General features: G+C 73.6%; 56 protein-coding genes and 2 pseudogenes (1 of these 58 cut by a window edge). 22 read left to right on the plus strand and 36 right to left on the minus strand.

Annotated features, from left to right (window positions below; translation table 11 throughout):
- From P2424_RS04640 to P2424_RS04670, 7 genes are all read right to left on the minus strand, one after another.
- A protein-coding gene (locus tag P2424_RS04640; RefSeq protein ID WP_276474520.1) for a CehA/McbA family metallohydrolase crosses the window boundary here: on the minus strand, positions 1-105 show its 5' end (the start). The gene continues 1,113 nt to the left of window position 1, outside the view; only the first 105 of its 1,218 coding nucleotides appear in the window; it begins with the start codon at positions 103-105; its stop codon lies off the left edge, out of view.
- Positions 102-1,214: an ABC transporter ATP-binding protein gene (locus tag P2424_RS04645; RefSeq protein WP_276474521.1), complete on the minus strand. Its 1,113-nt coding sequence runs from the start codon at positions 1,212-1,214 to the stop codon at positions 102-104. The genes P2424_RS04640 and P2424_RS04645 overlap by 4 nt, the downstream gene beginning before the upstream one ends.
- Positions 1,214-2,050, minus strand: coding sequence for a carbohydrate ABC transporter permease (locus P2424_RS04650; protein WP_276474522.1), 837 nt, complete (start codon positions 2,048-2,050; stop codon positions 1,214-1,216). Before P2424_RS04650 ends, P2424_RS04645 begins: the two co-directional genes overlap by 1 nt.
- Entirely contained in the window at positions 2,047-3,072 is a 1,026-nt protein-coding gene (locus P2424_RS04655) for a sugar ABC transporter permease (protein ID WP_276474523.1), read from the minus strand. Before P2424_RS04655 ends, P2424_RS04650 begins: the two co-directional genes overlap by 4 nt.
- Positions 3,047-4,450, minus strand: coding sequence for an extracellular solute-binding protein (locus tag P2424_RS04660; RefSeq protein WP_276474524.1), 1,404 nt, complete (start codon positions 4,448-4,450; stop codon positions 3,047-3,049). Before P2424_RS04660 ends, P2424_RS04655 begins: the two co-directional genes overlap by 26 nt.
- Before the next feature lie 138 nt (positions 4,451-4,588).
- On the minus strand, positions 4,589-4,759 hold the full coding sequence (locus P2424_RS04665; RefSeq protein ID WP_019355387.1) for a hypothetical protein: 171 nt from the start codon (positions 4,757-4,759) through the stop codon (positions 4,589-4,591).
- 15 nt (positions 4,760-4,774) lie between these two features.
- Positions 4,775-5,131 carry a PRC-barrel domain-containing protein gene (locus P2424_RS04670; RefSeq protein WP_276474525.1) on the minus strand — a complete coding sequence of 119 codons (357 nt, stop codon included), beginning with the start codon at positions 5,129-5,131 and terminating at the stop codon, positions 4,775-4,777.
- A 573-nt stretch (positions 5,132-5,704) separates the two neighbouring features.
- Between P2424_RS04670 and P2424_RS04675 the strand changes: the two genes are divergently transcribed.
- From P2424_RS04675 to P2424_RS04690, 4 genes are all read left to right on the plus strand, one after another.
- Positions 5,705-6,157, plus strand: coding sequence for a hypothetical protein (locus P2424_RS04675; protein WP_276474526.1), 453 nt, complete (start codon positions 5,705-5,707; stop codon positions 6,155-6,157).
- A 240-nt stretch (positions 6,158-6,397) separates the two neighbouring features.
- Positions 6,398-7,018, plus strand: coding sequence for a carbonic anhydrase (locus P2424_RS04680; protein WP_276474527.1), 621 nt, complete (start codon positions 6,398-6,400; stop codon positions 7,016-7,018).
- Between the two features lie 11 nt (positions 7,019-7,029).
- Complete coding sequence (locus tag P2424_RS04685) at positions 7,030-8,667, plus strand: SulP family inorganic anion transporter (RefSeq protein WP_276474528.1); 1,638 nt, start codon at positions 7,030-7,032, stop codon at positions 8,665-8,667.
- The gene (locus tag P2424_RS04690; protein ID WP_276474529.1) at positions 8,664-9,446 is read left to right on the plus strand and encodes an SDR family NAD(P)-dependent oxidoreductase; all 783 of its coding nucleotides are present in this window, start codon (positions 8,664-8,666) and stop codon (positions 9,444-9,446) included. The genes P2424_RS04685 and P2424_RS04690 overlap by 4 nt, the downstream gene beginning before the upstream one ends.
- A gap of 70 nt (positions 9,447-9,516) precedes the next feature.
- On the opposite strand, the pseudogene P2424_RS04695 reads toward P2424_RS04690, so the two are convergent.
- The 11 genes and pseudogenes from P2424_RS04695 to P2424_RS04745 form a co-directional block, all read right to left on the minus strand.
- A pseudogene (locus P2424_RS04695) lies at positions 9,517-10,008 on the minus strand (tetratricopeptide repeat protein); the annotation flags it as partial.
- A 212-nt stretch (positions 10,009-10,220) separates the two neighbouring features.
- Positions 10,221-11,273: a M23 family metallopeptidase gene (locus tag P2424_RS04700; RefSeq protein ID WP_276474530.1), complete on the minus strand. Its 1,053-nt coding sequence runs from the start codon at positions 11,271-11,273 to the stop codon at positions 10,221-10,223.
- Positions 11,274-11,458: 185 nt separating this feature from the next.
- Positions 11,459-11,833 carry a DUF6479 family protein gene (locus tag P2424_RS04705; protein WP_276474531.1) on the minus strand — a complete coding sequence of 125 codons (375 nt, stop codon included), beginning with the start codon at positions 11,831-11,833 and terminating at the stop codon, positions 11,459-11,461.
- A 132-nt stretch (positions 11,834-11,965) separates the two neighbouring features.
- Positions 11,966-12,685, minus strand: a complete 720-nt coding sequence (locus P2424_RS04710; protein WP_276474532.1) for an MgtC/SapB family protein — start codon at positions 12,683-12,685, stop codon at positions 11,966-11,968.
- A gap of 70 nt (positions 12,686-12,755) precedes the next feature.
- A complete protein-coding gene (locus tag P2424_RS04715) occupies positions 12,756-13,061 on the minus strand; it encodes a gas vesicle protein K (RefSeq protein WP_276474533.1) in 306 nt (101 codons plus the stop codon).
- Complete coding sequence (locus P2424_RS04720) at positions 13,058-13,249, minus strand: gas vesicle protein (protein WP_276478822.1); 192 nt, start codon at positions 13,247-13,249, stop codon at positions 13,058-13,060. The genes P2424_RS04715 and P2424_RS04720 overlap by 4 nt, the downstream gene beginning before the upstream one ends.
- Positions 13,250-13,326: 77 nt before the next feature.
- Positions 13,327-14,095 (minus strand): annotated as a pseudogene (locus tag P2424_RS04725) (GvpL/GvpF family gas vesicle protein).
- Complete coding sequence (locus tag P2424_RS04730; protein ID WP_276478823.1) at positions 14,085-14,426, minus strand: gas vesicle protein; 342 nt, start codon at positions 14,424-14,426, stop codon at positions 14,085-14,087. Before P2424_RS04730 ends, P2424_RS04725 begins: the two are co-directional and overlap by 11 nt.
- Before the next feature lie 8 nt (positions 14,427-14,434).
- Positions 14,435-15,496 carry an SRPBCC family protein gene (locus P2424_RS04735; protein WP_276478824.1) on the minus strand — a complete coding sequence of 354 codons (1,062 nt, stop codon included), beginning with the start codon at positions 15,494-15,496 and terminating at the stop codon, positions 14,435-14,437.
- 91 nt (positions 15,497-15,587) lie between these two features.
- Positions 15,588-16,319 (minus strand): hypothetical protein, encoded by a 732-nt coding sequence (locus P2424_RS04740; protein ID WP_276474534.1) that lies wholly within the window; start codon positions 16,317-16,319, stop codon positions 15,588-15,590.
- A 64-nt stretch (positions 16,320-16,383) separates the two neighbouring features.
- A complete protein-coding gene (locus P2424_RS04745; RefSeq protein WP_276474535.1) occupies positions 16,384-16,839 on the minus strand; it encodes a hemerythrin domain-containing protein in 456 nt (151 codons plus the stop codon).
- A gap of 148 nt (positions 16,840-16,987) precedes the next feature.
- Here P2424_RS04745 and P2424_RS04750 point away from each other — a divergent pair, with 148 nt between their 5' ends.
- Both P2424_RS04750 and P2424_RS04755 read left to right on the plus strand, forming a co-directional pair.
- Positions 16,988-17,158, plus strand: coding sequence for a hypothetical protein (locus P2424_RS04750; RefSeq protein WP_276474536.1), 171 nt, complete (start codon positions 16,988-16,990; stop codon positions 17,156-17,158).
- A gap of 119 nt (positions 17,159-17,277) precedes the next feature.
- Complete coding sequence (locus tag P2424_RS04755; RefSeq protein ID WP_276474537.1) at positions 17,278-17,571, plus strand: gas vesicle protein; 294 nt, start codon at positions 17,278-17,280, stop codon at positions 17,569-17,571.
- Positions 17,572-17,692: 121 nt separating this feature from the next.
- Here the strand turns inward: P2424_RS04755 and P2424_RS04760 are convergent, their stop codons facing one another.
- Positions 17,693-19,519, minus strand: coding sequence for a PP2C family protein-serine/threonine phosphatase (locus tag P2424_RS04760; protein WP_276474538.1), 1,827 nt, complete (start codon positions 19,517-19,519; stop codon positions 17,693-17,695).
- A gap of 104 nt (positions 19,520-19,623) precedes the next feature.
- Between P2424_RS04760 and P2424_RS04765 the strand changes: the two genes are divergently transcribed.
- The 4 genes from P2424_RS04765 to P2424_RS04780 all read left to right on the plus strand — a co-directional run bounded on the left by P2424_RS04765 (position 19,624) and on the right by P2424_RS04780 (position 24,917).
- The gene (locus P2424_RS04765) at positions 19,624-20,001 is read left to right on the plus strand and encodes an RNA-binding S4 domain-containing protein (protein ID WP_276474539.1); all 378 of its coding nucleotides are present in this window, start codon (positions 19,624-19,626) and stop codon (positions 19,999-20,001) included.
- 118 nt (positions 20,002-20,119) lie between these two features.
- Entirely contained in the window at positions 20,120-21,526 is a 1,407-nt protein-coding gene (locus tag P2424_RS04770) for an MFS transporter (protein WP_276474540.1), read from the plus strand.
- A 224-nt stretch (positions 21,527-21,750) separates the two neighbouring features.
- Complete coding sequence (locus tag P2424_RS04775) at positions 21,751-22,542, plus strand: beta-phosphoglucomutase family hydrolase (protein WP_276474541.1); 792 nt, start codon at positions 21,751-21,753, stop codon at positions 22,540-22,542.
- Entirely contained in the window at positions 22,539-24,917 is a 2,379-nt protein-coding gene (locus P2424_RS04780) for a glycosyl hydrolase family 65 protein (RefSeq protein WP_276474542.1), read from the plus strand. Before P2424_RS04775 ends, P2424_RS04780 begins: the two co-directional genes overlap by 4 nt.
- A 145-nt stretch (positions 24,918-25,062) precedes the next feature.
- Here the strand turns inward: P2424_RS04780 and P2424_RS04785 are convergent, their stop codons facing one another.
- Positions 25,063-26,277 carry an acyl-CoA dehydrogenase family protein gene (locus tag P2424_RS04785; protein ID WP_276474543.1) on the minus strand — a complete coding sequence of 405 codons (1,215 nt, stop codon included), beginning with the start codon at positions 26,275-26,277 and terminating at the stop codon, positions 25,063-25,065.
- 8 nt (positions 26,278-26,285) lie between these two features.
- Positions 26,286-27,308 (minus strand): phosphotransferase family protein, encoded by a 1,023-nt coding sequence (locus P2424_RS04790; protein WP_276474544.1) that lies wholly within the window; start codon positions 27,306-27,308, stop codon positions 26,286-26,288.
- 214 nt (positions 27,309-27,522) lie between these two features.
- Here P2424_RS04790 and P2424_RS04795 point away from each other — a divergent pair, with 214 nt between their 5' ends.
- Complete coding sequence (locus P2424_RS04795; protein WP_276474545.1) at positions 27,523-27,672, plus strand: hypothetical protein; 150 nt, start codon at positions 27,523-27,525, stop codon at positions 27,670-27,672.
- A gap of 31 nt (positions 27,673-27,703) precedes the next feature.
- Here the strand turns inward: P2424_RS04795 and P2424_RS04800 are convergent, their stop codons facing one another.
- The 4 genes from P2424_RS04800 to P2424_RS04815 all read right to left on the minus strand — a co-directional run bounded on the left by P2424_RS04800 (position 27,704) and on the right by P2424_RS04815 (position 29,561).
- Positions 27,704-28,204: a gluconokinase gene (locus P2424_RS04800; RefSeq protein ID WP_276478825.1), complete on the minus strand. Its 501-nt coding sequence runs from the start codon at positions 28,202-28,204 to the stop codon at positions 27,704-27,706.
- Between the two features lie 38 nt (positions 28,205-28,242).
- Positions 28,243-28,554: a DUF202 domain-containing protein gene (locus P2424_RS04805; RefSeq protein ID WP_276474546.1), complete on the minus strand. Its 312-nt coding sequence runs from the start codon at positions 28,552-28,554 to the stop codon at positions 28,243-28,245.
- Positions 28,551-28,949 (minus strand): DUF202 domain-containing protein, encoded by a 399-nt coding sequence (locus P2424_RS04810; RefSeq protein ID WP_276474547.1) that lies wholly within the window; start codon positions 28,947-28,949, stop codon positions 28,551-28,553. The genes P2424_RS04805 and P2424_RS04810 overlap by 4 nt, the downstream gene beginning before the upstream one ends.
- A gap of 87 nt (positions 28,950-29,036) precedes the next feature.
- Positions 29,037-29,561 (minus strand): NUDIX domain-containing protein, encoded by a 525-nt coding sequence (locus P2424_RS04815; protein WP_276474548.1) that lies wholly within the window; start codon positions 29,559-29,561, stop codon positions 29,037-29,039.
- A 133-nt stretch (positions 29,562-29,694) separates the two neighbouring features.
- On the opposite strand from P2424_RS04815, the gene P2424_RS04820 reads away from it, so the two are divergent.
- Complete coding sequence (locus P2424_RS04820) at positions 29,695-31,386, plus strand: FAD-binding dehydrogenase (RefSeq protein WP_276474549.1); 1,692 nt, start codon at positions 29,695-29,697, stop codon at positions 31,384-31,386.
- Positions 31,387-31,553: 167 nt separating this feature from the next.
- Here the strand turns inward: P2424_RS04820 and P2424_RS04825 are convergent, their stop codons facing one another.
- Genes P2424_RS04825 through P2424_RS04840 form a run of 4 tightly spaced genes read right to left on the minus strand, consistent with a single transcriptional unit; the run spans position 31,554 to position 35,771 of the window.
- Positions 31,554-32,522: an NADPH:quinone oxidoreductase family protein gene (locus tag P2424_RS04825; RefSeq protein WP_276474550.1), complete on the minus strand. Its 969-nt coding sequence runs from the start codon at positions 32,520-32,522 to the stop codon at positions 31,554-31,556.
- Between the two features lie 50 nt (positions 32,523-32,572).
- Positions 32,573-33,247, minus strand: coding sequence for a TetR/AcrR family transcriptional regulator (locus tag P2424_RS04830; RefSeq protein WP_276474551.1), 675 nt, complete (start codon positions 33,245-33,247; stop codon positions 32,573-32,575).
- A gap of 41 nt (positions 33,248-33,288) precedes the next feature.
- Positions 33,289-34,965, minus strand: coding sequence for an AMP-binding protein (locus P2424_RS04835; protein WP_276474552.1), 1,677 nt, complete (start codon positions 34,963-34,965; stop codon positions 33,289-33,291).
- On the minus strand, positions 34,962-35,771 hold the full coding sequence (locus P2424_RS04840) for an SDR family NAD(P)-dependent oxidoreductase (RefSeq protein WP_276474553.1): 810 nt from the start codon (positions 35,769-35,771) through the stop codon (positions 34,962-34,964). Before P2424_RS04840 ends, P2424_RS04835 begins: the two co-directional genes overlap by 4 nt.
- A 426-nt stretch (positions 35,772-36,197) precedes the next feature.
- Between P2424_RS04840 and P2424_RS04845 the strand changes: the two genes are divergently transcribed.
- Both P2424_RS04845 and P2424_RS04850 read left to right on the plus strand, forming a co-directional pair.
- Positions 36,198-36,779 (plus strand): hypothetical protein, encoded by a 582-nt coding sequence (locus P2424_RS04845; RefSeq protein ID WP_276474554.1) that lies wholly within the window; start codon positions 36,198-36,200, stop codon positions 36,777-36,779.
- 256 nt (positions 36,780-37,035) lie between these two features.
- Positions 37,036-37,500, plus strand: a complete 465-nt coding sequence (locus P2424_RS04850; protein ID WP_019355358.1) for a MaoC family dehydratase — start codon at positions 37,036-37,038, stop codon at positions 37,498-37,500.
- Here P2424_RS04850 and P2424_RS04855 read toward each other — a convergent pair.
- From P2424_RS04855 to P2424_RS04865, 3 genes are all read right to left on the minus strand, one after another.
- Entirely contained in the window at positions 37,481-38,116 is a 636-nt protein-coding gene (locus P2424_RS04855) for a TetR/AcrR family transcriptional regulator (RefSeq protein ID WP_276474555.1), read from the minus strand. The two genes, P2424_RS04850 and P2424_RS04855, sit on opposite strands and share 20 nt — an antisense overlap.
- Before the next feature lie 94 nt (positions 38,117-38,210).
- Positions 38,211-39,296: a zinc-binding dehydrogenase gene (locus tag P2424_RS04860; protein ID WP_276474556.1), complete on the minus strand. Its 1,086-nt coding sequence runs from the start codon at positions 39,294-39,296 to the stop codon at positions 38,211-38,213.
- Between the two features lie 76 nt (positions 39,297-39,372).
- Positions 39,373-40,791 (minus strand): aldehyde dehydrogenase family protein, encoded by a 1,419-nt coding sequence (locus tag P2424_RS04865; protein ID WP_276474557.1) that lies wholly within the window; start codon positions 40,789-40,791, stop codon positions 39,373-39,375.
- Between the two features lie 183 nt (positions 40,792-40,974).
- Between P2424_RS04865 and hmgA the strand changes: the two genes are divergently transcribed.
- Both hmgA and P2424_RS04875 read left to right on the plus strand, forming a co-directional pair.
- Positions 40,975-42,381: a homogentisate 1,2-dioxygenase gene (gene hmgA / locus P2424_RS04870; RefSeq protein ID WP_276474558.1), complete on the plus strand. Its 1,407-nt coding sequence runs from the start codon at positions 40,975-40,977 to the stop codon at positions 42,379-42,381.
- Between the two features lie 28 nt (positions 42,382-42,409).
- Positions 42,410-43,186: a GntR family transcriptional regulator gene (locus P2424_RS04875; RefSeq protein ID WP_276474559.1), complete on the plus strand. Its 777-nt coding sequence runs from the start codon at positions 42,410-42,412 to the stop codon at positions 43,184-43,186.
- A gap of 123 nt (positions 43,187-43,309) precedes the next feature.
- Here the strand turns inward: P2424_RS04875 and P2424_RS04880 are convergent, their stop codons facing one another.
- Positions 43,310-43,576 (minus strand): hypothetical protein, encoded by a 267-nt coding sequence (locus P2424_RS04880; protein WP_037705985.1) that lies wholly within the window; start codon positions 43,574-43,576, stop codon positions 43,310-43,312.
- Positions 43,577-43,872: 296 nt separating this feature from the next.
- Here P2424_RS04880 and P2424_RS04885 point away from each other — a divergent pair, with 296 nt between their 5' ends.
- Both P2424_RS04885 and P2424_RS04890 read left to right on the plus strand, forming a co-directional pair.
- Positions 43,873-45,090, plus strand: coding sequence for a DUF5925 domain-containing protein (locus P2424_RS04885; RefSeq protein WP_276474560.1), 1,218 nt, complete (start codon positions 43,873-43,875; stop codon positions 45,088-45,090).
- A gap of 146 nt (positions 45,091-45,236) precedes the next feature.
- A complete protein-coding gene (locus P2424_RS04890; RefSeq protein WP_276474561.1) occupies positions 45,237-45,848 on the plus strand; it encodes a hypothetical protein in 612 nt (203 codons plus the stop codon).
- Positions 45,849-45,908: 60 nt separating this feature from the next.
- Here the strand turns inward: P2424_RS04890 and P2424_RS04895 are convergent, their stop codons facing one another.
- Complete coding sequence (locus P2424_RS04895; RefSeq protein WP_276474562.1) at positions 45,909-46,301, minus strand: GntR family transcriptional regulator; 393 nt, start codon at positions 46,299-46,301, stop codon at positions 45,909-45,911.
- A 95-nt stretch (positions 46,302-46,396) separates the two neighbouring features.
- Between P2424_RS04895 and P2424_RS04900 the strand changes: the two genes are divergently transcribed.
- Complete coding sequence (locus tag P2424_RS04900) at positions 46,397-47,329, plus strand: GNAT family N-acetyltransferase (RefSeq protein WP_276474563.1); 933 nt, start codon at positions 46,397-46,399, stop codon at positions 47,327-47,329.
- Positions 47,330-47,365: 36 nt separating this feature from the next.
- On the opposite strand, the gene P2424_RS04905 is transcribed toward P2424_RS04900, so the two are convergent.
- Entirely contained in the window at positions 47,366-48,562 is a 1,197-nt protein-coding gene (locus P2424_RS04905) for a MarP family serine protease (RefSeq protein ID WP_276474564.1), read from the minus strand.
- 367 nt (positions 48,563-48,929) lie between these two features.
- Here P2424_RS04905 and P2424_RS04910 point away from each other — a divergent pair, with 367 nt between their 5' ends.
- Positions 48,930-49,940 (plus strand): lytic polysaccharide monooxygenase, encoded by a 1,011-nt coding sequence (locus tag P2424_RS04910; protein ID WP_276474565.1) that lies wholly within the window; start codon positions 48,930-48,932, stop codon positions 49,938-49,940.
- 101 nt (positions 49,941-50,041) lie between these two features.
- On the plus strand, positions 50,042-50,704 hold the full coding sequence (locus P2424_RS04915) for a pyridoxamine 5'-phosphate oxidase family protein (RefSeq protein ID WP_276474566.1): 663 nt from the start codon (positions 50,042-50,044) through the stop codon (positions 50,702-50,704).
- 40 nt (positions 50,705-50,744) lie between these two features.
- Here P2424_RS04915 and P2424_RS04920 read toward each other — a convergent pair whose 3' ends face one another.
- Entirely contained in the window at positions 50,745-51,671 is a 927-nt protein-coding gene (locus P2424_RS04920; RefSeq protein ID WP_276474567.1) for an alpha/beta fold hydrolase, read from the minus strand.
- Between the two features lie 318 nt (positions 51,672-51,989).
- On the opposite strand from P2424_RS04920, the gene P2424_RS04925 reads away from it, so the two are divergent.
- Positions 51,990-54,305, plus strand: coding sequence for a heavy metal translocating P-type ATPase (locus P2424_RS04925; RefSeq protein WP_276474568.1), 2,316 nt, complete (start codon positions 51,990-51,992; stop codon positions 54,303-54,305).
- The last annotated feature ends 17 nt before the right edge of the window (positions 54,306-54,322 follow it).

The following is a 54,322-nucleotide window of genomic DNA, read 5'->3' on the forward strand; positions in this document are numbered from 1 at the left end:
GGCGCCGGTACCGCCGGGCACCTCGACCGGGACGGTGCGGAGGACCTGCTGGGCGCGCTGCTCCATCGTCCAGGCGCCGTGCCGGATCTGTTCGCGTACGGTCATGACAGCGGGGCCGCCGCGGTTCCGGCCTCCGCGCGGGCGGTGAGCAGATCTCCGTCCCGGTACAGCAGCGCCCGGTCCGCGCGCGGCAGGGCCCAGCCCCGGGCGCCGAGGGCCGGCTCGCGCTCCTCGGGGACGACGACCTGGGCACTGGTGCCGTCCTCGAACTCCAGGGTGACCAGCTGGGCGCTGCCGAGGTTCTCCACGACCGAGACGGTGCCGCCCATCGCACCGTCCACCGCGCTGTCGGACCAGCTCAGGTACTCGGGGCGGATACCGTAGACGACCTCCTCGCCCGCCGCTGCCCGCGGGGCGGCCTCGTCGGGCACCGGCAGTTCGCCGCCCGCCACCCGGACCGTCCCCTCCGCGGTGACCCGGCCCGCCAGCAGGTTCATGGGGGTCGATCCGATGAACGAGGCCACGAAGGTGCTGGCGGGGCGGCGGAAGACCTCGGTCGGGGTGCCCACCTGGCGGAGTTGGCCGCCCTCCATCACCGCGAGGCGGTCGGCCATGGCCAGCGCCTCGGCCTGGTCGTGGGTGACGAAGACGGTGGTCACGCCCAGTTCCCGCTGGAGTTTCTTGAGGAACGTGCGGGCCTCCAGGCGCATCCGCGCGTCCAGGTTGGACAGCGGCTCGTCGAAGAGGAAGACCTGCGGATGACAGGCCATGGCGCGGGCGAGCGCGGCCCGCTGCTGCTGGCCGCCGGAGAGCTGGCCCGGCCGGCGCTCCGAGAGATGGCCGAGGCCGAGTTCCTCGGCGGTCCGTCGGGCCTTGGCGGCGCGTTCCGCCCTGCCCACCTTCTTGATCTTCAGCGGGTAGCCGATGTTCTCCTCGACGGTCATGTGCGGGAAGAGGGCGTAGTCCTGGAAGACCATGGCGATGTCCCGGTCGCCCGGCTGCAGCTTTGTGACGTCACGCGCGCCGATCCGGACAGTGCCGCCGCTGGCGGCCTCCAGTCCGGCGATGGTGCGCAGCAGCGTGGACTTGCCGCAGCCGGAGGGGCCCAGGAGGGCGAAGAACTCGCCGTCCCGGACGGTGAGGTCCAGGTCGTGCAGGGCCCGCACGCCACCGGGGTAGACCTTGGCGAGCCGGTCGAGGGTGATGTCTGCCATCAGGCCTTGATCCCTCCGTGGAAGCGGAAGCCGTAGCGGCGGCTGACGAAGAGGAACATCAGCACCACCGGCAGCGAGTAGAGCAGCGAGAAGGTGGAGATCAGCGCGAGGTCGGGCTGGCCGCCCTCGGTGTAGAAGGTGTACATGACCACCGCGGCGGGCGACTTGTCGGGCGAGCGCAGCAGCAGGAACGGGATGAGGAAGTTGCCCCACACCTGGGCGACCGTCCACACCCCGACCGTGGCGAGTCCGGGCCGGACCACGGGCACGACGATGTCCTTCATGACGCGCAGCGAAGAGGCGCCGAAGACCCGCGCGGACTCCTCGTAGGAGCGCGGCGTGGTGTCCATGAAGTCCTTGAGGATGAAGATCGCCGCGGGCAGGAGGCCGCCGGTGAGGACGAGGACGACCCCGAGGTAGGAGTCGACCAGGTCGAGTTCGGCTGCGAGCAGGAAGATCGGCACCATCGCCGCGGTGCCGGTGACGATGGAGGACAGCAGCAGCAGCGCGTACAGCAGCCCGTCCCGGCCGCGGATGTGCACCCGGCTGAGCGCGTAGGCGGCCAGCGCGGAGAGCCCGACGACGAGTACGGCGCTGCCGGCGGCCAGGATCAGCGAACTGGCCAGTGAGTTCACGGCATTGGGGTTGTTCCAGAGCCGCTCGAAGTTGGCGAGGGTGAAGTCGGGCAGCGAGACGGTGATGCCCGGGTGCTTGTCGAAGGGGGCGCTGGCCAGCCACAGCATGGGCAGCGCGAAGAACGCGAGGGTGAGGGCGACCAGGAGGTAGACGCCGACGCCGCGCAGCAGGGCGGCGGCGGGGTTCGCCGGGGTTCTCACGCTGACTCCTCCAGTTCGCTGCCGGGGGCGCCCTCGGCGGGTCGTCCGCGTGCGGTCCGGGTCTTCTTCTTCCGGTTCTTCTGGCCGAGCAGCCGCAGGTAGATCACCGCCACCACCAGGTTGATCAGCAGCATCAGGAAGGAGAGCGCGGCGCCGTAGCCCAGCTCTCCGCTGCCGAGCGCCGTCTTGTAGATGTGCACGGGCAGCGTCTCGGTCTGCCCGTCGGGGCCGCCGGCCGTGATGAGGAACGGGGTGAAGTCGTTGAACGTCCACAGGCTGATCAGCAGCAGGTTCGTCAGGATGTGGCCGCGGATGCGCGGGAAGACGACGTCGCGCAGCTGCTGGAGTCCGCTCGCCCCGGCCAGCCGCGCGGTCTCCAGGTGGGAGGCGGGCACGTTCCCGAGGGCCGCGCTGTAGAGCATCATCGAGAAGGCGCTGCCGCGCCAGATGTTGTAGACGATGATCGACAGCATCGGGTGGTCGAGCAGCCAGGCGGCGCCGGGCGTGCGGAGCAGTTCGTTGAGAGTGCCGCCGTCCCGGTCGAGGAAGGCGATCCACAGGAAGGCGACGACCGAGCTGGGCAGGATCCAGGCGAGCATCACCAGCGCTTCGAGCGTCGTCCTGAGCCAGCCGCTGCGCTCGCGCATCCACCAGGCGAGCGCGAAGCCGAGTCCGGCCTGGCCGATGACGGCGGAGCCGAGGACGAAGAGCAGGGTGAGGCGGAGCGAGTGCAGGAAGCTCTCGTCGCCCAGCGCCTTGGTGATGTTGTCGAATCCCACGAAGCCGGGGTCGATGGCGGGGATTCCGGTCAGCCGGTAGTCGGTGGCGCCCAGGTAGAGCGTCCAGACGGCGGGCAGCACCAGGAACAGGGCGATCAGCACCAGCGCCGGCGCGACGAAGGCGGCGGCCCGGCGGCGGCCGAGTCCGGCCGCGTCCCGCTCCGGCTCCCGTCTCCCCGCTCCCTGCGGGCGGCGGTCGGCCGCCGGAGCGGCCTGTTCAGCCGATGATGTGGTCGCTGCCACCGAGCACCTCCTCCAGATCCTTGCGGTAGGCCTGTGCGACGTGGCCGGGCTCCCGGCCCGCCACCACCCGGGCCGTCGCCTCCTGGAGCGCGAGGGAGACGGCGGTGTAGGCGGCGAGCGGGGGCCGGAAGCTGGTGACGGGCAGTGCCTTCTCGGCGCAGAACCGGAGCATGGGGTCCTTCTTCAGGACCACGTCGTTCACGTCGTCCCGCTCGGTGATCATGGCCGCGTCCCCGAGCCGGGCCCGCAGCGCACGCGCCGAGTGCAGCGCGGTCAGCAGGGCGAACGCCTGGCGAGGGTGGCGGGTGTTCGGGTTGAGCACGTGCACGGCGCCGCCGGAGAGGCTGACGTGGTCCCGGCCGCCGATGCCCTCGTGCCGTGCGCGAGCGGGCACCAGGGCATAGCCGACATCGTTGTCACGCCGCTTCATGGGGGCCGTCCCGGTGCCCGGGGAGATCACGTCCCGCCAGAAGTAGTCGCCCTCGGCGAGGATGCCCAGCCTGCCCTCCGCGAACTGTTCGAAGGACTTGTCCCGGCCCTTGGCCTCCTGCTGGAGCCGCGGATCGCCCAGTCCGTGCCGGTAGACGTCCCGGTAGAAGCCGAGCACGGCCCGCAGCTCCGGGGTGTCGCCGTACCAGCGGTCCCCCTTGGCGACCCGGCCGCCGGCTCCGGTGAGCAGCGGTAGCACACCCTGCATGGTGGTGGCCTCGCCCATCGCGGTACCCGCGTTGATCTGCAGCGGGGTGACACCGTCGAGGCGTTTGAGGGCACGCGCCGCGTCGAGGATGTCCTGCCAACTGGCCGGTTGCCAGTCGACCGGGAGGCCGGCCCTGCGGAAGAGCGGTTTGTGGAAGTAGAGGACCCGCGCGTCGGTGCCCGCGGGTATGCCGTACAGCTTCCCCTCGAAGCGGGCGAGGGAGCGCACCTTCGGGCTGATCTGCCGCCAGCCGGACCAGTCGGCCACGCCGGATCCGGCCACCTCGCGCAGCGGCCTGATGTACTCGGCCTGCGCGAACTCGCCCAGCCAGATGCCGTCCAGCGCCATCACGTCCGGCCCCGCCTGCGCCTTCAGGTCGAGGGCCAGCTTGGTCTTGTACTGCTCGTCGTCCACGCCGCTGGGCTGGAACTCCACGCGCACGTCGACGCCTTCGGCGCGCTGCCGGGCGACGAAGCGGGGTATGACCCAGCGCTCGATCCACTCGGCCTCGTCGGCGTTCTTGCCGCCCGCGACGGCGTTGGTGGCGACGCTGAGCGCTATTGCGCCGTTCCCGCCCTCGCCCCCGCGCGGATCGAGCGGACTCCCGCAGCCTGCGAGTGCCGCCGAGCCGGCTCCGAGGACGGCGGCGGTCAGCGCGGTTCTCCGCGCGACAACTCCCATCCGGGCCCCTCCTTGCGTCCTTGCGCCAGAGATCGTGCCCGGAAGAGTGGCACGGTGCCCGGATGACGTAAAGAGCTGTTGTCCTTACATTTACATCACGGGCACAGCACCGGTCACCGGTGACCACGGGAGCGCGGCTCAGCGCGGGGAACGCCGGGTGGCCCCGGCGGTGATGCGCCAGGCCGCGTACAGAAAGGCGATCAGTGCCACGAAGATGCCGATGACCAGGAGGTAGAACAGCCCCTCGACGATGGAGCCGAAGACCCCCAGCAGGATCGCCACCGCGACCAGGAACAGGAACAGCAGCATCGGGACCTCCCCGTCTCAGCGGCGCGCGAGGCGGCGCTCGCCACCCGCGCCCGGGGTGTACTCGATCTCGTAGTGGGCGAAGACGGAGGACTCGTCCCCGGCCGGCAGCACGTCGTCCGTTCCGATGGACGGGGCGTCCTTGACCTGACTCCTGGGGTACCGGACCTTCAGATACCCCGGCCCCACGGTGGCTCCCGCCAGCGGGACGAAGACGAGCCGGTGCCGGGTGGGCATCCCGACGGTCACGGTGGCGAAGGAGGGCTGGTCGGTGGCCGTGTCCACGTACACCGACTCCAGCGGGCCGATCCTGCTGCCACCCGCGTCCACCACGTCGTGCCCGCGCCACTCCCGGATGTCGTCCGGCTCGAACATCTCTTCCTCCGTCCCGGGGGCCTGCTTCCATGGTGGCACCGGAATCCCCGGCGCTCGCGGCAGCGCGCCGGGAGGCGGCACGCACCCCTGGACCTCGACCACGGACGGTGACCGCGGGTTGCCGCCGCGGTCGCCGCAGCAACCCGGCCGGGCCCCCGGGGCGCAGCCCCGCCCCCGGAACGGCTCGGCGCCCCCGCTCCCGCCGGGCGGGCATCCGGGCGGGCGGCGGGTGACCTCCACGCGGACTCCGGCGAGAGGGGGCGGAGCCGGTGGATCGCGTCGAGGCCGGACCCCGGCCGAAGCGCGCCGGGACACCGTCGCCGCGCATCGGACCCCTTTCGGAGGACCGCCGGTCGCAATCGCGTAGCCGCGATCCCGGCCGAGCTCGGCGGCGGACCCGCCGTGGGGCGACTGCGGGAGCAGACACGCCGGTGGAGACGCGAAAGTTCGAGTTTCAATCGCATGAACGAATACCGTCAGCGCTCAATTCCCGCCGTTGCGGCTGGAAACCAGCGGACGAAAGCAGCAACCTCCCATTCTCCAGGACGAGTTCACCTATCGTTCACTTTCGGCGTGCGGGTTCGTCACGCCCTGTGGGTGACGATGGAATCGGCCCAGCTCGGAGCAGTGGACCGGAGGACGACGATGCGACGCCACGTGACCGCCGCCAAGGCGTGCCTCTCGGCCCTCGTCCTGCTCCTGTCCGTCCTGCTGGCCGCCGAAGGCACCGGCGCCCTCCTCGCCACGGCGAGCGGACCGGCGGCACCCGTCGCCACCGCCGAGGACGTCTCCCCCTCCGCGGGGCACGAGACGGAGCACGGTGCGGCCGCCTGCCATCCGCGCCGCGCCGTCCGGCATCCGAGCGCGCCGCCGGCCCCCGGTGAGCGTCCGCCGCAGGTGTGCGCCCCGCGGCTCGGCCCCCCGGCCGCCGCGGGGCGGGTCGCGCTGCCCGGGAACGGCAGCGCGGGCATGCCGTGGCGCAGATCCGCGGAGGTCCTCGTACTGCACCAGGTGCTGCTGCGCTGACCGGCCGCGGCAGCAGCCCGCCGCCGTCCGTGACCGGCCGGTGAGCGGCGCGCGCCGTCGCGGGGCGCGGCCCCGCCGACCTTCCGTACGCAGCCTCCGTACCGCGGCCCGTACCCGGCCCCGCGCGGCCCGGCCCCGGACCGGGGGCCGTACGCCGATCCCGTACGCACCTGAACGCACCTGAACGCACCTGAACGCACCTGAACGCACCTGAACGCACCTGAACGCAAGGTAACCCTGATGCGCTCTCTCATCCCGCACGCACGCACCTTCTCCGCACGGATCAGCGATCACGACGACGAACGCGAGAGCTACGGCAGGCCGGCGCAGGGCCAGTCCCCCGAAGCCCTCTTCATCTCCTGCTCCGACTCGCGGGTGCAGCCCGCCGTGTTCACCGGCGCCCGCGCCGGGCAGCTCTTCGAACTGCGCACCGCGGGCAACGCGGTGCCGTCCTACGCCGGGGCCGGGCGTCCCACCGGCGAGTCGGCCACCCTCGAGTACGCGGTCCGGGTGCTGGAGGTGCCCGAGATCGTGGTGTGCGGGCACTCGCACTGCGGCGCGGTCGGCGCCCTGGTGCGCGGCGAGGACCTGGCGGCCGTGCCGGCCGTGCACGACCGGCTGACCGCCCGACGGCAGTCCTCCGGGGAGCCGGCCCCCGACGACGTGGCCCGCACACAGCCCGACGTGGCCGCAGCCGTGCAGCGCCATGTACGCGCCCAGTTGGCCCGGCTGCGCGGACACCCCTGCGTCGCGGAGCGCGAGGCCGCCGGGCTGCTGCGGCTGCGCGGCTGGTTCTACGGCATCGACACCGGCCGGATACTCCAACTCGACACGCGTCTCGACGCGTTCCTCCCGCTGTGAGAGGTGGCGTCATGACGCACTCCGAGAACACTCAGAACGCCGAGAACACCCGGAACCCCGGGAGCCCCGGGAGCCCCGGGAGCCCCGGGAGCCCCGGGAGCCCCGCGGACAGCGTGCGGCGCCCGGGCGGCGGACGCCGGGGCAGCCCGCTGCCGGACCGCAGCACCCTGCGGGCGGACTTCACCGCCTCGCTGGTCGTCTTCCTCGTCGCCGTGCCGCTGTGCGTGGGCATCGCCGTCGCCTCCGGCGTACCGGCCGAACTCGGGCTGGTGACCGGCATCGTGGGCGGTCTGGTCACCGGGTTCCTGCCCGGCAGCAGCATCCAGGTCTCCGGTCCGGCCGCCGGGCTGACGGTACTGGTGTACGAGGCCGTGCAGACCTACGGCATCGGCGCGCTCGGCGTCCTGGTCCTGCTGGCCGGGCTGCTGCAACTGCTGATGGGCCTGCTCAGGCTGGGCCGCTGGTTCCGCGCCATCTCCGTCTCCGTCGTACAGGGCATGCTCGCGGGCATCGGTCTGGTGCTGATCGCCGGTCAGCTCTACGCGCTCGTCGACGCCGAGGCGCCCGCGAGCGGCCCGGAGAAGATCCTGGGCCTGGGCGGGCTGGTGCTGGACACGGCGCGCGACAGCACCGCCGCGACCGCCTTGGCCATCGGGGCCGGGACGGTGGCCGTCCTGCTGCTGTGGCCGAAGTGGCGGGCCGCGGCCCGGGTGCTGCCCGCGCCGCTGGCGGCGGTGCTGTCGGCCACGGCCGCGACGGCGGTGTTCGACCTGCCCGTCGCACGCGTCGAGGTGCAGGGCCTGCTGGACTCCGTCCAGCCTCCGGGCCTGGACGAGTTCGGCGGCCTCGCCTCACTCGGCATGCTGGGCACGGTGCTCGCGTTCACCCTGATCGCCTCGGCCGAGTCGCTGTTCAGCGCGGCGGCCGTGGACCGGCTGCACGACGGGCCGCGCACCGACTACAACAAGGAGCTGATGGCCCAGGGCGCCGGGAACACCGTGTGCGGGGCGCTGGGCGCGCTGCCGATGACGGCGGTCATCGTCCGCAGCTCGGCCAACGTCCACGCCGGGGCCAGGACGAAGGTCTCCCGGGTGCTGCACGGCCTGTGGCTGCTGCTGTTCGCGGCCGCGCTCCCCGCCGCGCTCGGCCTGATCCCGCTCTCCGCGCTGGCGGGCGTCCTGGTCCACGCGGGCTGGAAGCTGATTCCGCTCCGGGATCTGGGACCGATGTGGCGGGAGCACCGCGCCGAGGCGGTGGTGCTGGCCGTCACGGCACTGGCCATCGTGCTGACCAACATGTTCGAAGGGGTGCTGCTGGGGCTGCTGATGGCCGTGGTCAAGACCGCCTGGGAGACCTCGCACGTCCACGTCGAGACGGAGGACCCCGGCGCGGGGCGGCCGCTGCGGGTCACGGTACTGGGGAACGCCACCTTCCTGCGGCTGCCCAAGCTGCAGGACCAGTTGGAGGCGCTGCCGGCCGACCGGCGCGTCGAACTGTGTCTGGAGAAGCTGCGGCACATGGACCACGCCTGCGGACTCGCCCTGTCCACCTGGGAAGAGCAGCACAACAAGGCAGCCGCACGCAGCGGTGCCGCCGGCACCGGCACCGAGGAGCAGCACGGGGAGGACGCTTCTAGCATGAGCCGATGACACGATTCGAGGGGTACGCGGCGCTGGTGACGGGCGCCGGGCAGGGCATCGGAGCGGCCGTCGCACACCGGCTCGCCGCCGAGGGCGCACAGGTGCTGGTCACCGACCGGGATCCGGACCGCGCCGGGCGGATCGCCGCGGACATCCGCGGCAGCGGCGGCCGGGCCGAGTCCCGCGGTTGCGACGTGACGGACGCCTCGGCGGCACAGGCTGCGGCCGACCGCGCCGCCGAGGCGTTCGGCGGGCTCGACGTCCTGGTCAACAACGCCTACGCCTGCCACCGGGATCCGGCCCGCTTCGAGGACTGGCAGGAAGCGTCCTGGTACGAGGACTTCGAGGTCACCCTGCACGGGGCCGCGCGGTGCACCCGTGCCGCGCTGCCCCTGCTGGCCGCGGCCGACGGACGGGGAGCCGTCGTCAACGTGGGCTCGGTCAACGCGGAGCGGCACTTCGGGAACCACGCCTACAGCGCCGCCAAGGCCGGGCTGGCCTCCCTCACCCGCACACTGGCCGTCGAGTCGGCTCCGCGCGGGGTGCGGGTCAACCTGGTCGAGCCCGGCACGGTGCGCACCGACGTGTGGCGGGAGCGGGCCGAGATGCTGGAGCGCGTCGCCGCGCACTACCCGCTCGGCCGGGTGGGCGAGCCCTCGGACATCGCCGCCGCCGCGGCGTTCCTGGCTTCCCGGGACGCGGCCTGGATCACCGGGGTGAGCCTCCCGGTGGACGGCGGCCTGCTGGTGTCCAACCTGGCGATGAACCGCACCATGGCCCAGCCCTGACCGGTCGGCACGTGGCGGCGGCGGGGCCTGCAGGTCCCGGGCCGGGCGCCGCGTCGGCTCGGCCCTCGACGCGCTGCGTGAGCTGCCGCGCGTACCCGGCCATCGAACGCTGATAGCGCGGCAGGTGCGGCGCGAGGGCCGCCAGCAGGAGAGGCACCGCTTCGCGGGAGCGACCGAGGTCGGTGAGGGCCAGCGCGAGGACGGCACGCACGGCGTCCTCCAGCGCGACGACCTCGGCCGTCTCGCGCGCCCCGACCGCACCGTCCGTCCCGATGTCGTGGTCCAGTTCGGCCCACAGCAGCGCGGCGCTCTCCCCTGGCCGGTCCAGGTTGCGCAGCGAGCTGGCCAGTTGGATGACGGCACGGCGGCGCCGCACCCCGGTCAGTCCGCCGCGCAGCGCCTCCTGGTAGAGCGGGACGGCACGGTCCGGGAGGCCCGTGGAATCGAAGGCGCAGGCCCGTTCGAAGGCGGCCGGGGGGCTACCCGCGGGCTGTTCGTCGGCCGGCTCCCCGACCGCGGCGCGGAAACCCTCCGCTCCGCGCTCGGCCACCAGTGCGTCCATCCGCGCCCAGGTGTCGGCCACCCGCCGCTCCCAGTCGCCGCCCTCGGTCGTACCGCCCGCGTCCTGTCCGTTCACGCCGACAGCTTCACCCGCCGCGCGGCCGGTGGCCAGGGGCGATCGGTCCGGCCCGGCGGGACCGGGTGCGGCGGGCGGAAGCGGACCTCCGTCCGCCACACCGGCCGCTGCCGCGGCGGGACACCGCGGCAGCGGGGTCAGACGTGCACGCCGCGGCTGCGCAGCCAGGGCAGCGGGTCGACCCCCGAACCGACGTCGGGAGTGACCCGGACCTCGAAGTGCAGGTGCGGTCCTGTGGAGTTGCCGGTGCTCCCGGACAGTCCGATCTGCTCGCCCGCGTGCACCCGGGCACCCTGCCGGGTCTGGATCCGCGAGAGGTGCGCGTACTGGGTGTAGTAGCCGTTGGGGTGCTTGATGACGATGTGGTTGCCGAACGGCCCGCCGCTGCCGGTCCGTACGACGGTCCCGGCCCCGACGGCCAGCACCGGAGTGCCGGTCCCGACCGCGAAGTCCTGGCCGGTGTGGCTGTGCGCCCAGCGTTTGCCGGCCGAGGCGAAGCCCGCGGACAGGGTGTATCCCTCGACCGGGGCCACCCACTTCGCTTCCTCGCCGCCGGAGCGGAGCGCGGCACGGGTGATCGGGCCGGCGGCGCGCGCGGCCCTCTCCTCGCGCGCTTCCCGGGCCCGCTCCCCGGCCTGCGTCAGCCGCCGTTCGACGGCGCGCTGCGCGCGTCGCCGCCGGTCGGCCTCGGCCCTCAGCTCGCCCAGCACCGTTCGCCGGTGCGCCCGCTGACGGTTCAGCTGCCGCTGGACCGTCTCCGTGGCGCGCAGCAGCCGGTGGAAGGCGTGGTCGCCCTGGTGCTGGGCACGGAGCTGGTCGAAGAGGGTGTCCGGCGATCCGGTCGTCAGCAGCCGGGTGGCCGGGGCCCAGCCGCCCTGCTGGTACTGCCTGCGGGCGACGGCGCCGAGCTGCCGGTGCAGCCGCCGCAGCCGGTGCTCCGCTCTGCTGACGGCGCGTTCGGCCCGGGCGACCGCCGCCCGCTGCGCCGCCACTTTACGCGTGGCGGCCTCGTAGCGGGCGGCGGCGGCCGCGGCCTCCCGGTAGAGCGCGGGCAGCGGCCGCGCGGCCTCGGCGACACCCTTCGCGGGGGCGGTTCCCGCGGCCTGCGGTGTGCCTCCGGCGAGTACCGCGGCACACACCAGCGCGGCCAGCGGAGCCGCCGCCCGTCTCTTTCGTACGGCCTCATTCATGGCACGATCGTGCGGCCGGGAACCGCGCGGGAGCCGGTTGGCGAGCGCGGCGCGCGGGCAGCTTGAGCCGTTCGCCGCAGCGGTCCGTCCTCAGGACGGGTGCATTCCCGCCCGGTGCGCGGGTGCGTCAGTCGTGCCGGGCGGCGGCTGCCCCGGCCGCCGCCGTCCGCTGCGCGGAGACCGGCTCAGCCGGCTCCGCCGCTGCCGAAGGAGCCGCTCTTGCCGGGCTCCCACTTCTTGCGTGTCGGAGGTTCACCCGGATGGTGCTCGCGGTCACCCTGATCGTGCACCCCGCTGTGCGGCAGCCGGCGGGTCCCGTCGCGCGGCATCTCGTCCGGCTCGCGGTTCTCGGTGATCTCCTCGACCGGGCCGCTGTCGGGCAGGTGCGGCTGCTGATCGGGCTCCGGGAGTTCGGGCTCACGGCTCTTGATCCGGATGCCGAGCCAGACGGCGCCGATCAGCGCGGCCACGATCAGCAGTCCGATGAGCCCGGGCACCAGACCCACCAAGTGATCGCGGGCGGCGAGGTCCGCCGCCGTTCCGAGGACGTCCGCGTTCATGTACTCAGCCCCCTTCGGCTCGCGGTGTCAGCACCCGGGGTTTCCGTGGTGCGCGAAAGAAAACCTGGGCAGCGCCGGGGCAGGGGCCCTACGTGCGGCAGTGGCGACCCTCCGGGCTTGTCGCGCAAGCGGTCAGTCCCCGTCCTGCCCGTCCGAGACCGTGCGGCCGTTGACCGCGAGCACCCCGGGAACCGCCATCAGCTCCCCCACCAGCTCCGGTACCGAGCCGGGCCCCGAGACGGCGAGATTGAGCCTGGTGAGATCCGGCCGCGGTTCATGCATCTGTTCGACATTCGTCTCGGTCACCACGAAACCGCGCTCCGTGCACAGCTCCAGCACGGTACGCAGCACACCTCTCCCTTCCTCGTAGGTGAGCCGCAGCCGGCCCGGCTCCACGCCCGGCAGCCGGTCGCTGAGCTTGGTGAAGCCCCACACCGTGAGGAAGTGCATCGCCACCACCGCCACGGCCAGCAGCGGCAGCCCCGCCCCGCAGGCCATCCCGACGGCGGCCGAGAGCCAGACGATCGCCGCGGTCGTCAGCCCGCGCACCACGTCGCGGCGGAGAAAGATGACGCCCGCACCCAGGAAGCCGACGCCCGAGACCACCTGCGCCGCGATCCGGGACGGGTCGAAGGAGACATCCTCCCTGCCCATCAGATCGGCGAAGCCGTACTTGCTGACCAGCATGAAGAGCGCGGCACCGATCCCCACCAGCGCATGGGTGCGCAACCCCGCGCTCTTGCGTTTGGCCCGCCGCTCCAGACCGATCAACGACGTCAGGACGAATGCCAGGGCGAGGTCGGCGAACTGCGGCCAGCCCTGGCCCAGCGAAGAGGAGAACGCGTCGTTCATAAGCGAGATCTAACAGCTCCGGGTGATTTCTCTCGGTAAACCGGCGATGTGCTGCCGGGGGCGCGCGGTGTCATTCGTTCGGCAGCAGGGGGCCCAGTGGCCCGAGGTCGAGATTCAGGTCCTCGGGCGTCAGCCCGAACCGTTCCCGCAGCAGCTCCATGCGGTCCTCCAGCAGCATCAGCGTCATCCCGATCCGCTCCTCCTGATCCTCGTCGAGATCCCCGACCTCGACCCGGCGGAGGGCCTGCCGCTCCACCAGCTGCCGCAGCAGCTCCACGATGGTCAGCACCAGCGCGGCCAGGTCCCGCTCGACGGTGTCGGGGTCGAAATCGAGCCGACGGCCCGCGCCGGTCCTGCTCTCCTGCGCTCGGGTCACAGCGGCTGCCCTCCCTCCCAGGGCGAGGGGACGTGTGCGTTGACGGAGCTGATCAGGGCCCGCAGGTCGATCCGGACCAGGTCCACATCGGCGATGCCCAGGGTCAGCGACCCGGTGAGCACCACCCCGGTGCCCAGCAGCCGGTCCAGCAGATCCACCAGCGAGACCTGGCGCCGGGCCCACGGCAGACCCGGGTCCACAGCGGCCGGGCCGCTCGGCTCGCGGCGTACCCGCTCGTCCCCGCAGGGCTCGGGGGACGGCGCCGTCACGGCCGGGCCTCCTGCTGCGGGGCCGCGAAGGAGTACGGGGCCCAGGGACCGGTCAGCTCGACCCGGACGGTGGAGTCGTGCCCGCCGAGCCGCTCCACGCTCTCGACGAACTCCTCCGACCGCTCACGGGGCAGGAGGTAGGCCGCATTGAGCAGATTCTGCCCCGGCACCCCGGACAGCTGCGGGTTCTGCGCGGGGTACTCCCGCACGTCCTCGGCCTGCCCGGCGAGGGCCGCGTGGAGCGTACGGCCGAGCTCCTCGGCCGCCTCCAGGGCGTTCTGCCGCGAGGTGACCTCCTGTCTGCGGCGGCGCAGGAACTCCCGTCCACTGGTCGCCGGCGCCGCGGCGGCCGCGGGTTCCGGCGCACGCTGCGCATAGACCTTGACCCCCCAACTCCACCCGGCCCGCAAGCCGGCCGAGTGCCGCCGAGAACTCCTCACGGCCCTCCTCCAGGGCGCGGCGGACCCCGTCCTCGTCCCGGTAGACCGTGGGCAGGCGCAGCGGCAGGGGGCAGGTGCGGGCAGTGACCGCGTCCACCACCGCCTGGTGGGCCCTGGCCGTCTCCTCCAGCCACGCGAGGTCCTCCAGGTGGGCGCGGAGCGGCTGCTCCGCGAACTCCGCCTCCGGGACCCGGCTGACCACGGCCGTCAATCCGGCGTGGTGAACGGGGTACGGGGCGGAGCCGCTCACGCCCCGTACACCGTCGGGCAGTGACTCCTCGAGGGGCTCGGTCACCGCGTAGACGTACCGCAGCTCACCGTTCACCGCGCTCTCCCTCCAGGCGTTCCGGCTCGCGGTCCTCCAGTTCGGCGACGCGCCGCCGCAGCCGGTCGTTCTCCTCGGACAGTTCGCGTCGCCGGGCGCTGGAGCTGAGCGCCGGATCGATCTCCCACCAGTCGATGCCCATCTCCTTGGCCTTGTCGACGGAGGCGACGATCAGCCGGAGTCTGATGGTCAGCAGTTCGATGTCGAGCAGGTTGATCCGGATGTCGCCCACGATCACCACGCCCTTGTCGAGGACGCGCTCGAGGATGTCGGCGAGGTTCGCGCTGCTCCCGCTCTCGTAGCGGTCGGGCAGCCTGCTGCTGCCGGGCATCGGCGTACTCACCGGCGCTCACCCGCCGCGGCGTACTCCTCCTCGGGATCCTCCCGGTACTCGTCCTGACCGTCGTACTCGCCCTCGCCGTCGTACTCGCCCTCGCCGTCGTGGTCATCCTCGACATCGTGGGGGCCTTCGTCGTCGTACTCGTCCTCGTACTCGGCGTCCTCCGGGTCCCGCGGGCCGTCGTCGTACTCGTCCTCGCCGTCGTCCTCCGGCTCGGTCTCCTCCTCGGCCTCGGCTGCGAGGCCCTCGGGCTCCTCCGGCTCGTCGTCGTACCCGGCCTCGTCGTCCTCGGCGCGGCGTTCCTCTTCGGCGACCGCGTCCTCGTGGGTGGTGACGACCTCGCCGTCGCGGATCTCGCCGCGCCAGCCGTCGTCCGCCTCGCCCTTCATCGCGATGTGGCGGACGTAGTGCTTGAGGTCGAGCCGGGCCCTGCGGCCCTGGGCGCGCCAGATGTTGCCGGTCTTCTCGAACAGGCCCTTGGGGTAGTACTCGATCAGCAGGACGACACGCGTGAGGTTGCCGGTCAGCTCAGGGAACGTCACCACGCCCTTCGTGCTGCCCTTGGCGCCCTCGGACGTCCAGGCGATGCGCTGGTCGGGAACCTGCTCGGTGGTGGCGGCCTTCCAGCTCCGGTTGGACCAGAAGATCTTGGCCTTCCAGTCGGAGGTGGTGTCGTCGGCCACCGTGACGTCCTGCCCGCCCTTGGTGAAGGAGCTGAAGTCCTGCAGCTGCGTCCACTGGTCGTACGCATCTCTGACGGGCACACCGACATCGACGTACTCCAGGATGACGATCGGCTTCTGACCGCCGCTCCCCTTCCGGTTCTTGCCTCCTCCGCCGAACATCCCCTTGATGCCCTCGACGGCCTTGTCCTTGAGGCGACCGCCGCCGACCTCCACCGCGGTGCGCAGCGGGCCCTTGCCCTCGGTGATCTTCCGACCGCCTTCCAACGCCAGCCCGGCGAAGCCGAGGCTGTTGCCCTCGGCCACGTCGTTGAGCTTCCCGGTGGCCTGGCCGAGCTTGCGGCCCAGCCCGGTGAGCAGCTTCTCGGCCTCAGCCATGGCCAGCTCGCGCGCCACGGACTTCAGACGGTGGGTCGCCCCGGTGTCGAGGCCGCCGGGCGATGTGCCGCCGTCGTTCTGAGTGCGGGTCTCAGCCATGGCTCCGGCCTCCCTTCGCACTGCTGCTCCGCGCCCTCGTTGCGGAGGACTTTCCGGAGGCCTTGCCAGAGGACGTGCCGGAGGAGGACTTGCCGGAGGAACCGGCGGCGGACCTGCCGGCGGACTCCGGGGTGGACCTGGCAGTCGAGGTGCTGGTGGACCGGGCGGCCGAGGCGCCGCGCTTCGCGGTCCCGGAACGACTCGAGGAGGCTGCCGACGCGGAGGACGACCCGGCCCTCTTGGCCGGAGCCCGGTTCGCCCGCTGCTTCTCGGCGGGGCGCCCGGCAGCCGTCCTCTTCTCGGAGCCCGCCGCCCTGCGCGGGGCGCCGGTGTTCTGCTGCGCGGACTCCGGGGCTCGGGCATCCTGGGCCTCGGCATCGCCCTCGCTGTCCGCGGCCTCCCTCGTCTCGTCCACGGCGTCGTCCGCGGACTCCTCGGTGTCCTCGGCGCCGTCGTGGGCGGAGTCCGCGCGTCGGCTGCCGGATAGCGCCCGGCGCGCTGAGCCCACCGCGCCGCCGGTGGTGTCCTTCGCCGTGGACGCGGCGTCGCGGGCGGTACCGGCTGCGTCCTCGGCGTAGTCACCGACGCCGTCGAGCCGGTCGCGGATGTCGAGGGTGCGCTCGTGCAGCCGGTCGGCCAGCACCTCGACCTGGCGGTTGACCAGCGCACCGGTCGCCGCCCTGCCCGCGCCGCGCCCCGCTGGGTCGCGCTGGACCGCGGTCACGCTCGGGTAGCCCTTGGCCCGAGGGTCAAACCCGCGACCCTCTCCCCCCGGCCGCGGGGGGCTCTCACTCGGCGCCGGAGCGGCTCTCCAGGAGCCTGCTCGCGGCCGCCGCTCCCAGCCGTCGGCGCTCCCGACGGCGGAGCCGGGCCCGCAGCGGAGAATGGATCTCGTCCTCTTCGTACGCGGCGTGCTCGTGGAGCCGGTCGAGCAGGGTGTCCAGCCGGTGCCCGGCGGCGGGCCGATCCGGATCCGCGTCCCTCAGTTCCCTGGCGGTCGCCGCCGCGGCCGACCACCGCTGCCGGGCGGCCGCGACCCGGCGCTCCCCGTCGGGCAGCTTGCGCACGAGGGGGTACAGCGTCTGGTCCTCGGCGCGGGCACACCGCTCCAGCCCGGCCACCAGCTGCTCGGCCAGCGCGGCGCGGCGCTCCGGATCGCCGGTCGCCTCGTAGGCCACCACGAGACGCTCCACCTCGGCATGCTCGTCCGCGAGCAGTTCGAGTACGTCCGGACGATACGTCATCGCCTCTCCCTCGTTCTGTCCCGACCCGCCCGCCCCTCTTGCCGCTGCTCCACCGCACCACCGTTTCGCCCGATTTACACGAATCGCCGTTTGGTCCGCGGAGAGCTGGGGACTCGCGTCCGTGAGCCGAACACGGAGGTGATGGCACGTGCAGCAGGAGCAGACGACCACCCGTGGCGAGAGCGCCCGGGAACCCCGCCGCCCGACGGTGCACGCCTCGCGGGCGGCGCGCGGCCCGGACGGCCCCATGGGCTACGGGCCGCACGCCACATCAGGCGACCGGGACCCGGAATCGCACATCTTCCGCGGAGAGAACTGACCGGCCGGGAACCGGCTCCCTCCCGGTACCCGGCTCGGCCCGGTTCACTCCGCGCACAGCGGGCACCCGCGCGGTTCACCGACGCTCCCCGCACCGACGGGGAAGGAGGAGGACCGCGGATGACCGAGAAGAAGCCGACCGTCGAGCCGAAGGCCCCCGGCACGGCACAGGTCCTGCGATCGGCGCGGGAGGCCATCGAGGAGCTGACCGGCCTGGAGTCCGAGTCGGTCTCCTCCGTCACCAGAGGTGCCGACGGAGGCTGGACACTCCACGTCGAAGTCGTCGAGCTGCGCCGGATACCGGACAGCGTCAGCATGCTCGGCTCGTACGAGATGACGCTCGACCCGGCGGGCGAGCTGACCGGCTACCGGCGGCTGCGCCGCTACGAGCGGGGCAAGGCCGACCCGCGCTGAGTCCCGGCCCCGCGGCACGGCGGGCCGCTCCTCGTACGCGGCGGGGCCGGGTCCCGGGCCGGGCCTGAGCCGGTCCCGGTGCCTTTGGTGCGCAGTTCCGGGCGGGCTCGAGCAGGCCGGCTCAGGACACGTAAACGGCGAGGAGCGTCGCGTCGTCCTCCGCCTCCCGCCCCAGGAGAGTGGAGGCCAGGCAGTCCGTGGCCGCTTCGGCCGAGCCGCTGCCCCCCGCGCACTCCCGTGCCGCGGCGAGGAGCGCGCCGAGCCCCTCGTCCAGGTCCATACCCCGGCGCTCGATGACGCCGTCCGTGTAGCAGAGCAGCAGATCACCGGAGCGCAACTGCGTGGTGTTGAGGGGATACGCGGTGTGCGGGGTGACCCCCAGCATCACTCCGTGTTCCGCCTCCAGCAGTCGCGGTACGCCGTCCCGGACCAGGACCGGTGCCGGATGCCCGGCGCTGGCCCAGCGCAGAACGCGGGTCCCGGGGTACAGATGGCCCACCACGCAGGTGGCGGTGGTGTCCAGACCGCCGTAGTAGACGACCTCGCCCAGTGCCGTCGACAGCTCCGCCGCGTCCTCGTCCGTGTAGGCGAGCCCCGCCAGCGCGGAACGCTGCTGCACCGCCCGGCTGGCCGCGTCCACGCCATGCCCCGAGGCGTCGCCGACGGCCAGCAGCACCCGGCCGTCGGGCAGCTCCCGGCACTTGTACCAGTCACCTCCGACCCCCGACTCGGAGGGCACATAAGCGGCACTCACGGAGAGCCACGGCGGGGTGAGCGCGCCCAGTGGCGGGGTGAGCGCCCTGCGGAACGTCTCCGAGACCCGACGCTCGGTGGCCGCCTCCCGGCGCAGCCGCTCCGTCTCGGTCAGCGCCCGGCTCAGCAGCTCCTCCTGACCGGTGATGTCCCTGGCGGCGAACAGCAGCGACTCGGGGAGCCGGGCGCCCTCGGGCTGCGCATGGCCGGTCCAGCGGACGCGGCGTACCTCTCCGTCCACGTGGAGCGTGAGCTCCCGGCCGGGCACCTCGCCGCCCGCCAGCAGGGCGCGCATGTCGGCGACGAAGACGGGCACGTCGGCCGGGTCGACCAGCCGGCCCACGGCGACCAGCTCGGCGGCGAGGCCCCGGGCCGCGGACACCGTGCGGGCCGCCCGCTCCTCCGCTGGAACACCCTCGGCCGGCGCCGCCAGGCCGAGCAGTTCGCGCAGCCCTCGGGACCAGTGCATCCGGCCGGTGACCAGATCCCATTCCGCCCATCCCAGGCGGCCGCCCTGCTGGACGAGGCGGCCGAGCCGGGCCTCGCCCACCGGCTCCCAGTTCGTCAGCAGCAGCCCCTCGTCCGGCAGCAGGGTCACGGTGCCGCGCAGCCGGGCGCGCCGGAGCACGCCGTCGATCACATCGACATAGTCGATGGTGTCGCTGGACACCGGGGTGCCGCCGGTCAGGGCCGCGCAGTAGACGTCGTACATCCCGCTGCTCCGGATGCCCGGCCGGGTCTCCGACAGCCGCTTGCCGAGGAACTCGTAGGAGCCGCGTTCCACACCGCTCAACTCGAAGTGGTTGGCACCGACGACGAGGAAGTCGGCGACCGTGCCGTCCGGGCCGTACTCCGGGCGCAGCAGCGTCGAGCTGCCCCGCAGCACCCCCAGCACGGCCGGCATCCAGGACGGCAGCCCGGGCAGTACGGCCACGTCGCCGGGCGGCACCGGCTCCGCGCCGTCGTAGGCGAACGGCCCCCTCCTGGGCCGCCCCGCCCCCTCCGGGGAGGGGCTGGGGTGGACAGGGTGCGCGGGGTGCGCGGGGTGCGCGGGGCTCGCCGCGGCGATCCGGACGCGGGCACGGTGCCGGGCGCGGGCGACGGTGCGCAGCGCCGCCCGGCTGAGCTCCCGGAGCGCGTCTTCCGAGGCGCTGGCGGAGGCTCCGGAAGCTGGGTCCGCAGACGAGGCGTCCATAGACGGCCATTCTCTGCCGTGCCCGGCCGCTTCGCCGGGCGGCGGGCCGGCCCTCGTGCCCGAGCCGGGCACCGGTGCGGGCGTCCTCGCCTAGAGTCGGGGGTATGACGGCAGACGAGGGGTCGGTACGGGTCGACAGCTGGATCTGGTCCGTACGGCTGACGAAGACCCGCTCCCAGGCGGCGACCGCGGCCCGCGGGGGCCACGTCAAGGTCAACGGGGAGTCGGTGAAGGCGGCGCACGCCCTACGGGTGGGGGACGAGGTGCGGGTGCGCCAGGCGGGGCGCGAACGGATCGTGATCGTCAAGCGGCTGATCAAGAAGCGGGTGGGGGCACCCGTCGCGGTCGCGTGCTACCAGGACAACAGCCCGCCCCCGCCGTCCCCGGTGGAGGTCCCCGTCGTCGCCCGCCGCGACCGGGGCGCCGGACGCCCCACCAAACGCGACCGCAGGGAGCTCGACCGGCTGCGCGGAGCGCAGTGACGCACCGCTGAGAGTGCTGCCGAGAAGGCGGCCGTCCCGCAGCCCGCGGCACGCGCGGCCCGGGGGCCGTTCGGTACCCGCACGGAACCGGCACCGGGGTGCCCTCTAGGGTTCCGGTATGACCGAGCGGAGCCGACGGCCGCTGGCGGGGGTGCTGGCAGCGATGGCCGTGTCGTTGACCGGCACCCGTATCTCGGCCGTCGCGCTCCCCTGGTTCGTGCTGGTGACCACCGGCAGCACAGCGCGCACCGGGCTGGTCGCGCTGGCCGAGCTCGCCCCGTACGTCCTGGTCAAGGCGTTCACCGGCCCCCTGGTGGACCGGACGGGGCCGCGCACGGTCTCGTCGGTGACGGATGTGCTCAGCGCGGTCGCGGTGACCGCGGTCGGTCTGCTGCACCTGATGGACGTGCTCTCGTTCTGGCTGCTGCTTCTCCTGGTCGCACTGGTCGGGGCGGCCCGGGGGCCCGGCGATCTGTCGAAGGAGATCATGGTCCCGGTGGCGGCGGATCGTGCCGGGGTGCCGTTGGAACGGGCCGCGGGACTGGCGGGGGTGACCGAACGGCTCGCCTCCACCGTGGGCCCGGCGGCGGGCGGCGCGGTGGTGGCGCTGCTCGGCGCGCAGACGGCACTGTTCGCCATCGCCTGCTGCTTCGCCGCGGGTTCGGCTGTGATCGTGCTGCTGCTCCCGGCCCGCCGGGGCGGCAGCGCCGAGGGGGCCGACGGCCCCGGCCCGGCGGGCGGGGCCGAGAGGGCCGAGGGAGCCGGCGGCGATCCCGCCGGGCCCGGCCCCGGCTACTGGCACCGGCTCGGCGCGGGCTTCCGGTTCCTGCGCGGCGATCCGCTGCTGCTGACGGTGATCGTGATGGTCGGTGTCACCAATCTGCTGGACGCCGCTTTCGCCACCCTGCTGCTGCCCGTGTGGGCACGGGAGTCCGGCAACGGGCCCGGCGCGATCGGACTGGCCAACAGCGCGCTGGGGATCGCCGCGGTCGCCGGGAGCCTGGTGGCCGCCGCTGTCGGGCACCGGATACGCCGACGCCCCGTCTTCTTCGCCGGGTTCCTGCTGGCGGGCGCACCGCGCTTTCTGATCCTGGCCGTGGACGTACCGCTGTGGGCGGTGCTCGGGGTGTTCGCGCTCGGCGGCTTCGGGGCCGGCTTCCTCAATCCGATACTGGGGGCACTCAACTTCGAGCGCGTCCCCGGCGAGCTGCGGGGCCGGGTCAATGCGCTGGGCGACTCGCTGGCCTGGACCGGCATCCCCTTCGGCGGCCTGCTCGCCGGTGCGGCCGTCGCCTCCTTCGGCCTGGCACCGGTGCTGCTGGCCGGCGCGGCCGCGTACTTCCTCACCACGAACCTGACCGGTCTGCGACCGGAGTGGCGCGAGATGGACCGGAAACCTCCGCAACCCCGAAGCACCGTCGAGGAAGCCGCGGACCCGGACGCCGGAGCGGGAACCGCACCCGACGGCCGGGGCCCGGCGGCGGAGCCGGGACCGACCGGCGATCTGACATCCGCCCGGCCGTAGCCCGCAGGATCCGCCGCGCGGCGCCCGGCTGCCGATCGGCGTACGCGAGCGGCCCCGAGCCCGCGGCGCCCGGCAGCTCCTCCTCCCCCGCGGCGCGGGCAGGTTCCGGCGAGGCGGCGCCGGGGATCCGTACCGGCGTCGCGGTCCTGCCCGGCGGACGTCCAGCCGGGCGGCAAAGCGCCTCGGCAGGCATGCCGCAGCGGCGGTCAGGGGACCCGGCACGCATGACGATCCTCGGTCTGCCGGACCGCATCCGCGCATGCCTGTTCGACCTGGACGGTGTGCTGACCAAGACGGCCGCCGTGCACGCCGCCGCCTGGAAGGAGATGTTCGACGCCTATCTGCGGGACCGGGACGGGCCCGGCTTCCGCCCCTTCGACCAGGTGGCGGAGTACGACGCCTATGTGGACGGGCGCCCGCGGGCCGACGGCGTACGCACCTTCCTCGCGGCGCGGGACATCCACCTCCCGGAGGGCGAACCCGACGATCCGCCCGGCCGCGAGACGGTCAACGGGCTGGGCAACCGCAAGAACGACCTGCTGCTGCGGAAGATCCGCAGCGACGGTGTGGCCGCGTACGACGGCTCGGTGCGGTATCTGCACGCGGTGCGGGCGGCGGGGCTGCGAACGGCCGTGGTCTCCTCCAGCGCCAACTGCCGCGACGTGCTGGCCGCCGCCGGTATCGAGGACCTGTTCGAGGTGCGGATCGACGGGATCGTGGCCCGGGAGCGGCGACTGCCGGGCAAGCCGCATCCGGACACCTTCCTGGCCGCCGCCGAGGACCTGGGGACGGCCGCGGGCGAGTCCGCCGTCTTCGAGGACGCGCTCGCCGGGATGGACGCCGGACGGGCCGGGGACTTCGGCTACGTCGTGGGAGTCGACCGCACGGGACAGGCGGATGCGCTCCGCGCGCACGGCGCGGACACCGTCGTGCAGGACCTGGCCGAACTGACGGACCGGGAGGGGAACCGGAACCGGGACGTCCCCCGGCGCCCGTCGCGGAAGGAGCGCCCGTGATCAGCAATTCGTCCTACGCCGTGCAGCCCTGGTCGCTGCGCGAGAGCACGCTGGACATCGACCGGCTCCCGCAGAGCGAGTCGCTCTTCGCACTCTCCAACGGGCACATCGGCTGGCGCGGCAACCTCGACGAGGGGGAGCCGCACGGCCTGCCCGGCACCTATCTCAACGGGGTCCACGAGCTGCGCCCGCTGCCGTACGCGGAAGGGGGCTACGGCTACCCGGAAGCCGGGCAGACGGTCATCAACGTCACCAACGGAAAGGTCATGCGGCTGCTCGTCGACGACGAACCGTTCGACGTGCGCTACGGCAAGCTGCGCTCCCACGAACGGGTGCTTGACCTGCGCACCGGACTGCTGCGCCGGGTCTGCGAGTGGAGTTCGCCGGCAGGCTGCACCGTACGGGTGACCTCGACCCGACTGGTCTCCTTCAGCCAGCGGGCCGTCGCCGCCGTCTCCTACGAGGTGGAGCCGTTGGACTCCGACGTCCGCGTCGTCCTGCAGTCCGAACTGGTCGCCAACGAGCAACTGCCGCAGAAGAGCGGCGAGGACCCGCGAGTCGCCACCGCGCTGGAGGACGTGCTGCAGCCGGAGGAGGACTTCGCCTCCGACATGCGGCTGCGCCTGGTGCACCGCACCGAGCGCAGCGGGCTGCGGGTCGGCGCGGCCGCCGACCACCTCGTGGACGGCCCGGAGTCGACCCGCACCTCCAGCGAGAGCGGGGAGAACGTCGCGCGGCTCACCGTCACCGCCGAGCTGCGGCCGGGCGAGCCGCTGCGGGTGGAGAAGCTGGTGGCCTACGGCTGGTCGGGGGTCCGCTCGCTGCCCGCCGTGCGGGACCAGGTCGACGCGGCTCTGGCCGGCGCCCGCAGCAAGGGCTGGCAGGGGCTCGTGGACGAGCAGCAGGCGTATCTGGACAGCTTCTGGGCGCGGGCCGATGTGGAGGTGGACGGAGACGCGGAGATCCAGCAGGCGGTGCGCTTCGCCCTCTTCCATGTGCTGCAGGCCGGCGCCCGGGCCGAGAAGCGCGCCATCCCCTCCAAGGGGCTGACGGGCTCCGGCTACGACGGCCATTCCTTCTGGGACAGCGAGCAGTTCGTGCTGCCCGTGCTCACCTACACCTCGCCGGACTCGGTGGCCGAGGCGCTGCGCTGGCGGCAGGAGACCCTGCCCGCGGCGCGGGACCGGGCCCGCCAGCTCGGCCTGCGGGGTGCGGCCTTCCCCTGGCGGACCATCGACGGCTCGGAGTGCTCCGCGTACTGGCCGGCCGGTACGGCCGCCTTCCATGTCAACGCCGACATCGCGGACGCGGTCACCCGGTACGTCGCGGCCACCGGAGACGTGGAGTTCGAGCGGGAGACGGGGGTGGAGATCCTGGTGGAGACCGCCCGGCTGTGGCTCTCGCTGGGACACCACGACCACCGCGGCACCTTCCACTTCGACGGGGTCACCGGGCCCGACGAGTACAGCGCCGTCGCGGACGACAACCTGTACACCAACCTGATGGCGCAGCAGAACCTGCGCGAGGCGGCGGAGGTGGTCGAGCGGTACACCGAACAGGCCGCCGCGCTGGGGGTGGACGACGAGGAGGCCGCCGCCTGGCGGGACGCGGCCGAGGCGGTGGCGCTGCCGTTCAACGAGACACTGGGCGTGCACGAGCAGTCGGCCGGCTTCACCGGGCACCAGATGTGGGACTTCGCCTCGACCGGCCCGGACCAGTATCCGCTGATGCTGCACTTCCCCTACTTCGACCTGTACCGCAAGCAGGTCATCAAGCAGGCCGACCTGGCACTCGCGCTCTACAAGCGGGGCGACGCCTTCGACGCGGAGCAGAAGGCGCGCAACTTCGACTACTACGAGCAGATGACCGTCCGGGACTCCTCCCTCTCCGCCTGCTGCCAGGCCGTGATGGCCGCCGAGGTCGGGCATCTGCGGCTCGCCTACGACTACGTGGGCGAGGCGGCGCTGATGGACCTCGCGGACCTGGAGAGCAACACCCGCGACGGACTGCACATCGCCTCGCTGGCCGGGGCCTGGATCGCGCTGGTCGCCGGGTTCGGCGGGATGCGGCTGCGGCACGGCATGCTGGACTTCTCCCCGCTGCTGCCCGAGCAGCTCAGCCGGCTGGCGTTCACCGTGCAGGTGCGGGGGCGGCGGCTGCGGGTGGAGATCCGCAGCCGGACGGCCGTCTACACGCTGCTGGAGGGGGAGCCGCTGGAGCTGTGCCACTGCGGCGGACAGTTCACCCTCTCGGCCGGGGAACCGCAGACCCACCAGGTGCGGCGCCCGCCGCCGCGCCCCGAACCGTCCCCGCCGCAGGGCCGGCACCCCGCCCGGCGACGCGGCGGCCCGGTACCGGTCGAGCCCGGGCGGTGACTCCGGGGCGGCTCCGGGCGGCGCGGACACCCACCGGTCCGCGGGCCTCCGCCCGCAGCCGTCCGCCGGGATGTGGGACAGTGCGCCGCCGACAGGGCGGTACCGCCGTCGGAAACGGCACTCGCCCCCGGTGTGGGTACCGCCCTCAGGTGTGGCGCTTCAGCTCACGGCGGGCCAGCGACCGCTGGTGCACCTCGTCGGGGCCGTCGGCCAGCCGCAGCGTGCGCGCCGAGGCCCACAGGTGGGCGAGCGGATAGTCCTGCGAGACCCCGGCGGCGCCGTGCAGTTGGACGGCGTCGTCGAGGATCCGCACCACCGAGCGCGGTGTGGCGATCTTGATGGCCTGGATCTCGGTGTGCGCGCCCCGGTTGCCGACGGTGTCCATCAGCCAGGCCGTCTTCAGCACCAGCAGCCGCAGCTGCTCCACCTGCACCCGCGCGTCGGCGATCCACTCGCGCACCACGCCCTGGCGGGCCAGCGGCGCCCCGAAGGCCGTCCGGTCCAGCGCCCGGCGGCACATCAGCTCGATGGCCCGCTCGGCCATGCCGATCAGCCGCATGCAGTGGTGGATGCGGCCCGGGCCGAGCCGGGCCTGCGCGATGGCGAAGCCCCCGCCCTCCTCGCCGACGAGAGCGGACACCGGGACGCGGACGTCGTGGAAGACCACCTCGGCGTGGCCGCCGTGGTAATGGTCCTCGTACCCGTAGACGGACATGGCACGGCGCACCTCGACGCCCGGGGTGTCGCGGGGGACGAGCACCATGGACTGCTGGCGGCGCACGTCCGCGCCCTCCGGGTCGGTCTTGCCCATGACGATGAAGATGGCGCAGTCCGGGTGCATGGCCCCGGAGATGTACCACTTGCGGCCGGTGATGACGTACTCACCGCCGTCCCGCCGGATCCGGGTGCCGATGTTGGTGGCGTCCGAGGAGGCGGCGTCCGGCTCGGTCATGGCGAAGGCCGAACGGATCTCGCCGGCCAGCAGCGGCTCCAGCCACCGGGCACGCTGCTCGGGCGAGCCGAACTGGGCGAGCAGTTCCATGTTCCCGGTGTCGGGCGCCGCGCAGTTGAGCGCGGTCGGCGCGAGCTGCGGACTGCGCCCGGTGATCTCGGCCAGCGGCGCGTACTGCAGGTTGGAGAGTCCGGCCCCGTACTCCTCGTCGGGCAGGAAGAGGTTCCACAGCCCCTGCTTGCGCGCCTCGGCCTTGAGCTGCTCGAGGACCGGCACCGTGCTCCAGGGGGAGTCCTGCGCACCGCGCTCCTCCTCGGCCGTCTGCTCGGCCGGGTACACGTACTCCGTCATGAAGGCGAGCAGCCGCTCGCGCAGTTCCTCGGTGCGCGCGTCGTATGCGAAGTCCATGAGCTGCCTCAGCCCTTCCGCAGAGTGGAGAGTCCGTTGTCGATGAAGACCGGCACCAGTTCGCCGATCCGGTCGAAGCCCGCGCCGACCGTGCTCCCGAGCGTGAAGCGGTAGTGGATGCCCTCGAGGATGACGGCGAGCTTGAAGTAGGCGAAGGCCGTGTACCAGTTGATCCGCGAGACGTCGCGGCCCGAGAGCCGGGCGTAGCGTTCGATCAGCTCGGCGGCCGACGGGTGGCCGGGTGCCCCGCTGGTGGTGCTGACCGGCGAGTCGGGCACGTCCTGCCGTTCGCTGTACATCGCCAGCAGCCCCAGGTCGGTCAGCGGGTCGCCGAGCGTGGACATCTCCCAGTCGAGCACCGCGGCGACCTCGCCGCCGGCGTCGATCAGCACGTTGTCGAGACGGTAGTCGCCGTGCACGACGGTGGGCCGCGGCGAGTCGGGCAGCGCCTCGCCGAGCGCGCCGCGCAGCTCGTCGACGCCGGTCAGCTCGCGGCTGCGGGACGCTTCCAACTGCTTGCTCCAGCGGCGCAGCTGCCGCTCCAGGAAGCCCTCGGGCCGCCCGAAGTCGCCCAGCCCCACCTCGTGCGGGTCGACGGCGTGCAGCGCCACCAGCGTCTCGGGGAGCGCCAGGACGACCTCGCGGGTCCGTTCGGCGCCGAGCGGGGCGAGCTCCTCGGCGGTGCGGTAGGGGGTGCCCTCGACGTGGTCCATCACGTAGAACGGCGCGCCGAGCACGTCCGGGTCCTCGCACAGCAGCACGGTCCCGGGCACCGGCACCGGGGTGTCGCGCAGCGCGCTGATGACGCGGTGCTCGCGGGTCATGTCGTGCGCGGTGGCCAGCACGTGCCCGAGCGGCGGCCGTCGCACCACCCACCGGCCGACCCCGTCGGTGACCCGGTAGGTGAGATTCGACCTGCCGCCGTGGACGACCTCGGCGCTCAGCGGCCCGCGCACCAGTCCGGGGCGCTCGCGCTCCAGGTGCGCGGCCAGCCGCGGCAGATCGAGACCGGGCGGGTTCTGTTCGCTCATCGTGCGCGCTCCTTCGGCATCGGTCGCACCCGATCATGCCGACTAGTCGGTATGGAGTCCAGAGGGGGTGCCCTTCCGGTCCGGATTCCGCTCCCGACGGCAGGGCGGCGTCACGGTCCGGATTGACCGTCGACCTCCCGGCTCGGTGTGTGATGCACCGCTTTCCGACCGAAGTCCCATGACAGGCGCACGGGTCGCGCTCTAGCCTCGGGGCATGCCCATGGGTGACAACGAGCCGCTGTTCGTACGCGACGAGCGCTCCAGGAACGGCTACGTCCTCAACCACCGCAACCCCTCCGGCCTGGCCCTGATCATCGTCCTCACGGTCGGGGTGCTGATCCTGGCCGCCGTCGCGCTCGCCTGACCCGCGGGCCGCTGAACCCCGCGGACGCCCCTCAGCACACCCGGGCGCGCGCCAGTGCGCTCCGCACGGCCTCCCGGGTCTCCTCCGGGGTGCCGGCGACGGAGACGGCCGCTCCGTGCTCGTCCCGGCCGAGCGGCTCGAGGGCCTCGAACTGCGAGCACAGCAGGCTGGACGGCATGAAGTGGCCGCCGCGGCGGTCCAGCCGGCCGGCTATCAGCGGGTAGGGGCCCGCCAGGTGGACGAAGAACAGCCTCCCGGACGCCCGGCGGAGCCGGTCGCGGTAGCGGCGCTTGAGCGCCGAGCAGACCAGCACGCCGCCGTCGGCGGGGCTCCCGGCGGCGGCACGCCGGCGCAGCCAGCCGGCCACCGCGTCCAGCCACGGCGCCCGGTCCGCGTCGTCCAGGGGGACGCCGGCCGACATCTTCTCGATGTTGTGCGCGGGGTGGAAGTCGTCCGCGTCGGCGAACGGCACGCCGAGCGCCTCGGCCAGCCACTCGCCGACGGTGCTCTTGCCCGACCCGGACACCCCCATGACGACCACGAGCGGCGCGTGCGGGCCCTCGGGGCCGTTCACAGCAGCATCATTCCTCCCGCTCCGACCAGCACCAGCACACAGGCCAGCGTCCCCAGGGTCTGCGCCGCCCCCATCGTCCGGGGCCGGGCACGGGAGAGCGCGCGGATCCGGCGGTGCGCGGTCACCAGCAGGCCCACCCAGGCCAGCGCGCCCAGGCAGGCGGCCGCCACGGCGGGACCGGACGGGTCGGCGAGCGCCACCCGTACCGTCAGCGCCACCGACACCGCGCAGGTCAGCGTCGTGCGCCGCCAGGCCAGCCAGGTGCGCTCCGGCTGGGCGCCCGGGTCGCGGGGCGGCTCGCCGCTCACCGGCCGGCCAGGCCGAACACCACGACGACGACGACCAGCAGCGCCGCGAACGCCGTGCCGCCCGCCAGCAGCACCGGGAAGCGCGAGGCGGGCAGGTCCTCACCGCGGCGCATGGCGCGCTCGCAGCGCACCCAGTGGTTCACGGCCCGCACGGCACACAGCGCGGCACCGGCCAGCAGCACGGTCGCGACGGCCGTGCGGGCCCCCCAGCGCAGGTCCGTCAGGAACTGGTCGACCGCGATCCCGCCCGCCACCAGGGCCAGCGCGGTGCGGATCCAGGCGAGGAAGGTGCGCTCGTTGGCGAGCGAGAAGCGGTAGTCGGGCGTGGTGCCCTCCTCCCTGAGCCGCTGGGGGGCGAACCACAGCCGAAGAGTCGCCGAGAGCCGGTCGCGCATGGCTCAACCGTACGCGGTGACCTGCGGCGCTTCCCCACGGGGACACCCGCGTCACCCGGGGGCGCCCCTTACCGGCGGGCAGCCCGGCTACTGCGGGCCGAGCCGCCGATGGCACTCCAGCCCGTCCGGGACGATGTCGCCCCGCGCCTCCCAGCCGGCCAGCCGCCGCTCCAGCTCCTCCTCCGGCAGGAAGTCCCACCACGCGACCTCTTCGGGCTGCGGACGGACGGGCCGGGTGCACACCACCTCGTACACCTGGAGGAACCAGGAGTACTCGGGCGTCTCGAAGAGGAACTTCAGCCGCCGCTCGGGCCGCGGCAGCCCGCTGACGCCCAGCTCTTCCTCGGCCTCCCGGAGCGCCGCCGTGTCGTAGTCCTCACCCGCGCCGACGACGCCACCCACCACGACGTCGTACATCCCGGGGAAGATCAGCTTGGTGGGCGTGCGGCGGTGCACGAAGATCCGGCCCGCCGCGTCCCGGACCCGGATGGAGGTGCTGCGGTGCCGCAGCCGGCCGGCGTAGACCTCGCCGCGCAGCCGCTGCCCGACGACCCGGTCCTGTGCGTCCACGATGTCCAGCAGTTCGTCCGCCGAGCGCCCCTGGGGTGTCATACGCCCATCCAAGCACCGCAGCCGGGCCCCGCGCAGGGGTGTCCGCGGGCGGGCCCGGAGGTTACTCTCCGGTCACCGGTCCCGGAGCAGGTGGCCGCGCACCTGTGCGGCAGTCGTCAGGAAGGGTGGGAGCATGGCGTACGACGCCGATGTGATCGTGGTCGGAGCCGGACTCGCGGGGCTCGCCGCGACCGCCGAACTGGCCGACGCCGGGCGGCGCGTCATCCTCCTCGACCAGGAGCCCGAGCAGGCGCTCGGCGGGCAGGCGCACTGGTCCTTCGGCGGCCTGTTCTTCGTCGACTCGCCCGAGCAGCGGCGGCTGCGCATCCGGGACAGCCGCGAACTCGCCTGGCAGGACTGGCTGGGGACGGCCGCCTTCGACCGGCCCGAGGACCACTGGCCGCGCCGGTGGGCCGAGGCGTACGTGGACTTCGCCGCGGGCGAGAAGCGCGCCTGGCTGCGCGCCCAGGGGCTGAAGCTCTTCCCCGTGGTGGGCTGGGCCGAGCGGGGCGGCTACGGCGCGGACGGCCACGGCAACTCGGTGCCCCGGTTCCACATCACCTGGGGCACCGGGCCCGGCATCGTCGAACCGTTCGAGCGGCGCGTCCGCGAGGGCGTGGCACGCGGCCTGGTCGAACTGCGCTTCCGGCACCGGGTGACCGGCCTGTCCCGGACGACCGGAGCGGTGGACACCGTGACCGGCCAGGTGCTGGAGCCCAGCGACGCGCGACGCGGCACGGCCAGCAGCCGGGAGGTCGGCGGCAGCTTCGAACTGCGGGCCCAAGCCGTGATCGTGACCTCCGGCGGTATCGGCGGCAACCACGACCTGGTGCGCGCCCACTGGCCCGAGCGGCTGGGCACCCCGCCCCGGAAGCTGCTCTCCGGCGTGCCGGCGCACGTGGACGGGCTGATGCTGGACGTGACCGGAGAGGCGGGCGGCCACATGATCAACCGCGATCGGATGTGGCACTACACCGAGGGGATCGAGAACTGGAGCCCCATCTGGGCCCGGCACGGCATCCGCATCCTGCCGGGACCCTCCTCGCTGTGGCTCGACGCCACCGGGCAGCGGCTGCCGGTCCCGCTCTTCCCCGGCTTCGACACGCTGGGCACCCTCGACCACATCATGCGGACAGGGCACGGCTACACCTGGTTCGTCCTCAGCCGGAAGATCATCGAGAAGGAGTTCACGCTGTCCGGGTCGGAGCAGAACCCGGACCTGACCGGCCGGTCCGTGCGCGAGGTCCTGGGCCGGGCACGCGGCGGTGCCCCCGGGCCGGTGCAGGCGTTCATGGACCACGGGGCCGACTTCGTCATCGAGCGCGATGTCGCCGCCCTGGCCCGCCGGATGAACGAGCTGACCGGGGACGGGCTGATCGAGGCGGCGGCGCTGCACCGGGAGATCGCCGCCCGGGACCGGGAGATCCGCAACCCCTTCACCAAGGACCTGCAGATCACGGCGCTGAACGGCGCCCGGCGGTACCTGGGCGACCGGCTCATCCGGGTCGCGGCCCCGCACCGCCTGCTGGATCCGGCCGCCGGTCCGCTGATCGCGGTCCGGCTCAACATCCTGACCCGCAAGAGCCTGGGCGGGCTGGAGACGGACCTGTCCTCGCGGGTGCTCGCCGAGCCCGCGCCGGGGCCGGAGGAGGCGGCGCGGCCCCGCCGGGGCGACCCGGTTCCGGGACTCTACGCAGCGGGGGAGGCCGCCGGATTCGGCGGCGGCGGGGTGCACGGCTACCGCTCGCTGGAGGGCACCTTCCTGGGCGGCTGCCTCTTCTCCGGACGCACGGCCGGACGGGCGGCGGCCGCCGCGGTCGCCTGACGCCCCGGGCCGGGCTCCACGCCGGGTGCCCGGCCCGGGGCGCCGGACGGCCCGGTGCGCCGCGGAGTCGGACGGGGAAGCGGGGAGGCCGCGGCCGCCGGAAGAGGTGGTGGACCCGCGGCGAGCCGGCGACGCGCCGCGGCCCGCCGCCGGCCGTCCGGGGCCGGTCAGCCGGGCTCCACCACCACGCGGCCCGTGGTCACGCCGTCGAAGACCCGCTGGACGGCGTCGGCCGCGCCGCCCAGCGGTACGCGCTCGCTCACCAGCGGCTTCACCGCGCCCTCCGCGGCGAGGCGGGTGAGTTCCTCGTGGCAGCGGTCGACGGCGGAGGGCTCCCGCTGCGCGTACAGCCCCCAGTGCAGCCCGAGGACGGAGTAGTTCTTCACCAGCGCGTGGTTGAGGCCGGGGGTGGGCACCGCGCCGCTGGCGAAGCCGACCACCACGATGCGCCCCTCGAAGGCGATGCACTTGGCGGACGCCGCGTAGGCGTCGCCGCCCACCGGGTCGTAGACCACGTCGGCGCCCGCACCGCCGGTGGCATCCTTCACGGCGGCGACCACGTCCGCGCGCCTGCGGTCGACGACGACGTCGCAGCCCAGCTTCCGGGCGACCTCGGCCTTCGCGGCACCGCCCACGACCCCGATCACCCGTGCTCCGGCGGCTTTGCCCAGTTGGACGGCCGCGCTGCCGACGCCGCCCGCGGCTGCGTGCACCAGCAGCGTCTCGCCCTTCCGCAGTCCGGCCCGCCGGTGGAGCCCGAACCAGCCGGTCTGGTAGCCGATGTGCAGTGCGGCGGCCTCGGCGTCGTCCAGCGCTTCGGGCGCGGGACGGGCGCTCTCCTCGGCGACGACGGCCGTCTCACCGAAGGCGCCGCAGGGCAGTACGGGCTGCCCCAGCACCCGCTCCCCCGCCCGGGGCCCGCCGACGATCTCGCCGCAGAGCTCCACGCCGGGGGTGAACGGCAGCGGCGGGCGTACCTGGTACTCGCCCCGGCACAGCATGGCGTCCGGGTAGTTGACGTTCGCGGCCCGGACCCGGACCAGCAGTTGCCCCGGGCCCGGTTCGGGCTCGGGCACCTCTTCCAACCGCATCACCTCGCGCGGTTCGCCGTTGGTGTGGACGCGCCATGCCTGCACGGATGGTCCTTTCGTCGACGGGGGGCCGCGCTCCGCGGCCCCGGGCCCGCTCAGGGCCGCAGCGCCCGCAGCAGCAGATCGGCCAGGTGGTCGGCGACCGCCTGCGGCGTGAGCCGCCCGCCGGGCCGATACCAGCTGCTGAGGTGGTGCACGGAACCGAAGTGGTAGTCCACGACCAGGTCGGCGGGGGTCGCGTCGCTGAACACCCCGGAGCGCCGGCCCTCTTCGATCAGCGCACGGAACCGCTCGTGGTAGCGGCGCCGCTCGGCCCGCACCTGCTTCTGCTTCTCCGGGGAGAGCTGGTGCATCGAGCGGAAGAAGATCATGGCGTCGTCGAGGTTGTCGATGGTGGTGACGACGACGTCCGCCGCGGCCTCCCGCAGCCGCTCCTCCACCGGAGCCGCACGGTCGGCGAGCAGGTCGAGGCGCTCCTGCTGGAGCCGTAGCAGCCGGCCGTAGATCTCGTGGAGCAGATCGTCCTTGGAGCCGAAGTAGTGGTAGAGCGCGCCCTTGGTGACGCCTGCCGCCTCCACGATCTCCTGCACGGAGGTGCGGTCGTACCCCTGTTCGGCGAAGAGGCGGGTGGCGGCCGCCAGCAGCCGCTGCGGTACCGGCGCCCGGGTGTCGTCCCCGCTCCGGGCGCGCGCCGTGCGCGTCCCGCTCCCGCGTACCGGATCTCCCGTACCGGCCTTGGTCGCCATGGCCGCCACCTGCCTCTCACTCATCGTTCACCGACCGGCGCCGCACGGCCGGTCCGGCTGTTCGCTCACGTCGGGGAGCCGTCCTGCCGGGAACGCAGCTCCCGCCGGAGGATCTTGCCACTGGTGGTCTTGGGCAGCTCCCGCAGCACCTCCACCTCACGGGGGTACTTGTAGGCGGCCAGCCGTTCTTTGCAGTAACCGCTCAGCTCCTGCGGAGCGGCGGACGCGCCCTCGCGCAGGCTGACGTACGCCTTGACGGTCTCGCCCCGGTACGCGTGCGGCACCCCGACCACCGCGGCCTCGCGGACGGCCGGGTGGGTGTAGAGCACGTCCTCCACCTCGCGGGGCCAGACCTTGAACCCGGAAGCGTTGATCATGTCCTTCTTGCGGTCGACGACGTACAGCCAGCCGTCCGCGTCCATGAACCCGATGTCCCCGGTGCGCAGTTCGCCGCCGGGCATGCCGGCGGCGGTCTCGGCTGGCCGCCGCCAGTAGCCGGGCACCACCTGCGGGCCACGCACGGCGATCTCGCCCTGCTGCCCGAACGGCACCTCGGCGCCGGTCTCGTCCAGTATCCGCACCACCGTGTCGGGGCCGGGCAGGCCGACGGCCAGCGTGCCGGACTCCGGGTCGACCGGGGCCTGCCTGCCGGGCGGTACCGAGGCGCACGGGGCCGAGCACTCGGTGAGGCCGTAACCGTTGCCGATGTAGGGGCCGAAGGCGGCGCGGAACTTCTCCACCAGCGCGGGGGGCAGCGGCGCGCCGCCGGAGGAGAGGTGGGCGAACGAGGCGAAGTGTTCGCGGGACGCGGCCGGGTGTGCGGCCAGCGCCATGAACGCCGTGGAGGGGCCGACGGTGTAGGCGGGCCGGTGTTCCAGGAAGGCGTCCAGGACGACGCCCGGGTCGAAGCGGTAGGCGAGGGCGAGCGTGCCCTTGTTGGCGATGCAGCCGCAGAGCTGCACGACCGCGCCGGTGATGTGGAAGAGCGGAGCCAGCGCGAAGACGCACGCCCCCTCGGGGATGCCGTGGCCGACACGCTGCCGCTCCGCGTTGTAGGCGAGGTTGGCGTGCGTGTTCATGGCGCCCTTGGGGGCGCCGCTGGTCCCGGAGGTGTAGCTGATCAGGGCGATGTCGTCGCCGGTGAGTCCGCGCCCGGCGGGTGCGGGCGCGCCGGTGCGGGCGACGGCGAGCAGATCCTCGGCGTCCTCGGCGGGCGGGCGCCGGGCGAAGTCGAGCACCCGGGAATCGTCCCGCGTCTGCAGGTCGAGTTCGCAGGCGGTCAGCACCGTGCGCACGGTGCCGCCGGCCGCCACGGCGCGCAGCCGGTCCTCCCAGGCACGGTCCGAGCACACCAGCGCGGCCGCCTCCGCGTCCTGGAGCACATGCGCCACCTCGCGCCCCTTGTACATGGGGTTGACGGGCACGACGGTGGCGCCCGCCTTCCACGCGCCGAGCAGCGCCAGCACATAGTGCGGGCTGTTCTGCAGCATCAGGGCGAGCCGGTCGCCCTTGGCCAGGCCGCGTGCGGCGAGGTGCGCCGCGACCGCGTCGGAGAGCGCGTCGGTCTCGGCGTAGCTGAGCCGGCCGTCGAAGTAGCTGAGTGCGGCCCGGTCCGGTACCTCACGGGCCGCGGCGCGGAAGGCGTGCAGCAGCGTCTGGGGCGGCGTGACGGGGGCGCGTTGGGCCTCGGTGAGCTGGGCGAGCCAGGGCTTGTCCCCGTACCCGGCGGTGGTCGAGGTCATGCGGGCTCCCCCTCCCGCGCCGCGGCGGCGCCCTGCGGTGTCCCGCCGGCCGCGTCCTCGACCTTGCGCTGCAGATGGTTCATGGCGCTCAGCCAGGTGTCGGTCCCGGAGGCACGCGCGGTGTAGTGGCCCTGCGTGGAGGCGTGCGGCAGGACGAGGAAACGCCCGTCGGCGAGCGCGGCGAACAGCGCGTCGGCCACGGCGTCCGGGGCGATGGCGCCGGGTCGCAGCACGAGGTCCCCCGCGACGCCGGTGGCCTCCAGCATGTCGGTGCGTACCCCTTCGGGGCAGACGGCGTGCACCCGCAGGCCTCGGTGCCGGTAGGTGACCGACAGCCACTCGGCGAAGGCGAGTGCCGCGTGCTTGGTGACGCTGTAGGGCGCCGAGCCGACCATCGTCAGCAGTCCGGCCGCCGAAACGGTGGACACGAAGCGGCCCCGCCCGCGCTCCAGCCAGTCCGGCAGCAGTTCGCGCGCGGCCCGGACGTGCGCCATCACGTTGAGGTCCCAGGCCGCGTCCCACTGCGCGTCGGGGGTCTCGGGGCCGCCCTCGGCGCCCAGGCCGGCGTTGGCGCAGAACGTGTCGACGGCACCGCCGAGCGCTTCGCGCGCGGGCGCCACGACGGTGGCGGCGTCCCCGGGAACGGCGATGCCGCCGATCTCCTCGGCGACCGCCCGGGCGCGGCCCGGATCGAGATCGTTGACCGCGACCCGCGCGCCCTCGGCCGCGAATCTGCGGGCGAGGGCGGCTCCGATGCCTCCGCCCGCTCCGGTCACGACGACGGCACTGTCGCGCAAGGACTCCATCGGCTGCGCCTCCCACTCTCCGGGCGTGTGTTCCTACGGCCCCGTTCGGGCGCGGCCGGCGGAAGGGCTCCGCGGCGCCGCGCCCCGGTCGGCAGACTAACCAGTCGGTATGTCATTGCGGAAGGGGTGCCGGCGCCCCTCCCGACGCCGCTTCGGGAACGGCGGCGGCCGCAGGCTCGTTCCTCTGCTGTGGGCGGCGCGCGGCGCCGCGCATGCGTGACCGGTGGAGACCCCGGAAGCGGCTGCGCCCGGTGAGGCGGGGTCGCTCCCCTTACAGGAATAGCGGGCCGCATCCGGGGTAATCCGCCACGCCGAAGCAAGTGCGCGCTCTCCGCGCGAAAAAGCATCGCCGGAGACGGATCCGAACCGCGGGGCGGCACGTCACATCCCCGACGACACGGGTCCTCTCCGCCGGAGGTGGGATGATTGGCCGGTTTCAGAGCGCTCGCCCGACAGGTCCGGGATCCGGACAGAGAACGGTCCCAGCGGCGACAGGCGCTGCGCAAGTGCCTGGAGCGGTTCGCCCCCTACGGACACCGCGCCACCTGGCAGCACCTGTGCAGGAACGCCGGATTCGACCCGGACGACCGCGAACCCGACCCCGCGCTGCTCGTCGCGGCTCTGGAGGAGCTGGAGGAGGCCCGCGCGGTCTGGCTCGCCTACGAGTCCGAAGTCGCCGCCCGCCGCAGGCGGGAGAAGCACAACGGGATCAGGCAGCCGACCGCACTCGACGAGTGGCACCGCAGGACGTGGGGCGGCAGGTCGCTGTTGCGGTGCGATCCGGCCCGGCCGCCGACTCCCCGGCTGGCGGAGGTGCTGCGCCGCATGATCGCCATGCCGGGCGCCGTCCGGGACGCACCCCCCTACCGCCGTGCCCTGCGCATGGAGCGGGGGGCCCGTGCGGAGATCCGCACCGAGGGCACCGGTCGCCGCGAGAGCCGCAATCCGCACCGCACGGGCACCGGTTCCCGGCTCGGGTTCGGCAGCCCGCTGCCCTCCCAGGGCTGAGCGGCCGCGGCCCGCGAATGACCGCGGCGCCCGCCGTCCGGGCCGTACCGGCGGACCGGACGCACCACCGGAGGGGCGCGGCACGAGGCACCGGGACGCGGCACGGGGGGCCGGGACGCGGCACCCGGGCGCGGCGGGCGGCGACGGGCCGGGGTGGCGCCCCGCTGAGCCCTGCTGGCATGCTGACGGGCACGCGCTGAGCGATCGCTTATTCGGCATCTGCTCCGCGACTTAACCAGCGTGGGAGGTTGTTTGCATGGCGGAACCCCAGGTTTTCACGTCGGCCCCGGAGCTGCGCGCCGCAGTCGGCCAAGAGCTGGGCGTCAGCGACTGGCTTGAGGTGGACCAGAAGCGGATCGACCTCTTCGCGGACGCGACCGGCGACCATCAGTGGATCCATGTGGACCCGGAGCGCGCCGCCGAGGGCCCCTTCGGGAGCACCATCGCGCACGGCTATCTGACCCTCTCGCTGCTGCCCGCGCTCGTTCCGCAGATCCTCCGCGTCGAAGGAGTGCGGATGGGCGTCAACTACGGCACGGACAAAGTACGTTTCCCCGCCCCGGTACCCGTCGGCTCCCGGCTGCGCGCCCGGGCGACCCTGGCCGACGTCAGCGAGACGCCGGACGGCGGGGTGCAGGTCGCCGCGCAGGTGACCGTGGAACGGGAGGGCGGCGACAAGCCGGTGTGCGTCGCGGTGAGCCTCAGCCGTTACTACTGGTGAGACCGGCGGGCCGGTGGCCCGCCATCCGCAGGGCGAGATCGGCGTACAGCGCGCCGATCTCGTCCGGCGTCCTGCGGCCCTCCGGGCTGAACCAGCGGGCGACGTCGATGCACAGCGACATCACGGCCAGCGCCGTGCCCCGCAGGTCCGGGATGTCGAACTCCCCGGCCGCCACGCCCTCCTCCAGGACCGCACGCAGAATCTCCTCACTGCGCCTGCGCAGCAGCACGATCCGCGCGTAGTGCTCCTCCCCCAGCGCCGCCAGCTCGTACTGGACGACCCGGGCCGTGGTGTGGTGCTCCGCGTGCCAGCGCACGAACGCGCGGACGGCGCCGGCGAGTCGCTCCGCGCAGTCGGGCGCGCTCGCGACCGCCTCCTCCAGCACCGCGACCGAGCGCTCGTGGCCGACCCTGCTGATGTGGAAGAGCAGCTCTTCCTTGGTCTTGTAGTGGATGTAGAGCGCGGCGGGGCTCATCCCCGCACGTCCTGCGATGTCGCGGGTGGTGGTGGCGTGGAAACCCCGCTCGGCGAACGCCTCCACGGCACCCAGCAGCAGGCGGCGGGCGGCGTCCGGGGTGACGCCGCCGAAGGATTCATCGATCTCACCCGTCGTCATCCGCCCAGCTTACTGCGCACTGAGCGGATGCTTAGCCCGGGCCCCGCCGAGGCCCGGCGGACCTCCGGGCCCGGGTGCGAGAGCGGCCCGAGGCTCAGAAGACCACCAGGGTGCGCCCGCCCCGTCCGGCCCGCATGGCCGCGAACGCGTCCCCGACGCCCTCCAGCCCGACCCGCTCGCTCACCAACGCCCCCAGCTCCAGCCGCCCGTCCCGCACATGCTGGGCCAGCACGGGGACGTCCCGCGCGGGATCGGAGTCACCGTAGACGCAGCCCCGCAGCTCCCGGGCGAAGTGGAAGATCTCCAGCGCCGAGAAGGAGACCTGCTCGTCCTTGCCGCCGATGCCGACCACCACCGCCCGGCCGCCCCGCCGGGTGCAGTCCCAGGCTGCGCGGACGGTCGCGGCCCGCCCCACGCACTCGACGGCCACGTCGGCACCGTAGCCGCCCTCGGTGAGCGCGCGGATCTCCTTGGCGGTCTTCTCGCCCGCCACGACGAAGTCCGTCGCCCCGGCGGCCCGCGCCATCTCCTCCTTCTCCGCGGAGACGTCCACCGCCACGATCTGTCCGGCGCCCGCCAGCCGCGCCGACTGCAAGGTGGCCAGCCCCACCCCGCCCACGCCGAACACCGCGACCGACTCGCCCACCCGCACCCGGGCGCTGTGGTGCACCGCGCCGTACCCGGTGAGCATGGCGCAGCCCAGCAGCGCCGCGTCCTCCAGCGGCACCCCCGGGGGCAGCGGGAGCACGGCGCGGCGCGGCACGACCGTCTCCTCGGCGAAGGCGGCGACGCTCAGCCCGGGGTAGAGGCCGTCGCCGCTGCGGGTGCGCGCGTAGGGGGTGGTGGTGGCGTCGTTGGCCCGCACGCAGAGCCAGGGCTCGGACAGCTGCGCGCAGAAGTGGCACTCGCCGCAGCTCGGTGCCCAGTTGAGGACGACGCGGTCACCGGGGGCGACGTCCCGTACGTCCTCACCCACGGCGACGACGGTTCCCGCACCCTCGTGGCCGAGAACGGCGGGTACCGGCTGCCGCAGGATGCCGTTGGCCAGCGAGAGGTCGGAGTGGCAGACCCCGGCGGCGGCGAGCCGTACCCGCACCTGGCCGGGGCCCGGGTCCGGCAGGACTATCGAGGTGACCTCCAGCGGTGCCGAGACGGCGGGCAGAACGAGGGCGCGAACCATGCGGGCTCCAAGCGGGGTGCGGGACGGGAGTGACCTCGGACGGACCGGCCCGGCGCGGCCGGTGTGGGCGTGGATCTCAGAGCTGGAGGGACTTGGTCTGCAGATATTCCTCCAGGCCGTGCACGCCCAGTTCCCGTCCGACGCCCGACTGCTTGTATCCGCCGAAGGGCGCCAGGGGGTTGAACCGGCCGCCGTTGATGTCGACCTGTCCGGTCTCCATCCGGCGCGCGAAGGCGACGGCCTCCTCCTCGTCCTCGGACCACACGGCGCCGGCCAGGCCGTAGACGGTGCCGTTGGCGATCCGCAGCGCGTCCTCGGTGTCCTCGTATGCCAGCAGGGACAGGACGGGGCCGAAGATCTCCTCCTGGGCGATGGTCATCCCGGGGGTGACGTCGGCGAAGACGGTGGGCCGGACGTAGTGGCCGCGCTCCGCGCCCTCGGGGGGCTCGGCGCCGCCGGCCACGAGCCGGGCGCCCTCCTTGCTGCCGCGTTCGATGTAACCGGTGACCCTCGCGCGCTGCGCGGCGTTGACGAGGGGGCCGACCCGGGTGGCCTCGTCCAGCGGGTCACCGGTGGTGTACTTGGCGGTGGCTTCGGCTGCCAGCCGTACGGCCTCCTCGTAGCGCTCGGAGTCCACCAGCATCCGGGTCCAGGCGCTGCACGTCTGCCCGGAGTTGGCCATCACGTTGGCGACGCCGACCTTCACGGCCTTCGCCAGGTCGGCACCGGGCAGGATGACGTTGGCCGATTTGCCGCCGAGTTCGAGCGCGACGCGCTTGACGCCGGAGGCGGCCGCCGCACCGATGCGGCGGCCGACGGCGGTGGAGCCGGTGAAGGAGAGCAGGTCGATGTCCTCGTGCTCGGCCAGCGCCTGTCCGGCGATCGGGCCGAGCCCGGTGACCAGGTTGAAGACCCCGGCGGGCACCCCCGCCTCGTCGACGGCTTCCGCGAACAGCTGGGCGACCAGCGGGGTGTCCTCGGCCGGTTTGAGCACCATGGTGCAGCCGGCGGCGAGGGCCGGTGCGGCCTTGGCCACGATCTGGTGCAGCGGGTAGTTCCACGGGGTGATGGCACCGACGACTCCGACCGGCTCGCGCAGCACCAGGGAGTTGCCCAGCCGCTCCTCGAAGGAGTACTCGGCGGCGAGCTCCGCGTAGCCGGTGCACACGGCGATCGGCACGGCGGCGTGCACCTTCTGCGAGAGGGTGAGCGGGGAGCCGAGTTCGGCGGTGACGGTCCGGGCGATCTCCTCACGCCGGTCGGTGAGGATCCGCCGGAGCGCGTCCAGCCGCGCGGCGCGTTCCGCCGGCGGGGTGGCGGCCCAGCCGGGCAGCGCCGCGCGGGCGGCGCGCACGGCTGCCGCGACGTCCTCGGGTCCGCCCGCGGGGACGGTGGCCAGGAGGGTTCCGTCGGCGGGGTTGGTGACCTCGATCGTCCCGGTGCCCGCGGCGGGGCGCCAGGCGCCGTCGATGTACATGCCGTCGTGTGCCTTCATGGGGCAAACCTACTGTCGGGTCAGCAAGGTGTCAGCACGGCGTCGGGGTGCCCTGGGTCACCGGGGCCGGTGGCACCGCCCGGCCCCCCGGCGCGTCCGACGGGCACGCGTGGCGGCGTTGACGGAGATCCCTGTTATTCCTATGGTCACCCATAGGAATCCATGATGCGGCGGGAGTTGGCGATGGGCCAGGGCACCGAGAGCACCACCAGCAGCACCGGCACCTCCGCCGACCAGGCACGGGACCGGGCGCGCGGCACAGCCGAGCGCCTGACCTACCAGGCCGGGTTCGGCAACGAGCACAGCAGCGAGGCGGAGCCGGGCGCGTTGCCCCTCGGCCGCAACTCCCCCCAGCGGGCGCCGCTGGGCCTGTACGCGGAGCAGTTGAGTGGCAGCGCCTTCACCGAGCCCCGGGCGCACAACCGCCGCTCGTGGCTCTACCGCATCCGCCCCTCGGCGGCGCACCCACGCTTCGTCCGCACGGACAACGGCGGCCTGCGGAGCGCCCCCTTCGAGGAGACGGAGCCCGATCCCAACCGGCTGCGCTGGGGCCCGCTGCCCGATCCTCCCCCGAGCTCTTCGAGCAAGGGGTACCCCCAGGGCACCGACTTCCTGGCCGGGCTCTGGACGCTCGGCGGCAACGGCGACGCACGGCAGCGCAGCGGTATGGCCGTACATCTGTACGCCGCCAACGTGTCCATGACCGACCGGGTGTTCAGCGACGCGGACGGCGAACTGCTGATCGTCCCCGAGCGCGGCGGACTGCTGCTGCACACCGAGTTCGGGCCGCTGAGCGCGGCCCCGGGGCATGTGGCGCTGATCCCGCGCGGGGTGCGCTTCCGGGTGGAGCTGCTGGAGGAGAGCGCGCGCGGGTACGTCTGCGAGAACTACGGCCGCCCCTTCGTCCTGCCCGACCTGGGGCCGATCGGCGCCAATGGGCTCGCCAACGCGCGGGACTTCCTGGCCCCCACGGCCGCGTACGAGGACGTGGAGCAACCGGTGGAGGTGGTCAACAAGTTCTGCGGCAACCTGTGGAAGGCCGTCTACGACCACTCGCCGCTGGACGTCGTGGCCTGGCACGGCAACCATCTGCCCTACGTCTACGATCTGCGCCGCTTCAACGTGCTGGGCAGCATCAGCTACGACCATCCCGACCCCTCGATCTTCACCGTGCTGACCTCGCCCTCGGACACTCCGGGCCTGGCCGGGGTGGACTTCGTGGTCTTCGCACCCCGCTGGCTGGTGGGCGAGGACACCTTCCGGCCGCCGTACTTCCACCGCAACGTGATGAGCGAGTACATGGGCCTGATCGAGGGCGCCTACGACGCCAAGGCAGGCGGCGCCGGCGGCTTCGTGCCGGGCGGGGGTTCGCTGCACAACATGATGTCGGCGCACGGCCCCGACCGGGAGACCTTCGAACGGGCCTCGGCCGCCGAGCTGGCACCGCAGAAGATCGACGACGGGCTGGCCTTCATGTTCGAGACACGCTGGCCGGTCACGCTCACCGGGCAGGCCGCGGGCGCCGCACACCTGCAGGCGGACTACGACGCGGTGTGGCAGGGTCTTGAGCGCCACTTCCCGGCTCCCTGATGTCCCCGGTCCCGTGGAGGCACGCCCCATGACGACGCTGTTCACCCCCGACTCCGTCGAGCTGAACCGGAAGCTGCCCCTCTGGTACCAGGTCTCCCAGTCCCTCCGCGCCTCCATACTCGGCCGTCCACCGCAGGCGCCGGACCGGCTGCCGCCCGAGGACCGGCTGGCCGAGCACTACGGCGTCAGTGTGCTGACCATGCGCCAGGCTCTCAAGGAGCTGGAGACGGAGGGGCTGATCAGCCGGCACCGGCGGCGCGGCACCTTCATCGAAGCGGAGGCGCGCCGGGCCCGACCGGTGCGGCTGCTCGGTTCGGTGGACACGATCGTCGCCCAGCAGTCCGGTGAACCCACCACGCTGCTGGGCCACGGACCGGAGCCGGTCCCCGCCGAGCTGGCCGAGTACTTCCCCGGCCGGCAGGAGGCGATGGCCTACCGGCGGCTGCGCTGCGAACGGGAGAGCGGCGAACCGACCAACTGGGCCTGCAACCTCATCCGCAGCGACGTCGCCGACCACATCGATCCGGCGGATCTGCGCCGGGACTGGCCGATGACGAAGGTGCTGCGGGACGCCGTGGGGGTGCGGATCAGCAGGATCACGGACACGGTCGAGGCGCGGCTGGCCGATCCGGAGACGGCCCGGCTGCTGCGGGTGCCGCTGCTGAGTCCGATCCTGCACTACACGGGAGTGACCTACGACGCGGAGGGCCGCGTGGTGGACGTGGTCCGCATCCACTACCGGGGGGATCGCTTCGCCTTCTCCGTGACGCTGGAGAACCTGGCGGACCACGACGACCGGATGTGACGGGTGCGGCGGGCCGGGGAGCCGGGACAGGGTGCGAGTACGGGAGGCACGAGGGGGAACGGCCGCCGGGACGTTCCGCGGAGGATCCGCGGACTCCGCGAGGGAGCAGTCCGGCGGCCGCCTTCAGCCCCGCTCGCCGAACAGCGTGCGGCGCAGCTTGCGCAGCGGGGCGAAGAGGGAGACCCGCGCACCGCGGTTGCGCGTGCGGCTGTGCAGCGCGTCGCGCTGCGTGATCTCCCGCATCAGCGTGGTCGCGTCCTCCGCCTCGCGCGGTGGGACGGCGGGACCCGCGAGCACGGAGAGGTGCCGGTCGAGGCGCGAACTCGTCGCGCCGGTACCGCATTTGATCGCGGGCACCCGCGCCCTGCTGCCGACTGTTATCTGTTCCATGTCACTCCCCACCCGTACGAGGGCACCCGGCCCGGGCAGAGTAACCCTATCTCCCGACTACGACATGCGTGTATCCCGGCCACAGCATTCACCTGCCCCACAAGGCTGTTGACGCACACGGTACGCCGTCCGGGCAACTGACCGGCACCCCGGGAAGCTCCGCGAACCAGGACGAACCAGCCGCATTTCGGGAGGCGTCGGGCGCACACAGGGGGCGGACGGGTTTCCGGGGTGCGCGGGTGACGCGCCGCGAAACCCGCGTGCGAGTGCCGCCGCCATGCCGGATCATGGCGGTCATGAGTACCGACCGCCGACCCGACCAGAGGAGCGCGGCCCTGGCTTCCGAGACCTCGACGACGCCTCCGACCACCTCCGCACCCGGCACCGCGGCGGCGACCGCGGCCGGAAGCGGCGCACCGGCACCGACCGCGCCCGAACGGGCTCTGGTGCCGCGGCTGCAGATCGACGACAGCGACTCCACCGGTGACATCATCGACGCCCTCTTCCTGGGCCGCTTCACCCTCGGGGAACAGCCGTACTCGCGCAGCCACACCGTCGACCGCGTCAAGAAGGGGCGCACCCTGCTGCCGCCGGGAGCGCACATCCTGCGGGAGGCCAAGGACGACAACTCCGGCACGGTACTGGCCGAGGGAGAGGGCTGGACCGCGCGGGTCTCGCGGTGGAACCGGGGCGCCGAGGTCACGGTCACGGCGGTCACCGACGAACTGGCCGAACAGCGGCTGCGGCAGGCCGTGGACGGCGCGGAGGACGAACCCGAGCCGCAGGAGGACCAGGTGTCCATGGGGTTCTGGTACCACTCCCCCATGCGCGGCCCGCGCCGCACCTCCCGCACCATCAGCGCCGGCGCCTGGTCGGACGTGCGGCAGAACTACACCGCGCGGGTGGCCACCACCATGGACGACCTGATGAAGGTCACCCCGGACGAGATCTCCGGACGCCTGCTGCTGCTGCACGGCCCGCCCGGCACCGGCAAGACCTCCGCACTGCGCACGCTGGCCCGGTCCTGGAGCGAGTGGTGCCAGGTGGACTGCGTCCTGGACCCCGAGCATCTGTTCAACAACATCGGCTATCTGATGGACATCGCCATCGGCTCGGACGACTCCGACCCGGAATCCGGCCGCTGGCGCCTGCTGCTCCTGGAGGACTGCGACGAACTCATCCGCGGCGAGGCCAAGTACGCGGCGGGGCAGGCGCTCTCCCGGCTGCTGAACCTCACCGACGGGCTGCTGGGCCAGGGCCGCAACGTGCTGGTGGGCGTCACCACGAACGAGGACCTGGAGCGGCTGCACCCCGCGGTGGTGCGGCCCGGTCGGTGCCTGGCCCGGATCGAGGTGGGCTCCCTCAGCCGCGAGGAGGCGGTCGCCTGGCTCGGCACCGAGGACGGCGTCGGCCGCGACGGCGCCACCCTCGCGGAGCTCTACGCCCGGAAGAAGGGCAAGCGGCCCGCCGATGTCCCCGGCCAGGAGCGGGAGAGCGCGGGCCTGTACCTGTGACCGCCGGGCGGCGGCCCGGCCTCCGGCCTGTGACCGCCCCGCACGCGGGGCGGGCCCCCAGGGGCCCGGCGCCGCCCGCGCGGACAACCATCGGCGGCACTCGGGGGTCTGACCCCACGACAGTTCGCCCAGGGGGAGGACCCACCATGCGTACTCGCTCCGCCGCCGGCGCGGCCACCGCCGCCGCCCTCGTCCTGCTCACCGCCGCGACGGCCACCGCCGCCGCTGCCCCGTCCCGGACCGCGGCACCGGGCTTCCTGACCGCCGACGACCTGCCCCCGCACGCCACATCCCCCTGGTACCAGGGTGCGGTCACCAAGGGCCTGCCGGACCCGGAGCCCTTCTGCGTGGACGGTGCGGTGCCCGACACCTCCGCCACCCACCACCGCCTCTTCGGCACCGACTACGACACCCACGCCTCCCAGGTCGCCACCACGACCGCGTCCGTGAAGGCGGCGGACAAACTCGCCGCGAAACTGGCGGACCGCGCGGCGGGCTGCGCCGCCGACTGGCTGCGGGACCACCCCGGCAGCACGGCTTCCTGGGACGACTACGGCACGGTCGACGCCGGGGACGGCGCACACCTCTACGGCGTGCACACCGCGCCGCCGGAGTCGGAGCACGGCGTGAACCTGTTCGCGGTGATCCGCAAGGGCACGAAGGTCACCGTGGTGCGCTGGGCCGAGATGGGCACCCTGCCGGACGCCCCGGTCGCCGCGTTCCGCACCACCGCCACCAAGGCGGCGGCCCGCCTCTGATCCCCGGCGCGGCCGGGTCCGTCGCGCCGGCCCGCGGCCGGCGGGGGGGGAGCGGCCGGGCTACCCGCCGTACTGGGCGCGCAGCGCGTCCCGGACGGCGGACAGCGCAGCGTCCCGGCCGGCGTCCAACCGCGCCGCCCGGGCGGCGAACGCCTGTGCCGCCTCGGCCAGTTCCCGCTCGGCGACCCCGCCGGGGGCGGCGATGAACGTGCCGTTGCGCCCCCGGGTCTCGATGACGCCGTCGGCCTCCAGCGCGCGGTACGCCTTGGCGACCGTGTTCGCGGCGAGGCCCAGTTCCTCCGCGAGGCCCCGCACGGTGGGGAGTTTGTAGCCGGTGGGCAGGTCCCCGCCGCGTGCGAGCGCGGCGATCCGGGCCCGCACCTGTTCATAGGGCGCTTCCGGCGCGTCGGGGTCGAGGTCGATGTCCAGGGCGTTCGTGGGGTTCGGCGGCACAGGTCCTCCGGGGAGCGAGCGGGTACGGGCCGATTCTCCCTCACCCCGGGGAATCCGGAGGCGCCGCGCCGCGCCGCCGACGTAGCCTCCCCGCCATGACGTCCCGGATCCGCATCTTCAGCCCCGACGCCCCCGACGACGCCCGGTCGGTGGCCGCGGTCCGCCGCGCGACGGTCCCGTATCTGGTGTGCACGGCCGAGACGGTCGCCTGGGAGGCGGCGCAGGCGCCCGCGGGGCAGCGTCGGCGGCTGCTGATGGCCGAGGACGCGGACGGCACGGTCACGGGGTGCGCGGAAGCGGGCCTGGTCGCGGGGAGCGTGGAGCCGGGGCAGGGCTTTCTGCACACGGCGGTACCGCCCGGCCGCCGGGGCCGGGGCGCGGGCTCGGCCCTGGTGGCCGCGGGCGAGGCGTATCTGGCGGAGCTGGCGGTGCGGCGGGTGCACAGCTGGGTCGCCGCTGACGGCCACGCCGCCGGGTTCGCCGAGCGGCGCGGTTACGCCCCTTCCCGGCAGGCGCACTTCCTCGGACGCGAGTTGGACCGCGCCGCTCTGCCGGAGCTGCCCGATCCGCTGCCGCCGGGCGTGACCCTGCACCGGGTCGCCGAGTTCGCCGACGCTCTGCGGCCGCTGTACGAAGCCGACACCGAGTGCGCCGAGGACGAGCCGGGCGACGTGCCCGTGGGCCGGACGCCGTACGCGCAGTGGCTGCGGCACAACTGGCAGCGGCCCGACTGGAACGCCGAGCTGAGCAGCGTGGCGCTGGTGGACGGGCGGCTAGCGGCCTACAGCGTCGCGCAGACCGACGGGGTGGACCGCTACTGGTCGGGAATGACGGGCACCCGGCGTGCCTTCCGCGGCCGAGGGCTGGCGCGGCTGGCCAAACTGGCCGCGCTGCGGCGGGCCCGCGCGGCGGGCTACCGGCACGCCTACACGGGGAACGACGCGACGAACGCGCCCATGCTGGCCGTCAACCGACGTCTGGGCTACGCGGAGGTCGCCACCGAGTGGCGGTGCGTCAAGCGGCTCTGACGCGCCGCCGCCCCGGTCCGGGCGGCGGCCCCGGTCTCACAGCGCCGAGCGGTTCCCGGTGTCCACGGCGGCCGTGGCGTCCGCGGCCGCCGTGGCGGCTCCCCTTACCTGGTCGGCGGTGAGCGCGTACCCGTTTCCCGCGTCCGTGGTCGAGCGCGCGAACACGACGCCGTACACCCGCCCGTCGGAGGTCAGCAGCGGTCCGCCGGAGTTGCCCGGGCGGACCTGGGAGCGGATGGCGTAGATGTCGCGGGTGGTCAGCGAGCCTCCGTAGATGTCCTGGCCGCGCGCCGGGGTGCGGGCCGCCACGGCCGCTGCGCGCAGATCGAGGCCGCCGTTCTCCGGATAGCCGGCCACCACGGCCCGGTCGCCCCGGCCGGCGTCCCCCGCGAACCGCAGCGCCGGCGCCTCCAGGCCCGGCACGTGCAGGACGGCGATGTCCTTGTCCGGGTCGAAGAGGACGACCCGGGCCGGGTAGGGGCGGCCGACGCCGCCGACCCGAACGGTCGGCGCGTCGACACCGGCGACGACGTGCGCGTTGGTCATCACATGGCCGCGGGCGTAGACGAACCCGCTGCCCTCCTGCCCCTGCCTGCCGTCCCGCACGTCGGCGACGCCCTCGACCTTGACCGTGCTGCGCTGTGCGGCGGAGGTCGCCGCCGCGGTGACCGCGTCCCCGGACGGCTGCGGCACGGACGCGCCCGGCTCCTGCTCGAAGGGGTTGAAGACCGGCGGGAAGCCCGCCGTGGTGAGCGCGCCGGTGGCGCAGTTGAACCAGGTCGCCGCGCTGTCGGGCATCCGCTCGTGCACCCCCTCCAGCAGCGCGGAGCCCCGTATGGCCTGGTTGAGCGCGGGCGAGGGGGAGGCGGCGAGCGCACTGCCCGCCATCCAGCCGACGACGAGGACGGCGACGACGTTGACGAGGGCACCGCCTGCTCCGTCCACCCAGCGCGCGGGGGTCCGGCGGAGCGCGTGGCGTATCCGCCAGGCGAGCTGCGAGGCCAGCGCGTGCCCGGCCAGCGCGGGCACCAGCACGGTCAGCAGCGCGAGCAGAGTGGCGGTGGTGGTGCCGCGCTCCACGAGGCGGAGGGCATAGGGGAGCAGCCACACGCCGAGAGAGGCGCCCCCGACGAACCCTGCGAGCGACACCAGGCCCGCGACCAGCCCCCGGTGGAATCCGGAACCGGCGTAGGCGAGCGCCGCGACGATCAGGAGCAGATCCAGCAGGTTCACGGGCCGCTCCCTCCCTTCGGGCGCCGGGTGTCCGCCCCGGGCCGCGGCGGTATCCGCGGGCGGCCGGGCGGGCATTCCGGATGACAACGCACGTTCCGGGATGACAACGCTTAGGCCCGGTTCGCGGTTCCGCACGGGTGCTGCGGCCGGAAGTCTGTCGGGGTGCTTAGACCCGCCTTAAGTGATCCCTAAGGATCCCGGCAGCGGCCGCCGACAGGCGGTTGCGGGCCCTCGGCGTGGCTAACGTGCCGGTCACCGGGGCGGGTTCGGCAGCACGCCGCTGGGGAGGCGGTGCGCCCCGAGCCCGTTCCGGCCCCGCACCCGCCGCCCTGGGGTGGCGTTTCCCCCACGACAAGGAGCCCGTCACATGTCCGTTCGCCGCACGGCCGCAGGAATCACCGCGCTGGGCTTCGCCCCGCTCGCCCTCACCCTGGTGACGGCCCCTCCCGCCGCCGCGCACGGTTCCATGACGGGCCCCGTCAGCCGCGTCTCCACCTGCTTCGCCGAGGGGCCCGAGAGTCCGCAGTCGGCGGCGTGCAAGGCGGCGGTCGCCGCGAGCGGGACGCAGGCGTTCTACGACTGGAACGAGGTCAACATCCCGAACGCGGCGGGCAAGCACCGCGAGCTCATCCCGGACGGGAAACTGTGCAGCGCGGGCCGGGACAAGTACAAGGGGCTGGACCTGCCCCGTACGGACTGGCCGGCCACGGCGATGAAGCCGGGCGCGCACACCTTCCGGTACAAGGCAACGGCACCCCACAGGGGCGGCTTCGAGCTGTACATCACCAAGGACGGCTACGACCCGTCCGAGCCGCTCGAGTGGTCCGACCTGGAGCCGGAGCCCTTCGCCGAGGCGACCGACCCGGCCCTGAAGGACGGCAGCTACGTCATCGACGGCTCCGTACCGAAGAAGGAAGGGCGCCATCTGATCTACAGCATCTGGCAGCGCTCGGACAGCCCGGAGGCGTTCTACACCTGCTCGGACGTGACCTTCGGCGGAGGGGACGGTGTCGGCGCCGGGAAGGCGGCGGAGGCGCCCGACGAGCGGCAGATCGCGGCGGGTGCGGACAAGTCGACCGTGGACCACGGCGGGCACGGCGGCGGGGACGGCGGTTCCGGGCACGGCACCGAAGGCGCCGCCGGGCACGGGGACGGCTCCGCCGCTCCCGGCTCCGGGCCGGGCGGCGAGGGGCCGGCTCCGCAGGGCGGGGCCGCGCCGCGCGGCACGGCCGAGAAGGCGGACCTGGCCGAGACCGGTGGCGACAGCAGTACGGTCCCGCTCGCCGTGGGCGGCGCCGCTGTTCTCGCGGCGGGGGCCGGGGTGCTGGTCGCCGCCGCCCGCCGCAGGGCGGCCTCCTCGGCCCCGCCGCGCGGCTGACCGCGCCGATCGCAGGGTCCGGCGCCGTCTCCCCCCTCGCAGCGGGTCGGGCGGCGCCGTACGCTCGTTCCCGGTACCGGGGTTGAGGGAGCGGAGCAGTCATGACGGCACGTGAGGCGGAAGCGGTCGGCGCGGCGGACGGGATGGTGGAGGTCACCACCGAGGAGGAGTTGCGGGCCCTGGTGGGGCAGCCGACCTCGCACGCGGCGCACAAGACCCGCACCGCGCTGCATCCCCTGGACCGCGCGTGGCTGGCCCGCTCGCCGTTCTGCCTGGTGGCCACCTCGGCGGCGGACGGGAGCTGCGACGTCTCCCCCAAGGGCGATCCGCCGGGGTTCACCAAGGTGCTGGACGACCGGACGATCGCCCTGCCCGAGCGCCCGGGCAACAGGCGGGTGGACGGGCTGCGCAACATCCTGTCCAACCCGCACGTCGGCCTGATCCACTTCGTGCCCGGGCGCGGTGACACGCTCCGGATCAACGGCCGGGCGCGGATCGTGCGGGAGGCGCCGTTCCTGGACGGGATGGTGGCGCGGGGGCACCGTCCCGCGCTGGCGCTGGTGGTGGAGATCGACGAGGTCTTCCACCATTGCTCCAAGGCGTTCCTGCGCTCCGGCACCTGGGATCCGGAGACCTGGCAGCCGGACGCGCTGCCGAACCGCGCCCGGCTGGCCAAGGCCCTCGACCGGACCGAGGACTCCCTGGAGTTCCTGGAGGAGTACTACGGTCCGCGGTACGCCGAGAAGATTCACACCGAGGGGTGAGCCCCGGCTCCGGTCCGCCCCGGGAGAGGGCGGATCCGCCTCAGGAGAAGCAGGTGGTGCGGGTGGCGTGCGCCGGGTCGAGCGCGTTCGCCGTCTCGTGCCAGGCGGCCCGGTCGACGAGCGCGATGGCCAGGTGCTCGGAGATGTCGATCGGGCACAGGTCCTGGAGCTTCACGTTCTTGACGTCCGGCCCGTCGAGGAACTGCGTCCGGTAGGGCGTGACGACCTCGTCGTACCTGGTGGCGATCACGGTGTAGGCGACGCCGGGCACCGTGTCACCGCCCGCGTTGAGCTTCTCGAGGAAGGCGGAGCCCTTCTTCTGCTGGAGCAGCGCCGGGCCGATCTCGTCGACCACGTCGCCGACGGGCGGGAACTGGTCGGCGAGCGCGGCCAGACCGCTGAGGGTGGTGCCGTGGTTGCTGGGGGCGATGCCGACGAGGGCGTTCACCTTCGGGGCACCGCCGAGGAACTTGAGGTAGTACCGGGGCATCATGCCGCCCTGCGAGTGGCCGACGATGTCGACCTGGCCGGTGCCGGTGGAGTCGAGCACCTTGTCGACGTAGGCGGAGAGCTGCCCGGCGGAGTCCTCGATGGGGCCGAGTCCGTGGAAGAAGGGCTTGCCCGGCAGTTGCCCGTAGTCCAGGGAGAAGACGCAGTAGCCGCGCCTGACCAGGTAGGGAGCGAGGCCCAGCCAGTTGTCCACGGAGTTGCCGAAGGTGCCGTGGACCAGTACGACGGCGCGGGGGTGTGCGGCGGACGGTTTACAGGAGTAGTCGTTCCAGCCGCTGGTGGTGCGTGCGCTCTCGGGCGCCGCACCGGCGGTGGCGGGCAGTGCCACGACCGCCGCGACGGCCAGGGCCAGCGCGGCGGCCGCCGACCTGCGGATGCGCGATCTGCGGAGGGGTTTGTCCGACGGCGGCGCCGGTGACGTCGACGACGCTGCCGGTGTTGACGGCTTCAGCTTCATGTCCGGCTCCTCGTGCTGTGAGGGATGGGGGGAGCGGAGCTGTTGAATCGCCGTCAACTTACGCGCGAGTAAGGTCACTGGCCAGTAGTCGCGCGCGACTTTGTTACCGAGAGGTTTCCGCCCCGTCCCGCACCCCGCCCCCGAGGACGGCCGAGCGGATCACCCGAGCTCTCCCTCGCGCACCCCGGAACCCCTTGCGCTCTATACGGGGTGGGGGTATACAGGACTTCGGCCCCACTGATACCCCAGGCGGGTATGAAAGAGTGGTGCGGAGAACACGTGCCCCGGCATCCCGCCGGGCACCGCCGAGGAGACGTGATGACCGCGACGCATGAGAGCACGGAGCGGACCGCGGGCGCCGGACGCCCCGCCGCGCAGACCGAGGTCGAGCTGACGATCGGCGGCATGACCTGCGCCTCCTGCGCCGCCCGCGTCGAGAAGAAGCTCAACCGGATGGACGGGGTCAGCGCCGGCGTCAACTACGCGACGGAGAAGGCCAAGGTCAGCATGGCCGGCGGCGTCCGGGTGGCCGATCTGATCGCCACCGTCGAGGCCACCGGCTACACGGCGGCCCCACCGGCGCCCCGGCGCCCGGAACCGGTGCCGGAGCACGGCGGCGAGGGCCCGCCCCCGGCGGACGGCGGCGGGGACGACGAGCTGCGCACCCTGCGTGAACGGGTGATCGGCTCGGCGGTCCTGGCGGTGCCGGTCATCGCGATGGCGATGATCCCCGCGCTCCAGTTCACCTACTGGCAGTGGCTCTCCCTCACACTCGCCGCGCCCGTCGTGGTCTGGGGCGCCTGGCCCTTCCACCGCGCCGCCTGGACCAACGCACGGCACGGCGCGGCCACCATGGACACCCTCGTCTCGCTGGGCACCTCGGCCGCGTTGCTCTGGTCGCTGTGGGCGCTGTTCTTCGGCACCGCGGGCATGCCGGGCATGACGCACCCCTTCGAGCTGTCGATCGGGCGCAGCGACGGCGCGGGGAACATCTATCTGGAGGCGGCCGCCGGTGTCACCGCCTTCATCCTCGCCGGGCGGTACTTCGAGGCCCGCTCCAAGCGGAAGGCGGGTGCGGCGCTCAGGGCGCTGCTGGAGCTGGGCGCCAAGGAGGTGACCGTCCTGCGGGACGGTCGCGAGCTACGGATCCGCACCGAGGAGCTGACCGTCGGCGACCGCTTCGTCGTCCGGCCCGGCGAGAAGATCGCGACGGACGGCACCGTCACCGAGGGCAGCTCAGCCGTGGACACCTCGATGCTCACCGGCGAGTCCGTACCCGTCGAGGTCGGTGTCGGGGACGGCGTCACCGGCGCGACGCTCAACGCGGGCGGACGGCTGGTGGTGGAGGCCACCCGCGTGGGCTCCGACACCCAGTTGGCCCGGATGGCCGCTTTGGTCGAGGACGCGCAGAACGGCAAGGCCGCGGCACAGCGGCTCGCGGACCGGATCTCGGCCGTCTTCGTCCCCGTGGTGATCGTGCTCGCGCTGGCCACCCTCGGCGGCTGGCTGGTGGCCGGCGCCGGAGCGACGGCCGCGTTCACCGCCGCCGTCGCCGTCCTGATCATCGCCTGCCCCTGCGCACTGGGGCTGGCCACCCCGACCGCGCTGATGGTCGGCACCGGACGCGGCGCCCAGCTCGGCATCCTGATCAAGGGCCCGGAGGTGCTGGAGACGACCCGCAGGGCGGACACCGTGGTGCTGGACAAGACCGGCACGGTGACGACCGGCGAGATGACGCTGCTGGCCGCGCACCTGGCGGAGGGGACCGCCCGGGAGGAGGCGCTGCGGCTGGCGGGCGCCCTGGAGAACGCCTCCGAGCACCCCGTCGCGCGGGCGGTGGCCAGGGGCGCCGAGCGGGAGCACGGCACGCTGCCGGTCCCCGAGGACTTCGCCAACGTCCCCGGTCTCGGTGTCCAGGGGGTCGTCGAGGGTCACGCGGTGCTGGTGGGACGCGAGAAGCTGCTGCGGGAGTGGGCGATGGAGCTGCCCCCCGCACTGACCGCGGCCGGGGAGGAGGCCGAGCGGGCCGGACGCACCGCGATCGCGGTCGCCTGGGACGGCGAGGCACGTGCCGTCCTGGAGGTCGCCGACGCGGTGAAGCCCACCAGTGCCGGAGCCGTTCGGCGACTGCGCGCGCTGGGACTGACCCCGGTGCTGCTGACCGGTGACAACCGGGCCGTGGCCGAGTCGGTGGCCGCCGAGGTCGGCATCCCGGCCGACGACGTGATCGCCGAGGTCATGCCCGAGGACAAGGTCGGCGTCGTCAAGCGGCTCCAGGACGAGGGGCGCTCGGTCGCCATGGTCGGGGACGGCGTCAACGACGCGGCGGCCCTCGCGCAAGCGGACCTGGGGCTGGCGATGGGCACCGGAACCGACGCGGCCATCGAGGCCGGGGACCTGACCCTGGTGCGGGGCGATCTGCGGTCGGCCGCCGACGCCATCCGGCTGTCCCGGCGCACCCTGGGCACCATCAAGGGCAATCTCTTCTGGGCCTTCGCCTACAACGTGGCCGCACTGCCGCTCGCCGCGGCCGGCCTGCTGAACCCGATGATCGCGGGCGCGGCGATGGCATTCTCGTCGGTGTTCGTGGTGGGCAACAGCCTGCGGCTGCGGAGGTTCCGCGCGGCGGAGTGAGTGTGCGGCGGCCTGCG

The organism is Streptomyces sp. WMMB303, assembly GCF_029351045.1.
In the GTDB taxonomy this organism is placed as follows: domain Bacteria; phylum Actinomycetota; class Actinomycetes; order Streptomycetales; family Streptomycetaceae; genus Streptomyces.

What these genes read in the sequence shown, in the direction of transcription:
- P2424_RS04645 (WP_276474521.1), bottom strand. Translation starts at nt 1,214, where the DNA reads ATGGCAGACATCACCCTCGACCGGCTCGCCAAGGTCTACCCCGGTGGC.
- P2424_RS04660 (WP_276474524.1), bottom strand. Translation starts at nt 4,450, where the DNA reads ATGGGAGTTGTCGCGCGGAGAACCGCGCTGACCGCCGCCGTCCTCGGA.
- P2424_RS04665 (WP_019355387.1), bottom strand. Translation starts at nt 4,759, where the DNA reads ATGCTGCTGTTCCTGTTCCTGGTCGCGGTGGCGATCCTGCTGGGGGTC.
- P2424_RS04670 (WP_276474525.1), bottom strand. Translation starts at nt 5,131, where the DNA reads ATGTTCGAGCCGGACGACATCCGGGAGTGGCGCGGGCACGACGTGGTG.
- P2424_RS04680 (WP_276474527.1), top strand. Translation starts at nt 6,398, where the DNA reads ATGCGCTCTCTCATCCCGCACGCACGCACCTTCTCCGCACGGATCAGC.
- P2424_RS04685 (WP_276474528.1), top strand. Translation starts at nt 7,030, where the DNA reads ATGACGCACTCCGAGAACACTCAGAACGCCGAGAACACCCGGAACCCC.
- P2424_RS04690 (WP_276474529.1), top strand. Translation starts at nt 8,664, where the DNA reads ATGACACGATTCGAGGGGTACGCGGCGCTGGTGACGGGCGCCGGGCAG.
- P2424_RS04700 (WP_276474530.1), bottom strand. Translation starts at nt 11,273, where the DNA reads ATGAATGAGGCCGTACGAAAGAGACGGGCGGCGGCTCCGCTGGCCGCG.
- P2424_RS04705 (WP_276474531.1), bottom strand. Translation starts at nt 11,833, where the DNA reads ATGAACGCGGACGTCCTCGGAACGGCGGCGGACCTCGCCGCCCGCGAT.
- P2424_RS04710 (WP_276474532.1), bottom strand. Translation starts at nt 12,685, where the DNA reads ATGAACGACGCGTTCTCCTCTTCGCTGGGCCAGGGCTGGCCGCAGTTC.
- P2424_RS04730 (WP_276478823.1), bottom strand. Translation starts at nt 14,426, where the DNA reads ATGCCCGGCAGCAGCAGGCTGCCCGACCGCTACGAGAGCGGGAGCAGC.
- P2424_RS04735 (WP_276478824.1), bottom strand. Translation starts at nt 15,496, where the DNA reads ATGGCTGAGGCCGAGAAGCTGCTCACCGGGCTGGGCCGCAAGCTCGGC.
- P2424_RS04745 (WP_276474535.1), bottom strand. Translation starts at nt 16,839, where the DNA reads ATGACGTATCGTCCGGACGTACTCGAACTGCTCGCGGACGAGCATGCC.
- P2424_RS04755 (WP_276474537.1), top strand. Translation starts at nt 17,278, where the DNA reads ATGACCGAGAAGAAGCCGACCGTCGAGCCGAAGGCCCCCGGCACGGCA.
- P2424_RS04760 (WP_276474538.1), bottom strand. Translation starts at nt 19,519, where the DNA reads ATGGACGCCTCGTCTGCGGACCCAGCTTCCGGAGCCTCCGCCAGCGCC.
- P2424_RS04765 (WP_276474539.1), top strand. Translation starts at nt 19,624, where the DNA reads ATGACGGCAGACGAGGGGTCGGTACGGGTCGACAGCTGGATCTGGTCC.
- P2424_RS04770 (WP_276474540.1), top strand. Translation starts at nt 20,120, where the DNA reads ATGACCGAGCGGAGCCGACGGCCGCTGGCGGGGGTGCTGGCAGCGATG.
- P2424_RS04775 (WP_276474541.1), top strand. Translation starts at nt 21,751, where the DNA reads ATGACGATCCTCGGTCTGCCGGACCGCATCCGCGCATGCCTGTTCGAC.
- P2424_RS04785 (WP_276474543.1), bottom strand. Translation starts at nt 26,277, where the DNA reads ATGGACTTCGCATACGACGCGCGCACCGAGGAACTGCGCGAGCGGCTG.
- P2424_RS04790 (WP_276474544.1), bottom strand. Translation starts at nt 27,308, where the DNA reads ATGAGCGAACAGAACCCGCCCGGTCTCGATCTGCCGCGGCTGGCCGCG.
- P2424_RS04795 (WP_276474545.1), top strand. Translation starts at nt 27,523, where the DNA reads ATGCCCATGGGTGACAACGAGCCGCTGTTCGTACGCGACGAGCGCTCC.
- P2424_RS04800 (WP_276478825.1), bottom strand. Translation starts at nt 28,204, where the DNA reads ATGGGGGTGTCCGGGTCGGGCAAGAGCACCGTCGGCGAGTGGCTGGCC.
- P2424_RS04810 (WP_276474547.1), bottom strand. Translation starts at nt 28,949, where the DNA reads ATGCGCGACCGGCTCTCGGCGACTCTTCGGCTGTGGTTCGCCCCCCAG.
- P2424_RS04815 (WP_276474548.1), bottom strand. Translation starts at nt 29,561, where the DNA reads ATGACACCCCAGGGGCGCTCGGCGGACGAACTGCTGGACATCGTGGAC.
- P2424_RS04820 (WP_276474549.1), top strand. Translation starts at nt 29,695, where the DNA reads ATGGCGTACGACGCCGATGTGATCGTGGTCGGAGCCGGACTCGCGGGG.
- P2424_RS04830 (WP_276474551.1), bottom strand. Translation starts at nt 33,247, where the DNA reads ATGAGTGAGAGGCAGGTGGCGGCCATGGCGACCAAGGCCGGTACGGGA.
- P2424_RS04835 (WP_276474552.1), bottom strand. Translation starts at nt 34,965, where the DNA reads ATGACCTCGACCACCGCCGGGTACGGGGACAAGCCCTGGCTCGCCCAG.
- P2424_RS04840 (WP_276474553.1), bottom strand. Translation starts at nt 35,771, where the DNA reads ATGGAGTCCTTGCGCGACAGTGCCGTCGTCGTGACCGGAGCGGGCGGA.
- P2424_RS04850 (WP_019355358.1), top strand. Translation starts at nt 37,036, where the DNA reads ATGGCGGAACCCCAGGTTTTCACGTCGGCCCCGGAGCTGCGCGCCGCA.
- P2424_RS04855 (WP_276474555.1), bottom strand. Translation starts at nt 38,116, where the DNA reads ATGACGACGGGTGAGATCGATGAATCCTTCGGCGGCGTCACCCCGGAC.
- P2424_RS04860 (WP_276474556.1), bottom strand. Translation starts at nt 39,296, where the DNA reads ATGGTTCGCGCCCTCGTTCTGCCCGCCGTCTCGGCACCGCTGGAGGTC.
- P2424_RS04865 (WP_276474557.1), bottom strand. Translation starts at nt 40,791, where the DNA reads ATGAAGGCACACGACGGCATGTACATCGACGGCGCCTGGCGCCCCGCC.
- hmgA (WP_276474558.1), top strand. Translation starts at nt 40,975, where the DNA reads ATGGGCCAGGGCACCGAGAGCACCACCAGCAGCACCGGCACCTCCGCC.
- P2424_RS04875 (WP_276474559.1), top strand. Translation starts at nt 42,410, where the DNA reads ATGACGACGCTGTTCACCCCCGACTCCGTCGAGCTGAACCGGAAGCTG.
- P2424_RS04880 (WP_037705985.1), bottom strand. Translation starts at nt 43,576, where the DNA reads ATGGAACAGATAACAGTCGGCAGCAGGGCGCGGGTGCCCGCGATCAAA.
- P2424_RS04885 (WP_276474560.1), top strand. Translation starts at nt 43,873, where the DNA reads ATGAGTACCGACCGCCGACCCGACCAGAGGAGCGCGGCCCTGGCTTCC.
- P2424_RS04890 (WP_276474561.1), top strand. Translation starts at nt 45,237, where the DNA reads ATGCGTACTCGCTCCGCCGCCGGCGCGGCCACCGCCGCCGCCCTCGTC.
- P2424_RS04900 (WP_276474563.1), top strand. Translation starts at nt 46,397, where the DNA reads ATGACGTCCCGGATCCGCATCTTCAGCCCCGACGCCCCCGACGACGCC.
- P2424_RS04910 (WP_276474565.1), top strand. Translation starts at nt 48,930, where the DNA reads ATGTCCGTTCGCCGCACGGCCGCAGGAATCACCGCGCTGGGCTTCGCC.
- P2424_RS04915 (WP_276474566.1), top strand. Translation starts at nt 50,042, where the DNA reads ATGACGGCACGTGAGGCGGAAGCGGTCGGCGCGGCGGACGGGATGGTG.
- P2424_RS04920 (WP_276474567.1), bottom strand. Translation starts at nt 51,671, where the DNA reads ATGAAGCTGAAGCCGTCAACACCGGCAGCGTCGTCGACGTCACCGGCG.
- P2424_RS04925 (WP_276474568.1), top strand. Translation starts at nt 51,990, where the DNA reads ATGACCGCGACGCATGAGAGCACGGAGCGGACCGCGGGCGCCGGACGC.